At 71.0% G+C, this 56,797-nt stretch carries 50 protein-coding genes and 1 other RNA gene (2 of these 51 running past the window's edge); 33 read left to right on the top strand and 18 right to left on the bottom strand.

Going from position 1 to position 56,797, the window contains the following annotated elements; genetic code table 11:
• The 6 genes from mtrA to ACIBG7_RS02760 form a co-directional block, all read left to right on the top strand.
• Nucleotides 1–125, top strand: partial view of an MtrAB system response regulator MtrA gene (mtrA, locus tag ACIBG7_RS02785; RefSeq protein ID WP_357916809.1) — the end only. It extends 553 nt beyond the left edge of the window; the window shows 125 of its 678 coding nt (coding positions 554–678); its start codon lies off the left edge, out of view; the stop codon is at nt 123–125.
• Between the two features lie 10 nt (nt 126–135).
• Nucleotides 136–1,854, top strand: a complete 1,719-nt coding sequence (gene mtrB, locus ACIBG7_RS02780; RefSeq protein ID WP_397334960.1) for an MtrAB system histidine kinase MtrB — start codon at nt 136–138, stop codon at nt 1,852–1,854.
• A gap of 7 nt (nt 1,855–1,861) precedes the next feature.
• Nucleotides 1,862–3,589, top strand: a complete 1,728-nt coding sequence (locus ACIBG7_RS02775; protein ID WP_397334959.1) for an LpqB family beta-propeller domain-containing protein — start codon at nt 1,862–1,864, stop codon at nt 3,587–3,589.
• 600 nt (nt 3,590–4,189) lie between these two features.
• Complete coding sequence (locus ACIBG7_RS02770; RefSeq protein ID WP_397334958.1) at nt 4,190–4,861, top strand: ComF family protein; 672 nt, start codon at nt 4,190–4,192, stop codon at nt 4,859–4,861.
• A 642-nt stretch (nt 4,862–5,503) separates the two neighbouring features.
• A complete protein-coding gene (gene hpf / locus ACIBG7_RS02765; protein ID WP_357916824.1) occupies nt 5,504–6,184 on the top strand; it encodes a ribosome hibernation-promoting factor, HPF/YfiA family in 681 nt (226 codons plus the stop codon).
• Between the two features lie 187 nt (nt 6,185–6,371).
• The gene (locus ACIBG7_RS02760) at nt 6,372–7,049 is read left to right on the top strand and encodes a response regulator transcription factor (RefSeq protein ID WP_357916827.1); all 678 of its coding nucleotides are present in this window, start codon (nt 6,372–6,374) and stop codon (nt 7,047–7,049) included.
• Between the two features lie 534 nt (nt 7,050–7,583).
• On the opposite strand, the gene ACIBG7_RS02755 is transcribed toward ACIBG7_RS02760, so the two are convergent.
• A complete protein-coding gene (locus tag ACIBG7_RS02755) occupies nt 7,584–8,792 on the bottom strand; it encodes a winged helix-turn-helix domain-containing protein (protein WP_397334957.1) in 1,209 nt (402 codons plus the stop codon).
• A 320-nt stretch (nt 8,793–9,112) separates the two neighbouring features.
• Nucleotides 9,113–9,355, bottom strand: a complete 243-nt coding sequence (locus ACIBG7_RS02750; protein ID WP_357916833.1) for an HGxxPAAW family protein — start codon at nt 9,353–9,355, stop codon at nt 9,113–9,115.
• Between the two features lie 169 nt (nt 9,356–9,524).
• Here ACIBG7_RS02750 and secA point away from each other — a divergent pair, with 169 nt between their 5' ends.
• Nucleotides 9,525–12,320: a preprotein translocase subunit SecA gene (secA, locus tag ACIBG7_RS02745; RefSeq protein ID WP_357916835.1), complete on the top strand. Its 2,796-nt coding sequence runs from the start codon at nt 9,525–9,527 to the stop codon at nt 12,318–12,320.
• 743 nt (nt 12,321–13,063) lie between these two features.
• Here the strand turns inward: secA and ACIBG7_RS02740 are convergent.
• Together ACIBG7_RS02740 and ACIBG7_RS02735 are read right to left on the bottom strand one after the other, a co-directional pair.
• Complete coding sequence (locus tag ACIBG7_RS02740; RefSeq protein WP_397334956.1) at nt 13,064–13,462, bottom strand: Rv3235 family protein; 399 nt, start codon at nt 13,460–13,462, stop codon at nt 13,064–13,066.
• 546 nt (nt 13,463–14,008) lie between these two features.
• Nucleotides 14,009–15,391, bottom strand: coding sequence for a PTS transporter subunit EIIC (locus ACIBG7_RS02735; protein WP_397334955.1), 1,383 nt, complete (start codon nt 15,389–15,391; stop codon nt 14,009–14,011).
• Nucleotides 15,392–15,650: 259 nt separating this feature from the next.
• Here ACIBG7_RS02735 and ACIBG7_RS02730 point away from each other — a divergent pair, with 259 nt between their 5' ends.
• Nucleotides 15,651–17,012, top strand: coding sequence for a carbohydrate-binding protein (locus ACIBG7_RS02730; RefSeq protein ID WP_357916844.1), 1,362 nt, complete (start codon nt 15,651–15,653; stop codon nt 17,010–17,012).
• A 25-nt stretch (nt 17,013–17,037) separates the two neighbouring features.
• Here ACIBG7_RS02730 and ACIBG7_RS02725 read toward each other — a convergent pair whose 3' ends face one another.
• Together ACIBG7_RS02725 and ACIBG7_RS02720 are read right to left on the bottom strand one after the other, a co-directional pair.
• On the bottom strand, nt 17,038–18,369 hold the full coding sequence (locus tag ACIBG7_RS02725; protein WP_357916847.1) for a PTS transporter subunit EIIC: 1,332 nt from the start codon (nt 18,367–18,369) through the stop codon (nt 17,038–17,040).
• A 75-nt stretch (nt 18,370–18,444) separates the two neighbouring features.
• Nucleotides 18,445–19,182: a GntR family transcriptional regulator gene (locus ACIBG7_RS02720; RefSeq protein WP_357916850.1), complete on the bottom strand. Its 738-nt coding sequence runs from the start codon at nt 19,180–19,182 to the stop codon at nt 18,445–18,447.
• A 110-nt stretch (nt 19,183–19,292) separates the two neighbouring features.
• Between ACIBG7_RS02720 and ACIBG7_RS02715 the strand changes: the two genes are divergently transcribed.
• From ACIBG7_RS02715 to ACIBG7_RS02660, 12 genes are all read left to right on the top strand, one after another.
• Nucleotides 19,293–20,315: an SIS domain-containing protein gene (locus ACIBG7_RS02715; RefSeq protein WP_357916853.1), complete on the top strand. Its 1,023-nt coding sequence runs from the start codon at nt 19,293–19,295 to the stop codon at nt 20,313–20,315.
• Nucleotides 20,316–20,363: 48 nt separating this feature from the next.
• Nucleotides 20,364–20,600 (top strand): glucose PTS transporter subunit EIIB, encoded by a 237-nt coding sequence (locus tag ACIBG7_RS02710; RefSeq protein ID WP_192790232.1) that lies wholly within the window; start codon nt 20,364–20,366, stop codon nt 20,598–20,600.
• 3 nt (nt 20,601–20,603) lie between these two features.
• Entirely contained in the window at nt 20,604–21,050 is a 447-nt protein-coding gene (locus tag ACIBG7_RS02705) for a PTS glucose transporter subunit IIA (RefSeq protein WP_357916856.1), read from the top strand.
• On the top strand, nt 21,041–21,661 hold the full coding sequence (locus tag ACIBG7_RS02700; RefSeq protein ID WP_357916858.1) for an HAD-IA family hydrolase: 621 nt from the start codon (nt 21,041–21,043) through the stop codon (nt 21,659–21,661). Before ACIBG7_RS02705 ends, ACIBG7_RS02700 begins: the two co-directional genes overlap by 10 nt.
• Nucleotides 21,662–21,676: 15 nt before the next feature.
• Nucleotides 21,677–21,934: an HPr family phosphocarrier protein gene (locus ACIBG7_RS02695; protein WP_397334954.1), complete on the top strand. Its 258-nt coding sequence runs from the start codon at nt 21,677–21,679 to the stop codon at nt 21,932–21,934.
• Entirely contained in the window at nt 21,931–23,637 is a 1,707-nt protein-coding gene (gene ptsP / locus ACIBG7_RS02690; protein WP_397334952.1) for a phosphoenolpyruvate--protein phosphotransferase, read from the top strand. Before ACIBG7_RS02695 ends, ptsP begins: the two co-directional genes overlap by 4 nt.
• A 58-nt stretch (nt 23,638–23,695) precedes the next feature.
• Nucleotides 23,696–24,982 carry a glycoside hydrolase family 3 protein gene (locus ACIBG7_RS02685; RefSeq protein WP_397334951.1) on the top strand — a complete coding sequence of 429 codons (1,287 nt, stop codon included), beginning with the start codon at nt 23,696–23,698 and terminating at the stop codon, nt 24,980–24,982.
• A gap of 25 nt (nt 24,983–25,007) precedes the next feature.
• Nucleotides 25,008–25,649: an HAD family phosphatase gene (locus ACIBG7_RS02680; protein ID WP_357916867.1), complete on the top strand. Its 642-nt coding sequence runs from the start codon at nt 25,008–25,010 to the stop codon at nt 25,647–25,649.
• Between the two features lie 8 nt (nt 25,650–25,657).
• The gene (locus tag ACIBG7_RS02675; protein ID WP_397334949.1) at nt 25,658–26,164 is read left to right on the top strand and encodes a DUF6912 family protein; all 507 of its coding nucleotides are present in this window, start codon (nt 25,658–25,660) and stop codon (nt 26,162–26,164) included.
• Nucleotides 26,161–26,790 (top strand): HAD hydrolase-like protein, encoded by a 630-nt coding sequence (locus ACIBG7_RS02670; RefSeq protein WP_357916872.1) that lies wholly within the window; start codon nt 26,161–26,163, stop codon nt 26,788–26,790. Before ACIBG7_RS02675 ends, ACIBG7_RS02670 begins: the two co-directional genes overlap by 4 nt.
• Nucleotides 26,791–26,839: 49 nt before the next feature.
• Nucleotides 26,840–27,562 (top strand): haloacid dehalogenase-like hydrolase, encoded by a 723-nt coding sequence (locus tag ACIBG7_RS02665; RefSeq protein ID WP_357916875.1) that lies wholly within the window; start codon nt 26,840–26,842, stop codon nt 27,560–27,562.
• Nucleotides 27,563–27,653: 91 nt separating this feature from the next.
• Nucleotides 27,654–29,591 (top strand): acetoacetate--CoA ligase, encoded by a 1,938-nt coding sequence (locus ACIBG7_RS02660; RefSeq protein WP_357916878.1) that lies wholly within the window; start codon nt 27,654–27,656, stop codon nt 29,589–29,591.
• Here ACIBG7_RS02660 and ACIBG7_RS02655 read toward each other — a convergent pair.
• The 3 genes from ACIBG7_RS02655 to ACIBG7_RS02645 are packed head-to-tail and all read right to left on the bottom strand — an operon-like array spanning nt 29,565 to nt 32,262.
• Nucleotides 29,565–30,206, bottom strand: coding sequence for a GNAT family protein (locus ACIBG7_RS02655; RefSeq protein WP_357916881.1), 642 nt, complete (start codon nt 30,204–30,206; stop codon nt 29,565–29,567). The two genes, ACIBG7_RS02660 and ACIBG7_RS02655, sit on opposite strands and share 27 nt — an antisense overlap.
• Before the next feature lie 48 nt (nt 30,207–30,254).
• Nucleotides 30,255–30,818, bottom strand: coding sequence for a hypothetical protein (locus ACIBG7_RS02650; protein WP_397334948.1), 564 nt, complete (start codon nt 30,816–30,818; stop codon nt 30,255–30,257).
• 22 nt (nt 30,819–30,840) lie between these two features.
• Nucleotides 30,841–32,262: an FAD-binding oxidoreductase gene (locus ACIBG7_RS02645; RefSeq protein ID WP_397334947.1), complete on the bottom strand. Its 1,422-nt coding sequence runs from the start codon at nt 32,260–32,262 to the stop codon at nt 30,841–30,843.
• Between the two features lie 171 nt (nt 32,263–32,433).
• Here ACIBG7_RS02645 and ACIBG7_RS02640 point away from each other — a divergent pair, with 171 nt between their 5' ends.
• Nucleotides 32,434–32,949 (top strand): DoxX family protein, encoded by a 516-nt coding sequence (locus tag ACIBG7_RS02640; protein ID WP_357916890.1) that lies wholly within the window; start codon nt 32,434–32,436, stop codon nt 32,947–32,949.
• Between the two features lie 48 nt (nt 32,950–32,997).
• Here ACIBG7_RS02640 and ACIBG7_RS02635 read toward each other — a convergent pair whose 3' ends face one another.
• A complete protein-coding gene (locus tag ACIBG7_RS02635; protein WP_397334946.1) occupies nt 32,998–34,329 on the bottom strand; it encodes an NAD(P)/FAD-dependent oxidoreductase in 1,332 nt (443 codons plus the stop codon).
• Between the two features lie 263 nt (nt 34,330–34,592).
• On the opposite strand from ACIBG7_RS02635, the gene ACIBG7_RS02630 reads away from it, so the two are divergent.
• A complete protein-coding gene (locus tag ACIBG7_RS02630; RefSeq protein WP_397334945.1) occupies nt 34,593–35,219 on the top strand; it encodes a nucleotidyltransferase domain-containing protein in 627 nt (208 codons plus the stop codon).
• 242 nt (nt 35,220–35,461) lie between these two features.
• On the opposite strand, the gene ACIBG7_RS02625 is transcribed toward ACIBG7_RS02630, so the two are convergent.
• The 4 genes from ACIBG7_RS02625 to ACIBG7_RS02610 all read right to left on the bottom strand — a co-directional run bounded on the left by ACIBG7_RS02625 (nt 35,462) and on the right by ACIBG7_RS02610 (nt 39,607).
• A complete protein-coding gene (locus ACIBG7_RS02625) occupies nt 35,462–36,910 on the bottom strand; it encodes an NADH-ubiquinone oxidoreductase-F iron-sulfur binding region domain-containing protein (RefSeq protein ID WP_397334944.1) in 1,449 nt (482 codons plus the stop codon).
• A 23-nt stretch (nt 36,911–36,933) separates the two neighbouring features.
• On the bottom strand, nt 36,934–37,638 hold the full coding sequence (locus tag ACIBG7_RS02620) for a hypothetical protein (protein WP_397334943.1): 705 nt from the start codon (nt 37,636–37,638) through the stop codon (nt 36,934–36,936).
• Nucleotides 37,639–37,700: 62 nt separating this feature from the next.
• Nucleotides 37,701–38,993, bottom strand: a complete 1,293-nt coding sequence (locus tag ACIBG7_RS02615; RefSeq protein ID WP_397334942.1) for a DUF1996 domain-containing protein — start codon at nt 38,991–38,993, stop codon at nt 37,701–37,703.
• Nucleotides 38,990–39,607, bottom strand: a complete 618-nt coding sequence (locus tag ACIBG7_RS02610) for a DUF4142 domain-containing protein (RefSeq protein WP_397334941.1) — start codon at nt 39,605–39,607, stop codon at nt 38,990–38,992. The genes ACIBG7_RS02615 and ACIBG7_RS02610 overlap by 4 nt, the downstream gene beginning before the upstream one ends.
• Nucleotides 39,608–39,725: 118 nt before the next feature.
• Here ACIBG7_RS02610 and ACIBG7_RS02605 point away from each other — a divergent pair, with 118 nt between their 5' ends.
• The 4 genes from ACIBG7_RS02605 to ACIBG7_RS02590 all read left to right on the top strand — a co-directional run bounded on the left by ACIBG7_RS02605 (nt 39,726) and on the right by ACIBG7_RS02590 (nt 46,175).
• Complete coding sequence (locus ACIBG7_RS02605; RefSeq protein WP_397334940.1) at nt 39,726–40,247, top strand: sigma-70 family RNA polymerase sigma factor; 522 nt, start codon at nt 39,726–39,728, stop codon at nt 40,245–40,247.
• The gene (locus ACIBG7_RS02600; RefSeq protein WP_357916910.1) at nt 40,247–40,420 is read left to right on the top strand and encodes a zf-HC2 domain-containing protein; all 174 of its coding nucleotides are present in this window, start codon (nt 40,247–40,249) and stop codon (nt 40,418–40,420) included. Before ACIBG7_RS02605 ends, ACIBG7_RS02600 begins: the two co-directional genes overlap by 1 nt.
• Before the next feature lie 62 nt (nt 40,421–40,482).
• Nucleotides 40,483–41,277, top strand: a complete 795-nt coding sequence (locus tag ACIBG7_RS02595; RefSeq protein ID WP_357916912.1) for a tryptophan 2,3-dioxygenase family protein — start codon at nt 40,483–40,485, stop codon at nt 41,275–41,277.
• 35 nt (nt 41,278–41,312) lie between these two features.
• Nucleotides 41,313–46,175 (top strand): NAD-glutamate dehydrogenase, encoded by a 4,863-nt coding sequence (locus ACIBG7_RS02590; protein WP_397334939.1) that lies wholly within the window; start codon nt 41,313–41,315, stop codon nt 46,173–46,175.
• Here ACIBG7_RS02590 and ACIBG7_RS02585 read toward each other — a convergent pair.
• On the bottom strand, nt 46,172–47,191 hold the full coding sequence (locus tag ACIBG7_RS02585; protein ID WP_357916918.1) for a hypothetical protein: 1,020 nt from the start codon (nt 47,189–47,191) through the stop codon (nt 46,172–46,174). The genes ACIBG7_RS02590 and ACIBG7_RS02585 overlap by 4 nt on opposite strands.
• Before the next feature lie 36 nt (nt 47,192–47,227).
• Between ACIBG7_RS02585 and prfB the strand changes: the two genes are divergently transcribed.
• Nucleotides 47,228–48,343 carry a peptide chain release factor 2 gene (prfB, locus tag ACIBG7_RS02580; protein WP_357916921.1) on the top strand — a complete coding sequence of 372 codons (1,116 nt, stop codon included), beginning with the start codon at nt 47,228–47,230 and terminating at the stop codon, nt 48,341–48,343.
• A 38-nt stretch (nt 48,344–48,381) separates the two neighbouring features.
• Here the strand turns inward: prfB and ACIBG7_RS02575 are convergent, their stop codons facing one another.
• Entirely contained in the window at nt 48,382–48,570 is a 189-nt protein-coding gene (locus tag ACIBG7_RS02575) for a hypothetical protein (RefSeq protein WP_357916923.1), read from the bottom strand.
• 202 nt (nt 48,571–48,772) lie between these two features.
• Here ACIBG7_RS02575 and ftsE point away from each other — a divergent pair, with 202 nt between their 5' ends.
• The 6 genes from ftsE (at nt 48,773) to ACIBG7_RS02545 (ending at nt 54,314) form a co-directional block, all read left to right on the top strand.
• Nucleotides 48,773–49,462: a cell division ATP-binding protein FtsE gene (gene ftsE, locus ACIBG7_RS02570; RefSeq protein WP_357916926.1), complete on the top strand. Its 690-nt coding sequence runs from the start codon at nt 48,773–48,775 to the stop codon at nt 49,460–49,462.
• Between the two features lie 34 nt (nt 49,463–49,496).
• Nucleotides 49,497–50,399, top strand: coding sequence for a permease-like cell division protein FtsX (gene ftsX / locus ACIBG7_RS02565; RefSeq protein WP_357916929.1), 903 nt, complete (start codon nt 49,497–49,499; stop codon nt 50,397–50,399).
• A gap of 23 nt (nt 50,400–50,422) precedes the next feature.
• Nucleotides 50,423–50,890 carry an SsrA-binding protein SmpB gene (gene smpB / locus ACIBG7_RS02560; protein WP_357916932.1) on the top strand — a complete coding sequence of 156 codons (468 nt, stop codon included), beginning with the start codon at nt 50,423–50,425 and terminating at the stop codon, nt 50,888–50,890.
• Nucleotides 50,887–52,746, top strand: a complete 1,860-nt coding sequence (locus ACIBG7_RS02555) for a penicillin-binding transpeptidase domain-containing protein (RefSeq protein ID WP_357916935.1) — start codon at nt 50,887–50,889, stop codon at nt 52,744–52,746. Before smpB ends, ACIBG7_RS02555 begins: the two co-directional genes overlap by 4 nt.
• A 260-nt stretch (nt 52,747–53,006) precedes the next feature.
• Nucleotides 53,007–53,390, top strand: a transfer-messenger RNA (tmRNA) gene (gene ssrA / locus ACIBG7_RS02550).
• 339 nt (nt 53,391–53,729) lie between these two features.
• Complete coding sequence (locus ACIBG7_RS02545) at nt 53,730–54,314, top strand: hypothetical protein (RefSeq protein WP_397334936.1); 585 nt, start codon at nt 53,730–53,732, stop codon at nt 54,312–54,314.
• A gap of 355 nt (nt 54,315–54,669) precedes the next feature.
• Here the strand turns inward: ACIBG7_RS02545 and ACIBG7_RS02540 are convergent, their stop codons facing one another.
• Nucleotides 54,670–55,722 carry a trypsin-like peptidase domain-containing protein gene (locus ACIBG7_RS02540; protein ID WP_357916941.1) on the bottom strand — a complete coding sequence of 351 codons (1,053 nt, stop codon included), beginning with the start codon at nt 55,720–55,722 and terminating at the stop codon, nt 54,670–54,672.
• 19 nt (nt 55,723–55,741) lie between these two features.
• Nucleotides 55,742–56,797 carry the 3' portion of an AMP-binding protein gene (locus ACIBG7_RS02535; protein ID WP_357916944.1) on the bottom strand. The gene runs 372 nt beyond the window's last position, so only the last 1,056 of its 1,428 coding nucleotides appear in the window; its start codon lies off the right edge, out of view; its stop codon occupies nt 55,742–55,744.

Below are 56,797 nucleotides of genomic sequence, written 5' to 3'. Positions count from 1 at the left end.
CGGCCGACACCCGTCTGGTCAACGTGCACGTCCAGCGGCTGCGCGCGAAGATCGAGAAGGACCCGGAGCACCCCGAGATCGTGGTGACCGTCCGCGGTGTCGGCTACAAGGCCGGGCCTGCCTGACGGCTCCGCCATGCCCCCCGCCAAGAAAGGGTCACGCCGCCGGATCGTTCGCCGCCTCCTCGGAGGAGCGCGGCGGAGGCTGCGGCGTGCGGCGGGGCGGGTGCGCCGCGTCTGGCGGCGCTCTCTGCAACTCCAGGTGGTCTCCAGCACGCTGGTGATCTCCATGACCGTCGTGGCCGTCCTGGGCGTCTTCCTCTTCCAGTCGATCACCACCTCGGTCGTCGACCAGCGCGAGAAGTCCGCCCTGAGCGACGCGCGCAGCGACACCGCAGCCATCGCGAACCTCCTCAAGGCGCACCAGGACAGCGGCGAGAGCCCCAAGCCGGGCCAGATCGTCAAGCCCCCGGTCGACCAGGCGATGGACGCGATCAAGCCGACCGAGGAACGCCGCTACGACGTCATCGTCCTCAACGAGCGCGAGCCCAGCGGCTCCCGCGCCACCGAAGGCGTCAGCCGGCTGAGCATCCCGGCCGACCTGCGCGACCGCATGGACACCAACAACACCAAGTTCCGCTGGGGCGAGGAGTTCCGCGTCTCGGGCCGCTACCAGGTCGGCTTCAACCCCACCGGCACGCCCAAGCTCGCCATGGTGACCGCTGTGGTCGTCTCGAGCGGCGGCTACCAGGTCTACCACTTCTTCCCGCTCACCGAGGAAGAGGCCACCCTGACCGCCATGCGGCAGATGCTGGTGCTGGTCGGCATCGGCCTGGTGGTGCTCCTGGCCGCGATCGCCTCCCTGGTCACCCGCCAGGTCGTCACTCCGGTACGGCTGGCGCGGCAGGCGGCGGAACGGCTGGCCGCCGGCAAACTCGACGAGCGGCTCAAGGTCCGCGGCGAGGACGACCTCGCCCGCCTGGCCACCTCCTTCAACGAGATGGCCGCCAACCTCGCACTCAAGATCCACCAGTTGGAGGAGCTCTCGCAGGTGCAGCGGCAGTTCGTCTCCGACGTCTCGCACGAGCTGCGCACCCCGCTGACCACCGTGCGGATGGCCGCCGACCTCATCCACGACGCCCGCGAGGACTTCGACCCGATGGTCTCGCGTTCCGCGGAGCTCATGCAGGCGCAGCTCGAACGCTTCGAGTCGATGCTCGCCGACCTGCTGGAGATCAGCCGCTACGACGCCGGGGCGGCCACGCTCGACCTCGAACCCACCGACATCCGCGACGTGGTCCTGCGGGCCGTCGCCGACTCCGAGTCGCTCGCCGAACGCCACGCCACCCGCTTCGACCTGCGGCTGCCCAACGAGCCGTGCATGGCCGAGATCGACAGCCGGCGGGTCGAGCGCATCCTGCGCAACCTGCTGTTCAACGCCATCGAGCACGGCGAGGGCCGGGACATCGTGGTCACCGTCGGCGCCGACCGCGACGCCGTGGCGGTAGCCGTACGAGACCACGGTGTCGGGCTGAAGCCCGGCGAGGAGCAGATGGTCTTCGACCGGTTCTGGCGAGCCGACCCTTCGCGCGCCCGCACCATCGGCGGCACCGGCCTGGGCCTGGCCATCTCGCGCGAGGACGCCTCGCTGCACGGCGGCTGGCTGCAGGCGTGGGGACTGCCCGGCGAGGGCTCGCAGTTCCGGCTCACCCTGCCACGTGACTCCAGCATCGAGCTCAAGGGCTCGCCGCTGTCGCTCGAACCCCCCGAAATGCAGATCAGGCGGACCTGGCGCGGGCAGATCACGCCCGTGCTGGCGCCCGCCACGGGGGACGGGGCCTTCCATGGCGAGTAGACGGTTCTTGACGCGCACCGCGGCGGTCGCCTTCGCGGTGTCCGTGACCTGTCTCGGCTCGGGATGCTCGGTCATCTCGCTGAGCAGCGCGCCCAAGCCGCCCGACCGCTCGGTCGAGGGGGCGAGCCTCGGCAAGCCCTTCCACCGGGTGCTGCCGGTCGAACCGCGGCCCGACTGGACCCCGGTCGAGGTGGTCGAGGGCATGCAGGCCGCGATGGCCGCCTTCGCCGACGAGCCCGGCGACAAGACCCTCTGGAAGTACCTGACCGCCGACGCCCGCAAGGCCCTCCAGGCCGCCGGGCCGCCGGTCTACGTGCTCGACCAGATCCGCGTGGTGCCCAAGGCCGAGGACGAGCCGGAGGGCCAGCGCGCCCGGGTCGAGATCACCGGCAACGCGATCGCGCAGATCACCGACGACGGCCGGTACGTCCCGATGACCACCCCGCAGAAGGTCACCGACCTCGTCACCCTGCAGAAGCAGGGCGGCAACGGCTACCGCGTCGCCGCCTTCGCCAACACCCGCATGCTGCTGTCGGCCGCCGACGTCGAACGCGCCTACGAGCGCAGCCGCCTGTACTTCCTCAGCTCCCAGGACGGCGAACCCGTCGCCGACCTGGTCATGCTCCGCCGCCGCGCGGCCGAGAACCTCGCCGAGAGCATCGTCGGCCACCTGCTCAAGGGACCGAGCGGCGCGCTCGGCGAAGCCGTCTACTCCGCGCTGCCCGCCGGTGCCCGCGTCGGCTCCGTGCGGCTCACCCGCGAGGTCGTCGAGATCAACCTGCTCGGCTCCTTCGACGCCGACTCCGTGCGCAACGAGCGCGGCCTCAAGACCCAGCTCGGCGCCAGCCTCACCGAACTCGCCAAGGGCCGCCGCATCGACGTCCTGCACAACGGCAACCCGTTCTACGGCACCCGCTCGCTGGAGATCAGCCCCGAGGACTACAACCTCGGCTCGACCCCTCCCCAGATGGCCTTCCTGCTGCGTGGCGGCCGTGTCCTCACCGAGCAGGAGCAGGGCTCGCCGCGGTCCTTCCTCCTCGTCCCCGGCGCCGACGGCGGGCCGGGCCTGACCTTCCCCGCCGTCTCCTCCGACGGCATGCTCGTCGCCGCCCTCGACCACGACGGCATCTGGGTACGGCAGGACGGCCAGTGGAACCGCTGGATCGACGGCACCCTCCTCGCCCCGCCCGCCTGGCGGGCCGGCAAGCTCTGGACCTTCGACCCGTCCAAGTCGGCCTTCGTCTCCCATGACCCCGCCACCGGCCAGCGCCAGGACTACCGCATCCCCGACCTCGCCGACGGGACCGTCGAACACTTCAAGTTCGCCAAGGACGGCGTCCGGGTCGCGATGATCGTCAAGGACCTCGACGGGATCCACTCCCTCCGCGTCGGCGTCCTGGCCAACGGCCGGATCGAGCACCTCCAGACCCTCGCCGCCGCCAAGGACGCCAAGGACCAGGACCGCGAGCACTTCCTCGACCTGGCCTGGGAGACGCCGGAGAGCCTGCTCCTCCTCACCGACTCCGGCCTCAACGGCGTCGACCTCGTCCGCGGCCTCAGCGCCACCTCCTCCACCCGGGCCAAGAACGCCCGATCCGTGGCCGTCTCCGGCTCCCGCATCCTCCTCGGCACCGACGCCGGCGTCCTCCAGCTCAACCCGGCCAACCAGACCTTCGAGCCCCTCCCCTCCGTCGAGGAAGGCCCCCCGGCCTACCCCGCCTTCCGCGCCGGCTAACCGGCCGCCCCGTGGCCCCTGACCTGGCCACCGCCCAGGATCACCCCCCACCGCGGGGGCTTCCCGCCGCATCGATGACCTGTGGTCAGTGGGCGCACCCGCCGCTCAGGATCACTCCCCACCGTGGGGCTTCCCCGCCGCATTGGTGGGTTGTGGTCGGTGGGATGGGCGCCGCACAGGAGCACCACCCGCCGCTGGACTTCTCGCCGCATAGAGGACGAGGGGGTGGCGGCTGCGGGGCCGCCGTACGGGGCAGGATGTCGGACGTCTGCCAGCCGCCGTACGCCAGCCAACCCCCCACCCACCAATGCGGCGGGGAAGCCCCGCAGTGGGAAGTGATCCTGTACGGCGCCCAGCCCCCGCCCACGGCGAGAAGTCTCGCGGGCGGGTGATGATCCTGTACGGCGGGCAAGCCGGTGACCACAGGCCACCGATGCGGCGAGAAGTCTCGCGGGCGGGTGATGATCCTGTACGGCGGGCAAGCCGGTGACCACAGGCCACCGATGCGGCGAGAAGCCGTGCGGCGGGGAGTGATCCTGTACGGCGGAGCCATCAACAACGGGCCCGATTCTGTCGCCCCCACAAGGCAAACTCACCCCCGTGCTGACCGCCCTCCTAACCCTCGTCCTCCCCCAACCCTGCCTCTCCTGCGCAGCCCCCAACGGCCCCCTGTGCCCACCCTGCCTAACCCCAGACCCCGCCCCCCGTTCCCCAACCCCGCCCCCACCGGCCCTCCCGCCCTGCTGGTCGGCAGGCGACTACGAAGGCCCCCTGAAACGCGCCATCCTCGCCTACAAGGAACGCGGCCAAACCACCCTGGCCACCCCGTTGGGCGACCTCCTGGCCTTCACCCTGACCAAGGCCCTCCACCACACAAACCAACCAAACCACCACCCCCTGACCCTGGTCCCGATCCCCAGCGCCAGGAAAGCGGTCCGCTCCCGAGGCCACGACCCAGTAACCCACCTGGCCACGCGTGCCGTACAAGCCCTGAAAGCCACCGGCACCCCCGCAACCCTGACCCCGGCCCTCACCCAGGCCCGCCGTACGAACGACCAGGCCGGCCTGACGGCCGCAGCCAGACAGGCGAACCTGGCGGGTTCACTCCGCTGCACCCAAGACCTGACCGGCTCAACGGTGATCTTGGTGGACGACGTCCTCACCACCGGAGCCACCCTGGCCGAAGCCGCCCGCGCGCTCAGAAGCACCGGCGCGAACCCCTGCCTCGCCGTAACCGTCGCCGCGACACGCCGAAGATCCAGAAATTCCTGACTGTCACCCTGGGTAAAGAAAGATCAAAGCCTCCCGTCTCACCCCGAAGTCACACCTGCCTACCCACCCCACCCGCTCCCACCAGCTCACCACCCGAAAGTCCGCCCCCATAAGGGATCCGCCACCGCCAACCTGGACACACCACCCCACCCGCCACCCGCCGGAAAATCACGGAAAGTGATCGTTTGGCCAAGCTCCAGGCTGACATTCACCGCTGATGCGGATAGCGTTCTGACATGGCACCCGTTCGGGTCCGTGGTTGCGCAGAGCCGGGAGTCCCGGCTCCGCTAGCCGATGCCAGCCGCAGGCAAAACGGTCCACGTAAGGCGACTTTTTGTCGACTGATCACGGTGCGGCTTAGAAGTAAGTCCTGCCTTCCCGGAGGTCCAGATGTCCTCCGACCAGAAGAGAAGGTGAGTAGTGGCACAGAGCTGCGAAATCCTCAGCAGGCGATTGTGGGGTCGAAGACCAGGTCGGCCGGACGGGTGCCAGTCGAGTTCCCCGACCGAAGCGTTCGCCCTTGGCGCAGCGCTGATGCAGATGTGCCGGAAGAGGGTAGTGGTGAAGGAGAGGCTGAACCCCACCCGGCCGTCCCCGTCGGGTGTGCTCTCTCGTAGTCGCTAGACGAAGGGGGGTTGTTGCATGGACATCATCGTCAAGGGCCGGCACACAGGAGTGAGTGATCGGTTCCGAGACCACGTGACGACCAAGCTGGCCAGGATCGAGCGGCTGAACAGCAAGCTCATCCGCGTGGACGTGGAGGTATCCAAAGAGCGCAACCCGCGTATCACCGACCAGCGTGAGCGTGTGGAGCTGACGATCCACTCCCGCGGCCCGGCCATCCGAGCCGAGGCCTCCGCCGACGACCGCTTCGCCGCGCTCGACATCGCACTCGACAAACTCGAAGGCCGCCTCAGGCGGCTCGCCGACCGCCGCAAGGCGCACCACGGCAGCCACCACACTCCCTCCGACGCCGAACTGACCGCCTCGTTCATCGCCGAGGTCGCCCCCGCGACCCGGATCGTGCCCGACAAGCAGGCCGCTCGCACGGAGCCGGAGGAGCCGAGGGAGCCCGAGGCCGCCTTCTTCGACGACCGGAAGTACGACGATCTCGTGCCCATCGAGATGGAGGGCGACGGCCCGCTCGTGGTGCGCGAGAAGTTCCACGAAGCCGAACCCATCACCATCGACCAGGCGTTGCTCCAGATGGAGCTCGTCGGCCACGACTTCTATCTGTTCCGCTGCAAGGAGAGCGGACACCCCAGTGTCGTGTACCGGCGGCGCGGATACGACTACGGCGTGTTGCGGCTCGTAGAGCCCTGATCCCGGGTCACGAAGATCTTCTCGACCACCCAAGGACCGCGGAACCCGTGCCATGATGGCGGTTCGACGGCTCTGGCCCCCCACGAGGAGGAGACGTGAGCGAGCGCATCGCTGGGCCCCTGACGGGGCATCGCGCGGCGAGCGAGCGTGTAGAGGATGGGCAGGCGCGGCTTCCGGAGGCGGTCGCGTGACGGAACCGAGCGAGCCCATCCGAGTCCTGGTGGTCGACGACTACCAAATGATCAGGCACGGCCTCGTCACCACCTTGAGCACCGAGGACGACATCGAGGTGGTCGGCGAGGCGAGCGACGGGCAGGAGGCGGTCGACATGGCCGACCGGCTCCTCCCCGACGTCGTGCTCATGGACGTCCGCATGCCCCGGCAGGGCGGCATCGAGGCGACCAGGCACATCAAGGCGTCCGTGCCGAGCACCCGCATCATCATGCTGACCGTCAGCGACGAGGAAGAAGACCTCTTCGAGGCCATCAAGGCCGGGGCCACCGGCTACCTCCTCAAGGACGTCCAGCTCGACGAGGTGCCCGACGCGGTGCGCAAGGTGCACGAGGGGCAGTCGCTCATCAATCCGGCGATGGCCGCGAAACTCATCAACGAGTTCGCGAACATCAGCCGTAAGGAGGCCGAGCGGCCACCCCAAATGCCCGTGCCCCGGCTGACCGAACGGGAGATGGAGGTCCTCCGGCTGGTGGCCAAGGGGATGAACAACCGCGAGATCGCCAAGCAGTTGTTCATCTCCGAGAACACCGTGAAGAACCACGTCCGCAACATCCTGGACAAGCTGCAGCTGCACTCCCGGATGGAGGCCGTGGTCTACGCGGTCCGCGAGCGCATGCTGGAAATCACCTAGCACTGCCCTTGTCCTCGGCGCGGGCTCCCTTCACAGGCCCGCCGCCCGTGCCCCCATCCACACGGGCCGGCGCGGCCTGTCATGGCACTGCTTTTGCAGTGACTTCGCGGTGGCTCCCTGCGGCCTCGGGGCGTCCGTCAGCCTGGATCGTGCCTGGGCCGCTACCGACTGCCCCGGCCTTCCTGGCACTTCGTCGTGATCCGCCCGGCCCTGTGGCCCGCCGGACGTCGGCCCGGTAGCGGGGTGGCGGGCGGTGCTGGGCCTGCCACCGCCCTGCTGGTACGGCTGAGCGCTGTACGGCTGACATCCCACGGCGAGCCCGAGCCTTGACCGGCCGGCCTTCCTCCGGCGGAGCTCGCCGTAGACCGCCGTCGGGACAGGGAGCGGCAGGTTCTCCTGGTGACCGGCCGACCATCCCGTGCGGGGCTCGCCGTCCTCCACCATTCCGGCACTGACCGTCGGCCTGAGCCGCCGGGGCTTGCCGTACTTCACCCCGGCCCTCGCGGCGGGCCGTACACCGGTTTCCGGGTGGAGCTAAGGGGTGCGGGTGAGGTGGGGGAGGAGGTGGGGCTGGTCGAGGCGTTCGATGCGGACCGAGTCGCAGCCCACCCAGGAGGCCGCCTCCCACAAGGCGGCGCGGAGGCCCTCGACGGCCTTGGCGGTGGGGATGCCGGGTTCGAGGCTGACCTGGCGGGCGACGAAGGTGGTGCCCTCACGGGCCGGGTCGACCCGGCCGATGAGACGGCCGCCGGCGAGGACGGGCATGGTGAAGTACCCGTGGACCCGCTTGGCCTTCGGGACGTAGAGCTCCAGCGTGTAGTCGAAGCCGAAGACCCGTGAAGTGCGGCCGCGGTGCCAGATGAGCGAGTCGAAGGGGGAGACCAGGGTGGCCCGATGGCGGCCACGGGTCTCGGTGGCGAGCAGGGCGGGATCGGCCCAGGCGGTGGCGGCTGCCGCGGCGCCGGTGGAGGCCGAGGCGCGGCCGGTGGGGGGCCAGCCGGTGACGGTGACCGGGACGAGGCCGGCGGCGCCGCTGTTGAGGGCCTCGTCGAGCATGGCGGCGTGCTGGTTGCGGACGCGGAGGAAGTCGACGAGGTCGGCCCGCGTGGCGACGCCCAGGGAGCGGCCGGCGATGGCGACCAGGCGGGTGATGCACTCCTGGTCGGTGAGGTCCTCGGCCAGGAGGTCGGCGGGGACGGCGCGTTCGGCCAGGTCGTAGACGCGACGCCAGCCGACGCGGCGGGTGCAGACCAGCTCGCCGATGTCGAGCAGCCACTCCAGGCCGATCTTGGAGTCGGACCAGTCCCACCAGGGGCCGCCGTTCTTGGCGCCGCCGACGTCGGCCGTGGTGATCGGGCCGGAGGCGCGGACCTGGTCGAGGAGCTTGTCGACGTCCTTGGGGACCTCGTGCCAGCGGAGCCCGCGCTCGCGGTAGGCGCGGCGGCGGAAGGCGAACAGCGGCCAGTTCTCGATGGGCAGGATGCAGGCGGCGTGACACCAGTACTCGAAGCTGCGGGCCGGCTGGTCCCAGTAGGCGCGCTCCACGGCGGGCCGGCCGAGCGCGCCCAGGCGGGCGTAGGCGACCAGCTCGTGGGAGCGGGCGAGCACCGAGACGGTGTCGAGCTGCACCGCTCCCAGGCGGCGCAGCATGGCGTGGGGGCCGCCCTTGCGTGCCTCGGCCCCGATGAACCCCTGCGCGCGCAGGACCAGGCGGCGTGCCTCGTCGGCGGTCAACTCCGTCATGTCGGCGAATGCTAGCGGCGGCGACCGACAGAACCGGCTTCGGCCCCTTCTTCACCCATTGGAGAGGAGGTCTTCCAGGGGGCCGGACTCAGAGGGTGGTGCCGGCCGTACGAGGGAGGGGTGTGGCGACGGCGGGCGGCGGACGCTCGCAGGCGGCCACCCGCCTGCGGGTGTCCGGCGCCCGCCGTTGTACGTGCTCACCGGCAAGGCTCAAGGCCGTGCCGGATCCTGCGGCGGCCCGGCGAGAGCCGGAAAGGCCGCAGGGCCGGGGCGGCCAGGTGGGCCGCCCGGGTCGAGGGTGATCACTCAGTGGTGATCGGTCACTTGTGGTCTTCGGCCGTCATTCCCGCGCGCGGCGCGTCGATCACGACATCAGAGAAGATGTCGAACACGAGGGCCAGAATGCCGCCCACCACGATGATTCCGACGCCGATCCAGACGATCATCCAATTGGCTTGGATCATTCCGACCCCGCCCACGATGAACCCGGCCAGCATGACGGTGACCGCGAGCCACGATGAAGCTCGTCCACCGTGGTTGCCCAGGTTCTCTCCGCCCGCCATGGCCTTCTCTCCTTCGAGGTTATGACTCTGTCTGGAGGCATTCTCCCAGAAGGGATCGGCGATGGCTGTGTCAGGTGCCCGAACCGCCTACGATGGCAACGGGGAAGTATGACTCGGCCTCTCCTCCTGGCGGCGCCGCCGGGGTAGACCTGCGAGGAGCTTTACACAAGTGGCAGCCATTCTGGACAGGATCCTTCGCGCTGGCGAGGGCAAGATTCTGCGTAAGCTCAAGCGCATCGCCGATCAGGTCAACTCCATCGAGGACGACTTCACGGCGATGACCGACGCTGAGCTCAGGGCGATGACCGATGAGTTCAAGCAGCGGCACGCCGACGGCGAATCCCTCGACGACCTGCTTCCCGAGGCTTTCGCCACCGTCCGTGAGGCGGCGCGGCGCGTCCTGCACCAGCGCCCCTATGACGTGCAGATCATGGGCGGCGCCAACCTGCACATGGGCAACATCTCCGAGATGAAGACCGGTGAGGGCAAGACCCTGACCTGTGTTCTGCCCGCCTACCTCAACGCGCTGACCGGCCGTGGCGTCCACGTCATCACGGTCAACGACTACCTGGTCCAGGTGGGCGCCGAGAAGATGGGCCGGATCTACCGCTTCCTCGGTCTCGAGGTCGGCATGATCCTTTCGGGTCAGACTCCCGACGAGCGGCGCAAGCAGTACGCGGCGGACGTCACGTACGGCACGAACAACGAGTTCGGGTTCGACTACCTGCGCGACAACATGGCCTGGTCGCTGGACGAGTGCGTGCAGCGCGGCCACGTCTTCGCGATCGTCGACGAGGTCGACTCGATCCTCATCGACGAGGCCCGCACCCCGCTGATCATCTCCGGCCCCGGCGAGCAGTCCGGCAAGTGGTACGCCGAGTTCGCCAAGCTGGTTCCCCGCCTCCGCAAGGGCGTCGAGGCGAAGAACCCGGGCGAGGAGAGCACGGGCGACTACGTCGTCGACGAGAAGAAGCGCACCGTCGGCATCCTCGAGGCCGGTGTCGCCAAGGTCGAGGACTGGCTGGGCATCGACAACCTCTACAAGCCCGAGAACACCCACCTCGTCGGCTTCCTGAACAACGCCCTGAAGGCCAAGGAGCTGTTCAAGAAGGACAAGGACTACATCGTCACCAACGGCGAGGTCCTCATCGTCGACGAGTTCACCGGCCGCGTGCTGCACGGCCGGCGCTACAACGAGGGCATGCACCAGGCCATCGAGGCCAAGGAAGGCGTGGAGATCAAGGACGAGAACCAGACTCTCGCCACGGTCACCCTCCAGAACTACTTCCGCCTCTACGAGAAGCTGGCCGGCATGACCGGCACCGCCGTCACCGAGGCGAACGAGTTCCACCAGACGTACAAGATCGGCGTGGTCCCCATCCCGACCAACAAGCCGATGATCCGCAAGGACCAGGCCGACCTCATCTACCGCACCGAGGACGCCAAGTTCCAGGCGGTCGTCGAGGACCTGGTCGAGCGCTACCAGCACGGCCAGCCGTGCCTGGTCGGCACCACGAGCGTCGAGAAGTCCGAGCGGCTGTCGCGCATGCTCAAGCGCCGCGGCATCCCGCACGAGGTCCTCAACGCCAAGAACCACGCCCGTGAGGCGGCGATCATCGCCGAGGCCGGGCGTAAGGGCGCCATCACCGTCGCCACCAACATGGCCGGTCGAGGCACCGACATCATGCTCGGCGGCAGCGCCGACTTCCGCGCCGACCTCGAGCTCAAGGCGCGCGGCCTCGACCCGCTCGAGACTCCGGAGGAGTACGAGAAGGCGTGGGACGAGGCGCTGACCAAGGCTGAGGCCGCGGTCAAGTCCGAGCACGAGGAGGTCGTCGCCCTCGGCGGCCTGTACGTCCTCGGCACCGAGCGGCACGAGTCCCGCCGCATCGACAACCAGCTCCGCGGCCGTTCCGGCCGGCAGGGCGACCCGGGCGAGTCGCGGTTCTACCTCTCGCTCGGCGACGACCTCATGCGCCTGTTCAACTCGCCCCGCGTCGAGGCGATCATGATCCGCATGAACATCCCCGACGACCAGCCCATCGAGTCGGGCATCGTCACCAAGGCCGTCGCCAGCGCCCAGCACCAGGTCGAGCAGCAGAACTTCGAGATCCGCAAGGAAGTTCTGAAGTACGACGAGGTCATGAACCGCCAGCGCAAGGTCATCTACGCCGAGCGCCGCCGCGTCCTGGAAGGCGCCGACCTGCACGAGCAGGTCCGCGGGTTCATCGCCAACGTGATCGACGGCTACGTCGCCGGCGCCACCTCCGAGGGCTTCGCCGAGGAGTGGGACCTCGACAAGCTGTGGAAGGCCTTCGCCGAGCTCTTCCCGATCCAGCTCACCGTCAACCAGGTGATCGAGCAGGCCGGCAGCCGCGAGGACCTCACCGCCGAGTTCCTCAAGGAGAAGATCACCGAGGAGGCGTACCGCGCCTACGACGCCCGCGAGGAGGAGCTCGGCGCCGAAGCCGTGCGCGAGCTCGAGCGCCGCGTCATCCTCTCGGTCCTCGACCGCAAGTGGCGTGAGCACCTCTACGAGATGGACTACCTCCGCGAGGGCATCGGCATGCGGGCCTACGCGCAGAAGGACCCGCAGATCGAGTACCAGCGCGAGGGCTTCGAGATGTTCAACGCGATGCTCGAGGGCATCAAGGAGGACACCGTCGGGTTCCTGTTCAACCTCGAGGTCGAGGTTCAGGAGTCGCCCATCGTCGAGGAGGAGGAAGACGCCGTCCTCGCCGAGACCCGCTCCATCATCGCCCGTGGGCTTCGTGGGCCGGAGCGGCCCAGCGAGCTTGACTACAGCGCGCCTGGTGAGATGGGTGAGGTCGAGCACACCCGCGTCCGCACCTCCGCCGCCGAGCGGGCCGCCTATGGCAACGTCGAGCGCAATGCGCCGTGCCCTTGTGGGTCGGGCAAGAAGTACAAGCGCTGCCACGGTGACCCCAAGAACGTCACCGCCTGACCCTTTCGTCACCTTCCACCGCCCGTGCCCGGGGTTCCCGGGCGCGGGCGGTGCTGGTTTTCTGGGGGTTCTTTTGTACGGCAGGCGCACGTAGACGCCACCCGCCGACCGTGGCCGGCCACCTTCCAGGGAGACGCTCACCGACCTCCCCACTTACCCGCCGCAACGGCTTAGGGGCGAGGGACTGGGATTGCGCGGCTCCCCGGCACGCTCAACCAGTCGAGGCACCCGCCCAGATGGCCGGCCGCCCTCCCACCGAGCCGCCCTCCCACCGAGTCGCCCTCCCACCGAGTCGCCCTCCCACCGAGTCGCCCTCCCACCGAGTCGCCCTCCCACCGAGCTGCCCTCCCACCGAGCTGCCCTCCCACCGAGCTGCCCTCCCACCGAGCTGCCCTCCCACCGAGCTGCCCTCCCACCGAGCTGCCCTCCCACTGAGCTGCCCTCCCACTGAGCTGCCCTCCAAGCAAGGCGGCCAACCGCCCAACCGCCGCCCACCCAACCACCGAGGCGGCCAGGCGGCCGATGGGGCGGGTGGCCGAGTGGCGGGGGGTGGTCAGTGGATTGGCGGCCAAGCGGGCAGGCGGCGCCCAGCGGGCAGGCCACCGAGCGAGGAGGCCTCCGGGCCGGGAGACCGCTGAGCCGGGGGACTGGTTAGCGAGGGGATCGGTGAGCGCGGAGGCCGGTGAGCGGGGCGGTCGGTGAGGGGCCGGCCCGTGGGGGTGGGGCTGGCCGTACGGGGTGGGTCAGCGGGTTTCGAAGTCGGTGCACACCCACTGCACGCCGCGGCGTTCCAGGCGGAGGGCCAGGGCGTGGCTGCGTTCGCCGCAGTGGACCAGCACGCACATCTCGACCGCCCCGTCCCTGGGCTCCTGGATCCGGGGGGTGCCCACCAAGGGCGGGCGGCGGGTGTCGATCATGCGGCCCGCCTTGCGGAGCTCTCGATAGGCCTGGTCGCTGAGGCGGTCGGCCAGGCTCGCCGGTGGGCGGCGGCCGGCCAGGACTTCGGCCAGCGCTTGGCCCAGGTGGCGAAGGCGGCGCTGGTCCGGGAGTGCGCCCGGTGGGCCCCAGACGAGGGTCGCCGGATCGTCCACCGCTAGGGCCAGGGTGCCCTGGAACCGGGCCTGAGCCTGGGGTCTGCGCACCAAGGGGATGGCAGGAGCGACCTCTGCCGGACCCTCGGGCGCCTCAGCCGGGTGGGCGGGCGGCGAGGAGGGGTGGCCGGGCTGTGGGGTTGGGTGGTCGGGCACCGGCGTGGGGCGGTGGGTCGAGGGTGAGGGAGCCGGGGAGCCCCCGGCCGGGGAGTCCAAGGCTGGGGAGTCCAAGGCTGGGGAGTTCGCGGCGGGGGAGGTCGTGGGAGGGGTGTGCTCGTAAGGGGGGTCGGGGTAGGGGGCGACGGTCAGGTGGGGGAGGCGGGGGTGGCGCGTGATGGGCATGAGGTCCTCCAAGGGGGATCCCGGCTGAGAAAGACCGGTTGCTATAAGGAGGATTCGGCCCGGGCTCCAGATACATCCCGGCCCGACTTTCTGAAAAACCGGGCCAGTTTGCCAGAGAATGCGGCAAAGATTCTTGGCCAGTCGGCACCAGCGGCGATTATTGGGACAGAGGTCGAGGCCCCTAAGGGCGTCCTGAATCGTTGTGTCCAGGCCGGTTAGGGGGTTGTGTCTGGCCGTAAGGGGCCGACTGGAGGGTCAGGGGTCGGCGGGCTTCTGGGGTGCGGCGGAAGGGGCGGCGGGAGGGGTGGGGGGAGGGGCAGTGGAAGGGGTGGTGGCGGGGTCCTCTTCGGGTTCCCGGCCGGGGGTGAGAATGTTCAGCTTGCGGATGAGAAAGCTGAAAAGAGCGTAGTAAATCACGAAGTAAGCCACCCCGATCAAAATGATGAGAACCAGCCCATGAGTGTTGGACTTGGTGGCATTGAGCAGCATGTCGATCAACCCGGCCGAAAAGCTGAACCCCAGCCGGGTGTCCAAGGTGGCCAGCAAAGCCATCGCCAGCCCGGTCAACACCGCATGCACCACGAAAAGCACCGGCGCGACGAAGATGAACGCGAATTCGATCGGTTCGGTGATCCCGGTGACGAAGGCGGTGAGCGCCCCGCCGATCATGATGCTGCCGACCGCCGCCCGGCGGTGCGGGGGTGCGGCGCGCCAGATGGCCAGGGCGATGGCCGGCACGCCGAACATGAGCACCGGGAAGAAGCCGGTCATGAAGATGCCCGCCCCGTCCTGCCCGATGGCGTAGCACTTGAGGTCGCCCGCGGCGTGCACGCCGTTGACGGTGCACTCGGGGATGACCGTCCAGACGATCGAGTTGACGAAGTGGTGCAGCCCGAGCGGGATGAGGAAACGGTTGGCGACGCCGTACACGCCGGCGCCGAGGGCGGAGTTGGTGGCCAGCCAGTCGCCGAAGTCGGTGAGCGCCTGCCCGATAGGCGGCCAGATGAGGCCGAAGATGACGCCGAGCAGGAGGGAGGCGAGCGCGGTGACGATGGGCACGAAGCGGCGCCCGCCGAAGAAGGCCAGCCAGGACGGCAGCTTGATGCGGTAGTACCGCTGCCAGAGCACCGCGGCCAGCAGGCCGATCATGATGCCGCCGAGCACGCCGGTGGGCTGGGCGGAGGCCGCCTGGTTGATCACTTCGGAGCCGTCGGCGAGGGTCTGGCTGACCTTGGCGTGGATGACCTCGTTGTCGGAGTTGAAGAACATCCGCTTGGCGACCTGGTCGAAGACGAGGTAGCCGACCAGCGCGGCCAGGGCGGTGGAGCCGTCGGCCTTCTTGGCGAAGCCGATGGCCACGCCGATCGCGAAGAGGATGGGCAGGTTGTCGAAGAGCACGCCGCCGGCGGCGGCGAAGATCTCGGCGACGTCGGCCGACCAGGCGAAGCCGGGCACGTCGGCGAGGCCGCCCGGCTCCGGGCCGTTGGAGCCGAGCATGTCGGGCTGGCCGAAGCGGAGCATGAGCCCGGCGGCGGGGAGCACCGCGATGGGCAACATCAGGGAGCGTCCGATGCGTTGCAGCACGGCGAAGGCCGACGCCCAGAACGACTTGCCGCCTTCGACGGCCGTGGAGCTCATCGCCGATTCCCCTCGCCAGTGATCATGCGGGGGAGTGCCCGGTAAATACCCGGAGCGGGGCCTGCGTGTCAAGGTATAACGCCAGATTCTGGTCAAGTGTTATGCCCGCCCGGCGGCTCCGCCGTACCTCCGAAAAGGGGTGCTGAGCTGGGCAGACGCGCCGGCCATAAGGCGGGGTTATGGGGGTCTTGATATGGCGGCGGTGCGTGCCGTTCCCGTTACGTTTGCGGCGCACCCCCCAATTCGAGGAGAGATGTTCATGCTCCGAAGGAAGGCCGTGGGGGCGTCCATCGCCCTCGCACTGACGATCACAGTCGCTCCGGCGGTCGCGTACGCGGCGACCGCCGGTGATCCACCCAATGCCTACGCGCAAGCCCAGCAGTCGGCCGCCGCGCAGGCCGACCCGGATCCGAAGCTCATCCAGGCGCTCACCCGCGACCTGGGGATCAGCGCCGACCAGGCGCAGGTTCGGCTGGTCAACGAGACCGCCGCCGCCCAGGTGGAGAAGGTCTTCGCCGACGCGCTCGGCGCCTCCTTCGGTGGCCTGTGGGTGAGCGGCCCGGTGGCGGACCTCTCGGTGGCCACCAGTGACGCCGCCAAGCTGGACACCATCCGCGAGCTCGGCGGCGCGCCGATCCTGGTCGCCAACCCGCTGAGCGAGCTGGAGGCGGTCAAGGCGCAGCTCGACCGGCTGCGGCTGCCGCGCGGCGTCGCGTCGTGGTTCGTGGACGTGACCGCCAACAAGGTCGTCATCCTCACCCGCGACCCCGGCCGTGCGCAGCTCTTCGTCGACTCCAGCGGCCTGGACACCAGCAAGGTGCTGGTCCTGCGCACGGGCGAGAACCCCCGCCCGCTGTACGACGTGCGCGGCGGCGACGCCTACTACATCAACGGCAGCACCCGCTGTTCGGTGGGCTTCGGCGTCACCCGAGCCGGCAGCCAGGGCGGCTTCGTCACCGCCGGCCACTGCGGCACGACCGGCGCGAGCACGACCGGTTCCAACCGCGTCGCGCAGGGCACCTTCCGCGGCTCCTCCTTCCCGGGCAACGACTACGCCTGGGTCGAGGTCAACAGCCAGTGGACGCCGACCAACCTGGTCAACGCCTACAGCGCCGGCCTGATCACCATCACCGGCTCGACCCAGGCGGCGGTCGGCTCGTCGATCTGCCGGTCGGGTTCGACCACGCAGTACCGCTGCGGCACGATCCAGCAGCACGGCACCAGCGTCACCTACCCGCAGGGCACTGTCAGCGGCGTCACCCGCACCACGGTCTGCGCCGAGGGCGGCGACTCGGGTGGTTCGTTCTTCTCCGGCAACCAGGCCCAGGGCGTCACCTCGGGCGGTTCCGGCAACTGCAGCTCCGGCGGGACGACCTACCACCAGCCGGTGAACGAGATCCTGCAGACCTACGGGCTGACCCTGGCGCGGACCGGCAACCCGCCGACCAGCCCGCCGCCCACCAGCCCGCCGCCCGGCGGCGGCACCTGGGCGGCCGGCACCGCCTACGCCGCCGGCGCCAGCGTGACGTACGGCGGAGCGACCTACCGCTGCCTGCAGGCGCACACCGCGCAGGCCGGTTGGGAGCCGCCGAACGTCCCCGCGCTGTGGCAGCGCGTGTGATGTAGCACCTCGGCCCGGTCACCCCTCAGGGGTGGCCGGGCTTCTCCCTGGCGGCGGCCGGTTCGCCGGAGTCGACGTCGGGCTCGGGTTCGCGTCCCGGGGTCTGGATGTCGAAGCGCTTGATCAAGAAACTAAAGACAAAGTAGTAAATAACGCCATAAATCGCCCCGACCAGCAGGATGCCCGGCAGGTTCTGCGTGTTCGACTTGCTGGCGTTGAGCAGCAGGTCCAGCAACCCCGCCGAGAACCCGAACCCGAGCTGCGCGTCGATCAGCGTGGTGATCGCCATCGCGAGCCCGGTGAGCAGCGCGTGCACCACGAAGAGCACCGGCGCGACGAAGATGAAGGCGAACTCGATCGGCTCGGTGATCCCGGTGACGAACGAGGCGAGCCCGGCCGAGAGCATGATGCCGCCCACCGTCGCCCGCCGGTGCAGCGGGGCCGAGCGCCACATCGCCAGCGCCGCCGCCGGCAACGCGAACATCATGATCGGGAAGAACCCGGTCATGAACTCGCCCGCCTGCGGGTCCCCGGCGAAGTAGCAGTTCCAGTCGCCGCCGAGCGTGCGGGCGCCGACGTGGCACTCCGGCACCATGTACCAGACGATCGAGTTGGCGAAGTGGTGCAGCCCGAGCGGGATCAGCAGCCGGTTGAGCAGCCCGTAGAGGCCGGTCCCGACCGGCCCCGCCTCGGCCAGCGCCCGGCCGGCCGAGCCGATCCACTCGGCCAGCACCGGCCAGACCCAGCCGAAGGCCACTCCGAGCAGCAGCGCCACGATCGAGGTGATGATCGGCACGAACCGCCGCCCGCCGAAGAAGGCCAGCCACGCGGGCAGCTTGATCCGGTGGAACCGCTGCCAGAGCAGGGCGGTGGCCAGGCCGATGACGATGCCGCCGAGCACCCGCGTCGGGTTCTGCACGCCGTAGTTGATGATCTCGCGCAAGTCGTCGGTCCGTACCAGCACCTGCTCCCGGATGCCGGAGCCGAGGAACATGGTCCGGGTCACCCGGTCGAAGACCAGATAGCCGATCACCGCCGACAGCGCCGTGGAGCCGTCGGCCTTGCGCGCGAACCCGATCGCCACGCCCACCGCGAAGAGCATGGGCAGGTTGTCCAGCAGCGCGCCCCCCGCGGCGGCCAGCACCAGGGCGACGTCGTTCATCCACGCGAAGCCGGCCACGTCGGCCAGGCCGCCCGGCTCGGCGCCGTTGGAGCCGAGCATGTCGGGCTGCCCGAAGCGCATGAGCAGCGCCGCGGCCGGCAGGGCCGCGATGGGCAGCATGAGCGACCGGCCCATGCGTTGCAGCACGCTCATCACTCGGGCGAACGGCGAAGGGATCGCTGCGGTCTCGTTCACCGGCAGTCCTCGGGGGGTCGGGGGGTGTTTCCAGGAAGCCTAGAGCGGGCCGCCTGCCGTACCGCCGGGCGCGGGTCAGCGGCGGGCGGGCATCTCCAGCATGGTGCGGAGCTGGTAGCGGTCGGCCCGGTAGGTCGAGACGCCCAGCTCGGCGCAGACGCCGCCGGAGAAGGAGCGCCGCTGCAGCAGCAGGACCGCCCCGCCCCGGTCGAGTTTGAGCAGGTCGGCGTCGCTCGGGTCGGCGATGCCGCCGTCGATGGTCAGTTCCCCGGCGTCCATGACGATCCCGTAGCGCTTCTCCAGCAGCTCGTACAGCGAGGTGTCCGACAGGTCGTGGTCGGCCAGGTCGGGCGCGAGGGAGACCGGGATGTGCGCGCGCTCGATCGACAGGGGTTCCCCGTCGGCGGTGCGCAGCCGCTCGATGAAGTGCACCTCGTCGCCGGGCTGGATGCCCAGCTCCTTGGCCAGGTGGGCGCTGGCGCGCACGACGCGGCGGTCGAGGTCGCGCGAGCCGGGCACCATGCCGCGGGCGCGCATGTCGTCGGTGAACGAGGTGAGCTGCAGGGCCAGCTCGATCTTCGGCCGCGCCACGAAGGTGCCCTTGCCGGGCACGCGGTGCAGCCGGCCCTCGCTCACCAGGTGGTCGACCGCCTGCCGTACCGTCATCCGCGACAGCCCGAAACGCTGGCAGAGCTCGCGCTCGGACGGGATCGCCGCTCCGATGCTGAGCTCGTTGCTCTCGATGAGGTCGAGCAGGATCTCCCGTAGCTGGAAGTACTTGGGCACCGGGCTGTCCGGATCGATGTGCGCCACGGATCCTCCCCTCGATCTGATGTGGGCAATGAGCTATGGTTCGTACTGGTCTAGTCCGGACTAGACCACGTGGACCAAGATATAGCGATAGGAGCAGTATGACCACCAGGATGCGTAGCGAGATCGCCGAGCAGCCGGCGGCCCTGCGGGCGACGCTGGAGGCACTGCTGCCCCGGGTTGACGAGGTCAGCGCCCTCGGTGCGCAGACGAAGCAGCTGCTCTTCATCGCCCGCGGTACCTCGGACAATGCCGCAGTTTACGGCCGCTACCTGATCGAGTCGCACGCCGGTCGCCTGGCCGCGCTCGCCGCCCCCTCGATCGCCACCACCTACAAGCGCAAGCTCGACCTCGACGGCGTGCTGGCCGTCGCGATCTCGCAGTCCGGCAAGACCGAGGAGATCGTCGAGACGCTGAGCTGGGCCAAGGACTGCGGCGCCAAGACGGTCGGCATCACCAACGGCGGCGTGGACAGCCCGCTGGCCCAGGCCGCCGACCTGGCGCTGTGCACCGAGGCCGGGGTCGAGAAGGCCGTTCCGGCCACCAAGACCTACACCACGCAGCTCGCCGCCCTCGCCGTGCTGGCGCTGGGACTGGGCGCCGACGTCAACGCCGACGACCTGCAGCTCGTGCCCGACGCGGTCGAGAAGCTGATCGCCGAGCCGGGCGACCTGGACGCCGTCGTCGAGGGCCTGGCCGACAAGCCCGGCGTGGTCGTCTCCGGCCGCGGCCTGGCCTTCTCCACCGCGCTGGAGACCGCGCTCAAGCTCAAGGAGGCGTGCTACCTGCACGCGATGGGCCTGTCCTACGCCGACCTCCTGCACGGCCCGATCGCCGTGGTGGACGAGGACACCCCCGCGCTCCTGGTCGCCGCCGAGAACAGCCCCACCCTGTCGGGCACCGTCGCGCTCGCCGAGCGCGTCGTCGGCGCGGGCGCCGCGGCCTTCACCATCGGTGGCGGTACGGCTCTCGCCAAGGCGGGCACCGCCGCGCTGAACGGCCCGGCCCTGCCGGAGTGGGTGGCGCCGATGGGCCTGATCGTGCCCGGCCAGCTCCTCACCGAGGCGCTCGCCCGCCGGCTCGGCATCGACCCCGACGCGCCGCGCGGCCTCAACAAGGTCACCCAGACCGATTGATTACCTGGCGTAGTTTAGCCTGTTCGGAGGGGAACGAGGGAGGACCCGATGGCGGCTGATGCCAACGCGATCATCGCGGGGCTCGGTGGTGCGGACAACATCATCGAGATCGAGCCCTGCATCACGCGGCTCCGCACCGAGGTGCACGACGCGTCCAAGGTCGACCAGGCCGCGCTGAAGGCGGCCGGCGCCCACGGCGTCATGGCGGCGGGCAACGTGGTGCAGGTCGTGGTGGGGCCCGAGGCCGACACCATTGCCAGCGACATCGAGGACATCATCGGCTGAGCCATGACCACTGTTATCGCCCCCGTAGAGGGGTCGGCTGTGGGATTGGCGGCAGTGCCGGATCCGGTGTTCTCGGCGGGCATGGTCGGTCCGGGAACGGCGATCGACCCGATTCGGGGACCGGGCAAGGCAGTCGCTCCCATAGACGGAAAGATCATGAAGTTGCATCCGCACGCCTACGTGATCGTGGGCGACGACGGCAAGGGTGTCCTGGTCCACCTGGGCATCGACACCGTGCAGCTCAAGGGCGAGGGGTTCCAGCTCCTGGCGGCCGAGGGGGATCGCGTCAGCGCCGGCCAGCCGGTGGTGGCCTGGGACCCCGCGGCCGTCGAGGCCGGCGGGCGCTCGCCCGTCTGCCCGGTCGTCGCGCTGGACGCGACGGCCGAGTCGGTCACCGGCGTGGCGCGTGGCGTGGTGCACGTCGGGGACGAGCTGTTCCGGTGGGGGTGAGCACCGCGCTGTTCGACCTGGACGGCACCCTGGTCGACACCGAGGCGCGCAACATGGCCATGTGGCGGCGGCTGCTGGACAACCACGGCATCGACGCCGACGTCCGGATCTTCATGGGCCGCCGGGGCCGCGACGTGCTGCCGGTGCTCTTCCCGGACCGCGACCTGGCCGACCTGGCCGAAGAGGTGTGGAGCTACGAGCGGCTGCCCGACCTGCCGGGCATCGCGCCGGTGCCGGGCGGGGCCGCGCTGGTGCGCGAGGCCGCCGCCGCGGGCGCGCCGCTCGGGCTGGTCACCTCCGCCCAGCGGCCCTGGGCCGTACGGCATCTCGACTATCTCGACATCCGCGGCCTGTTCCAGGTGCTGGTCACCGCCGAGGACGTCGAGCACGGCAAGCCCGACCCCGAGGGCTACCTGCGTGCCGCCCGGCTGCTGGAGGCCGATCCGGCGACCTGCGTGGTCTTCGAGGACACCCCGGCCGGGATTGCCGCGGCCAAAGCGGCGGGTATGAGGTGCGTGGGCGTCGCGACCACGCACGCCGCGAGCGAGCTCGGCCAGGCCGACCTGGTGGTCCCCGATCTGACCGCCGTGGCCTGGCCGCCGTCTCTCTAGGGGAGGATGTTGATCATGGCTGAGCGCAGGGTGACCGTCGTAGCCGAGGTGGGGCTGCACGCGCGGCCCGCCGCCACCTTCGTCCAGGCCGCCGCCAAGGCGCCGATCGAGGTCAGCGTGTGCAAGCTCAACCGCGACCCGGTCAACGCCAAGAGCATCCTGGCCGTGATGGGGCTCGACGTCCGGCAGGGCGAGGAGATCGTGATCACGGCCGAGGGCGAGGGCGCCGAGGAGCTCCTGGACGAGCTCGCCGCGATCGCCTCGGCCCCGTGACCGGCGCGGGGGTGAGCCCGGGCAACGGGCACGGCCCCGTGAAGGGCGTGGGGGTCAGCCCCGGCATCGGGTACGGCCCCGCCTACGTGCTGGCCGAGCGGGTCCCCGAACCGCCCGTCGGCGAGCGGTACGCGGGCGAGGCCGGGCCGGAGAAGGACCGCGTCGCCCAGGCCCTGGAGCGGGTCGCCGCCGAGCTCGACCGGCGCGGCGAGCGGGCCGGGGGCCAGGGCCGCGAGGTGCTGGGCGCGCAGGCCATGATGGCCCGCGACCCCGGTTTGGCGGTCGAGGTGGCCGCCCTGGTCGACACCGGGCTGGCCGCGCCGCGCGCCGTCTTCGAGGCCTTCCAGAAGTACCGCGACCTGCTCACCGCGGCCGGCGGCTACCTGGGGGAGCGGGCCGCCGACCTCGATGACATCCGCGACCGGGTGATCGCCGTGCTGACCGGGGTGCCGATGCCGGGGGTGCCGGAGGAGGCTCCGGGGGGCGTGCCGTACGTGCTGGTGGCCCGGGATCTGGCGCCCGCGGACACGGCGGTGCTGTCCAGCGCGGTGGTGGCCGCCTTCGTCACCGAGGAGGGCGGGCCGACCAGCCACACCGCCATCCTGGCCCGCGCGATGGGGGTGCCCGCGGTGGTCGCCTGCCCCGGCGCGACCACGCTCGACGGCAACCTGCTGGTCGACGGCGGCGCCGGCCTGGTCGAGCGGGAGCCGGAGCCGCACCGCGTCGAGCAGGTACGGCGGGCCGACGCGGCCCGCAGGCGCCTGCTGGCCGAGACGACCGGCCCGGGCCGCACCGCGGACGGCCACCGGGTCCCGCTCCTGGCCAACCTGGGCGGCCCGGCCGACGTGCCGGCGGCCTTGCAGGCGGGCGCGGAGGGCGTCGGGCTCTACCGCACCGAGTTCCTCTTCCTCGACCGCGCCTCGGCGCCCTCCGCACGGGAGCAGGAGGAGGCCTACCGCGCCGTCCTGGAGGCCTTCCCGCGCGGCAAGGTCGTCGTGCGCACCCTCGACTCCGGCGCGGACAAGCCGCTGGCCTTCCTGCCGCCGCCGGGGGAGGAGCCCAACCCGGCGCTGGGCGTGCGGGGGCTGCGAATGGGACGGCACGTGCCCGAGGTGCTGACCGGCCAGCTCCAGGCTTTGGCCCGCGCCGCCGAGGGGACGAGCGCACAGCTCCAGGTGATGGCGCCGATGGTGGCCACCGCCGAGGAGGCGGCCTGGTTCGCCGCCGCCTGCCGTACGGCCGGGCTGCCCGAGGCCGGCGTGATGATCGAGATCCCGGCGGCGGCCCTGCGCTCGGCGGATCTGGCGCGGTTCGTGGACTTCTTCTCCATCGGCACCAACGACCTGGCCCAGTACGCCTTCGCCGCCGACCGGCAGCTCGGCGTGCTCAGCGACCTGCAGGACGCCTGGCAGCCCGCCCTGCTCGACCTGGTCGCGCTGGCCGTCGGCGGGCACGGGCGGCCCTGCGGGGTGTGCGGGGAGGCGGCGGCCGATCCGGCGCTGGCGTGCGTGCTGGCCGGGCTCGGGGTGGGCTCATTGTCGATGGGGGCGGCCGGGTTGCCTGCCGTACGGGCGGCGCTGGCGCGGCACACGCTGGTGCAGTGCCGGGCGGCGGCCGCGGCGGCGCGGGCGGCCGCGAGCGGGGAGCAGGCCAGGGCGGCGGCCCGCGAGCACCTGCCGGGACTGTCCGAACTGGGGCTTTAAGCGGCTCTGGAGGAAAAGAGTGGTCCGAGCGGCTCGCGGGCTGGATAGCGTTGGTGTCATGGTTCGAGGCATCCGTACGGCAAGGCTCCTGGCGGTCGCGACCGCGTCGCTCCTGACCGGGCTGACCGCGTGCGCGGGAACGGCGAAGCCGCCCGCGCCCACCTCCACCACGGGCGCCCCGGCCTCCACGCCGCAGGAGCAGACCTCGGCGGCGCCCGAGCAGGGCGGGGAGAAGGGCGAGCAGCGCGGCGAGGTGGCCAGGGCCCTGGCCGGGATGAGCCTGGAGGACAAGGTCGGCCAGCTCTTCATGCCGGTGCTGCCGGGCACGACGGCCGACGCCAAGACCATCCGCAAGTACCGCCTCGGCGGCGTGATCCTCTTCCCGGACAACATCAAGACGGTCGAGCAGGTCGTGGCGCTGACCAACGGCCTGCAGGAGGCGGCGGGCAAGGTGCCGATGCTGGTCGGCACCGACCAGGAGAACGGCATCGTCTCGCGGGTGGGCGCGCTGATGACCAAGTTCCCCGGCGCCAAGGTCATCGGCGACACCGGGGACACCGCGCTGGCCAGGAAGGCGGCCGAGGCGACCGGCGCGGAGCTGAAGTCGCTCGGCATCAACCTCGACTTCGCCCCGGTCGCCGACGTCAACATCAACCCGCGCAACCCGGTGATCGGCGTGCGGGCCTACGGCTCCGACCCGGCCAAGGTCTCGCGCATGGTCGGCGCGGCGGTGAAGGGCTTCGCCGACGCGGGCGTGGCCGCCACCGCCAAGCACTTCCCCGGCCACGGCGACACCACCACCGACAGCCACACCGGCCTGCCGGTGATCAAGCACACCAGGGCGCAGTGGGAGAAGCTGGACGCCCCGCCCTTCCGCGCGGCCATCGCCGCCGGGGTGGACGCGATCATGACCGCGCACATCGTCATGCCCGCCCTCGACCCGTCCGGCGACCCGGCGACGTTGTCCAAGCCGATCCTGACCGGCATCCTGCGCGGCAAGCTCGGCTTCAAGGGCGTGATCTCCACCGACGCGCTCAACATGGAGGGCGTGCGCACCAAGTACGGCGACGGCGAGGTGGCCGTGCGTGCCGTGCTGGCCGGAGCCGACCTGCTGCTCATGCCGCCGAGCCTGGACAAGGCCTACACGGCGGTCCTGGGCGCGGTGAAGTCGGGCCGCATCTCCGCCAAGCGCCTGGACGAGTCGGTCACCCGCCTGCTGGAGCTGCGCCGCGCCCGCGGCTTCCTCGACCGGGCGCCGGTCGCCTCCGCCGAGGAGGCGAACCGGGTGCTCCGCTCAGCCGAGCACCGCAAGCTGGCGGCCCGCATCACCCGCGCGAGCCGATGACGTAGCGGAGCATTATTCTGTCCTCATGGTCAAAGGCATTCTGATCGACTGGGGCGGGGTGCTGACGAGCCCCATGGGCGTCTCCATCGCCCACTGGCTCGAAGCCGACCGGATCGACGCCGCGCACTACCGCCAGGTCATGCGGCGCCTGATCACCGAGGCCTACAGCGAGGACGGCGGCCACAACGTCGTGCACGCGCTGGAGCGCGGCGAGCTCGGCGCGGCCGAGTTCGAGCGGCTGCTGGCCGCCGAGCTGCTCACCCTCGACGGCACCCCGCCGCCCGCTGAGGGCCTGATCAACCGGATGTTCGCCGGCTTCGCCCGCGAGGAGGCGATGTACGGCATGCTCCGCGAGGCCAGGAGCCGAGGGCTCAAGACCTGCCTGCTGTCCAACTCCTGGGCCAACGACTACCCGCGCGAGGACTGGCCCGAGCTGTTCGACGCGGTCGTCATCTCCGGCGAGATCGGCATGCGCAAGCCCGAGCCGCGCATCTTCCACCACGCGCTCGGCCTGATCGGCCTGGAGGCCGCCGACTGCGTCTTCATCGACGACATCGAGGCCAACATCCTGGCCGGGACCGGCCTGGGCCTGCGCGGCATCCACCACCGCGACGCCGTGGCCACCATCGCGGAGCTGGAGACTCTCCTGTCGTCACCGCTGGCATGATTGACCTCATGCGTGTCTATCTGCCGTGCACGATCCCGGCTCTCACCCGCGCGGTCGAGGCCGGCCAGCTCGGCCCGGCTCCCCTGACCGGCTTCGCCGTGACGCCCGCCCTCACCGAGTGGTACGCCTCCGGCGACACCGAGGAGCTGGAGTACGTCGCCCTCACCGAGGCGGCGCGCTCGTCCCTGCGCATGCTGGCCGCCGACCGCGCCGACGGCGCGGCCACCCCGGCCCGCCGCGTCGTGATCGCCGCCGACGTGCCCGACGGCCTGCTCCAGGTGCCGGCCGCCCTGGAGGAGAAGGCCCGGGTACGGCTGGCCGAACCGGTGCCGATGGCGAAGGTCGCCGCCGTGCACGTCGACGACCTCGGCGCCGCACCCGACATCGAGGCCGCCATCGCCGCCCTGCCCGAGGCGGACAAGGGCGACGACGACGCCCGCTTCACCGTCGACGGCGCGGAGGCGCACGAGCTCATGTGGTACGCCACCCAGGAGATCCCGGACCTGCTGTCATGATCAAGCACCTCGTCTGGGACTGGAACGGCACGCTCTTCCACGACATCGAGGCCATCGTCGGCGCGACCAACGAGGTCTTCGAGCCCTACGAGCTGCCCAAGCTCGACGCCGACGCCTTCCGCGCGGTCTACACCCGGCCGGTCTGGGTGACCTACGAGAAGCTGCTCGGCCGCGAGCTGCGCGAGGGCGAGTGGAAGCTGCTCGACGACACCTTCCACGCCAGCTACTACCGCCTGATGGCCGCCTGCCGGCTGGCCGAGGGCGCCGAGCGGCTGATCAAGGAGTGGGGCGGCAGCCAGTCGCTGTGCTCGATGGCGCCGCACGACCATCTGGAGCCGCTGGTGAAGTCCTTCGGCATCCACGAGCACTTCCTGCGGGTCGACGGGCTGCGCGACGGCAAGACCGGCGGCGAGAAGGCGGCCCATCTGGCCGCCCACCTGGCGGGCATGCCGGTCCGGCCCGAGCAGATCCTGGTCATCGGCGACAGCGTCGACGACGGCGTCGCCGCGCGGGCCGTGGGGGCGCGGGCGGTGCTCTACACCGGGGGCATGAGCACCCGCGCCGAGCTGGAGCGGACCGGGTTCCCGGTGGTGGACACGCTGGCCGAAGCGCTCAACCATGCCTAAATCGCCCGGGCCTGGCCTGGCCGGCGGGCGGTAGCCGTACGCTAGGCCCGTGACCCCCCGCCTCGTCCTCTGGAACGTCGACCTCACCCTGGTCGACGTGGCCATCGTCACCCGGGATGCCTACGCGGAGGCGTTCCGCGCCGTCACCGGGCGTCCCCTCGTCAAGCTGGCGCCCGCGCTGGGCCGCCCCGACTCCGAGATCATCTTCGAGACGCTCGCGCTCAACGGCGTGCGCGCCGAGAACGAGGACCTGCCGCGCTTCATCACCGCCCTGGCCACCGCCTTCGCCGGCCAGGCGCACCGGCTGGCCGCCACCGGCCGCGCCATGACCGGCGCCCGCGAGGCGCTGGAGGCCGTGGCCCGGCTCGACGGCGTGGTGCAGTCGGTGCTGACCGGCACGATCAAGAGCAACGCCGTGCTCAAGCTGCGTGCCTTCGGGCTCGACCAGCACGTCGACTTCGACATCGGCGGCTACGGCGAGGAGGTCTACCCCAAGGCCACCCTCCTCCAGGTCGCCCAGGGCCGCGCCAAGCAGCGGTACGGCACGCCGTTCGGCGCGGCCGACACCGTGGTGATCGGCGACTCCACCCGCGACGTGCAGGCCGCCCGCATCGGCGGCGCGGCGGTGATCGGCGTGGCCTCGGGCCGCTCGATGCCGGCCGAACTGCGCGAGGCCGGGGCCGACCTGGTGCTGCCCGACCTCGGCAACGCCTCGGAGGTGGTCGCGGCCGTTGCCGCGCTGACCTCGCCGGTGGACCGCAAGGCCGGCTGACCCGCTGTGTGGTGCCCGGCCACGTCGCCGGGTGGCGGGATATGTGTCCCCCGATGATGACTGGCGCGCCCGGCCGGGCCAGGATGGTGCCATGGTTGCTGAAGGTGAACTGCTCTGGACGCCGGCCGACCCCTCCGGCTCCAGGATCGCGCGCTACCTCGACTCGCGCGGGCTGACCGGCTACGAGCAGGCATGGCAGTGGTCGGTCGATCACCCGGCGGAGTTCTGGACGTCGATCTGGGAGTACTTCGAGGTGATCGGCGAGCGCGGCGACGGGCCCGTGGTGTCCGGGACGATGCCCGGCGCGCGCTGGTTCCCCGGCGCCGGCGTGAACTACGCGGAGAACGCGTTGCGCCCGAGGACGGGCACCGCCTTCGTCTTCCGCGCCGAATCCGGCACCCGGCAGGAGTTCTCCCACGCCGAGCTGCGGGAGGAGGTCGCGCGGGTGCGGGCCGGGCTCGTCCGGCTCGGCGTCGGCAAGGGCGACCGGGTGGCCGCCTACCTGCCCAACATCCCGCAGGCGCTCATCGCCTTCCTGGCCACCGCCTCGCTGGGCGCGATCTGGTCGGCCGCCTCGCCCGACTTCGGCGTGCCGAGCGTGGTCGACCGGTTCACCCAGATCGAGCCCAAGGTGCTCATCGCGGTGGACGGCTACCACTACGGCGGCAAGAGCTTCGACCGCACCGACGCGGTGCGCGAGATCGCCGGCTCGCTGCCCACGCTGCGCGCGACCGTGTGGATCCCGTACCTGACCGCGGCCGACGAGGGCCGCGCGCCCCAGCAGGCCGAGCCCGCCGAGCCGCACACCTCCTCCCTGCCCACGGGCCAGGTGCTCGGCTGGGCGGGACTGCGGGCCGAGCCGGCCGAGCTCGCCTTCGAGCCGGTGCCCTTCGACCACCCGCTGTGGATCCTCTACTCCAGCGGCACCACCGGCCTGCCCAAGCCGATCGTGCACGGGCACGGCGGCGTGGTGCTGGAGCACCTCAAGTCGCTCAGCTTCCACCAGGACCTCGGCGAGGGCGAGGTGTTCTTCTGGTACACCACCACGGGGTGGATGATGTGGAACTACCTCGTGGGCGCGTTGCTCGTGGGCGCGGTCCCGGTGTTGTACGACGGGGCGCCGCAGGACCTGTGGGGGCTGGCCGCCGCCGAAGGGGTCACCTACTTCGGGGTGGGCGCGCCGTACATCCTGGCCTCGATGAAGACGGGCGCACGGCCCACCGGGCTGCGGCTCAAGGGCATCGGCTCGACCGGGTCGCCGCTGCCGCCCGAGGGGTTCGCGTGGGTGGCCGAGCACCTGCCCGGGGTGCCGGTCGGCTCCTTCTCCGGCGGCACGGACGTCTGCACCGGCTTCGTCGGCTGGACGCCGCTGCACCCGGTGCGCGCGGGCGTGATCCCGTGCCGGTCGCTGGGCGCGCGCATCGAGTCGTTCGACCCGGCGGGCAAGCCGGTCGTGGGCGAGGTGGGGGAGCTGGTGCTGACCGCGCCGATGCCCTCGATGCCGGTGATGTTCTGGAACGACCCGGACGGGTCGCGGTATCGCGACAGCTACTTCGACGTCTACCCGGGCGTGTGGCGGCACGGCGACTGGCTCAAGCTCGGCGAGGACGGCTCCTGCGTGATCTACGGCCGGTCCGACTCCACGCTCAACCGGGGCGGGGTGCGGATGGGCACGAGCGAGTTCTACCGCGTCGTCGAACGGTTCGAGCAGGTCGCCGACTCGCTGGTGATCGACACCGGGCAGCTCGGACAGGAGGGGCGGCTGCTGCTCTACGTCACCCTCGCGCCCGGCGCCTCCCTCGACGACGGGCTGATCATGGGTCTGCGCCGGGCGCTGCGCCAGGAGCTGTCGCCCCGGCACGTGCCCGACGAGATCATCGAGGTGCCCGGGATCCCGCGCACCCTGTCCGGCAAGAAGCTGGAGGTGCCGGTGCGCAAGATCCTGCTGGGCACCCCGGTCGAGGAGGCGGCCAACCCCGACGCGATGGCCAACCCCGACGTGCTACGCCACTTCCGCCGCGCCCAGTAGCGGCAGGCACGCCTCCAGGTTGTGGATCTGGACGTCCGGGGCGGGCGTCCAGTCCGCCCGGTCCAGCCGGAAGCGCCGGCTGACCACGCGCTTGCCCTTCGGGCAGACCAGGTTGACGCCGTCCTCGCGGTAGCCCAGCTTGCGGGTGACCGCGAGGGAGGCGGCGTTGTCCTCGAACGCCTCGGTGCGGGCGTAGTCGGCGTTCAGGCCGGCGAAGGCCAGGTGCAGCACCGCCGTACGCATCTCGGTGCCGAGGCCCAGGCCGTGGAAGCGCCGGCCCAGCCAGGAGCCGGTGGAGACCTCGCGCAGGATCGCGAAGTCCTTCGCGGCCATCTCCTGCGTGCCGACCACTTCGCCGTCCACCACCACCACGAACGGCAGGGACCAGTTCTCGGGCGTCATCCGGCTCAGCGCCCCGAGCTGCCAGGCGACGGTGCTCCGGGCGCGCTCCTGCGGCGTGGCGTCGGTCCAGGGCACTAGGAAGGGCATGACGCCCTCGTCGTGCACCCCCTCCGCGGCCCGCTCGCCGAGCTCGTCGAGATCGGCCAGGCTGGGCAGGCGCAGTTCGAGCCGCGGGGTGGTGATCTTGAGGTTCAGGGTGGGAAAGTGCCGCATTCCGGAAGTCTGCCAGCTCGGGTACGGCGAAGCCGACCGGATTTCCGGCTACGCGGTCAGCCCGGCCGCCCGCAGCGTGCGCTCGACCGTATCGGCCCACGGGCGCATGGCGACGACCGGAACGCCCTGCTCGGCGGCCTGCGCGGCGAGCCAGTCGCCGTACATACGGCTCACCCGGGCCCGCCCGCGCTGCTCACCGGCGGCCGGTTCACGGCTGAGGTAGTTGGCCACGATGCGGTCCTCGTCCGGCTCGTGCAGGATCACCTTGACCGCGCCGGGCAGCTCGGTCGACGGCAGCAGGTAGTCGCCTTCGAGGACCACCGGCGTGCCCGTCTCCAGGTGGTTGGCCACCACGGCCCGCACCGCCGGCTCCAGCGCCCGGGCCACCTCGATCTGGAGCTCCACGATCCGCTCGGCCGGGAAGGCGGCGGCCTCGGGCGTGGTGCGCCAGTAGTGCAGCATCGGGAGCTGCTGCGGGGTGGTCATCGCCTGGAGCGCCTCGACGATGTCGTCCAGCTCGACCAGCGGCACGCCCAGGCGCCGGGCGAGCGGGTAGGCGACGCTGCTCTTGCCGATGCCGGAGGCGCCGCCCAGCAGGATCACGGTGTTCACCGGCGCGAGCATACCCAGTGGCTCAGAACCCCTGGGGCAGGCGGAACACGTTGTCGGGGTCGTAGGCGGCCTTGACCTCGGCCAGCCGGCCGGCGTTGGCGCCGTAGTAGGCCGGACGCCAGGAAGTGAGGTCGGGGTCGATGTAGTTGACGTAGGCGTGCTCGCCCAGCCACCGGCTCATCGCCGCGTGCGTGCCGCGCACCCAGGTGCGGTCGGTGCCGGGCGAGTAGTACTGCAGGCTGTAGAGCGCCGCGCGGTGCGGGAAGGCGGTGGCCGAGGCCGGGGTGCGGGCGATGGCGCCGCCCATCGCGTCCATCAGCACGGTGTGCTCGCCGCGCCTGGCCACCCAGTCCACCAGCGCCGCCCGGCCGTCGGCGGGCAGCGGCCGGTAGGCGAAGTGCGACTTGGCGGCGAACGCGGTCCGGGAGAGCCGGCCGTCACGGGTCTGGCCCGGCAGGTGGCACTGCGAGGCGGACAGCCGCGCGCAACCCGCCATGATCATCATCGCGTCGAGGTGCGTGGTGTGCTTGACGTGCCGCGAGCTCGGCGCGCCCAACTTGGCCAGCAGCGGCTTGAGCAGCCGGTCGAGCTCGGCCGGCGGCCCGAGGTAGAGCCCGCCCACCTGGACGTCGAGCACGCCGTTGTCGCGGCCCAGATGCAGGTTCGACCACAGGCTGTCGGGGGCCGCGGGCGCCCAGTCCTGCCAGGCCTTGAGCGTGGCCGCCGCCTTCCGCCAGGGCCAGTGCAGGAAGAACGTGGTGACCCGGCCCACCGGGTGGGCGCGGAAGGTGAAGGAGACCGCCACGCCGACGTTGCCGCCGCCACCGCCCCGGCAGGCCCAGTAGAGCCCGGCGTGGTGGGTGGAGTCGGCGGTCACCAGCCGCCCGTCGGCGGTGACGAGCTGCACCGACTCCAGGGTGTCGCAGGTCAGGCCGTACTTGCGGGAGACGACGCCGAGGCCCCCGCCCAGCGCCAGCCCGGCGATCCCGACCGTCGGGCAGGTGCCGGCCGGGATGCTGACGCCGTGGCGGGCCAGCCGGTCGTAGACGTCGATCAGCTTCGCGCCCGCGCCGACGATCGCCCGGCCGTCGCGGTGGCCGACCGAGTTCAGCCGCGAGACGTCGATCACCAGGCCGGGCCCGGTGGACCAGCCGGCGTAGGAGTGGCCGCCCGAGCGCGGATGCACCGCCAGGCCGCTGCGCCGGGCGAAGACCAGGCAGGCGGCGACGTCGGCGGCGTTGGCGCAGTAGGCCACCCCGCCCGGCCGTACGCGGTCGTGGGCCGGGCTGAACAGCCGCCTGGCCTGGTCGTAGGCCCGCTCGCCCGGCCTGACCAGCGTGCCCTTGAGCGCGCGCCGCAGCCCCGCCCAGTCGGGCGGAGGCGCCGCAGCGCCGAGCAGCACGGGGCTGAGGGCCATGGCCTGGAGGAGCTGCCGTCGTTCCACGTTTGTGAGACGGGCGAGGCGGCCGCCCGGTTGGTCACAGATGTGTCACTGGTTCCGGAGATCCATAACACCGGGGAGAGGGGGCAGATGGGAGGGCCCAATGACCTTGCCCGCGAGGCCGTTCAGCGGCTAACTCTTAGGAAAGTTTACTTTTCATTTAAGGGAGCTGCCATGATCAGGCAGGGTGCGGTCGAGGAAACGCGCGTCGGCGACATCCGGGACGTGGGCCTGCTGGCCCTCCGGCTGGTGACCGGGCTGCTCCTGGCCGGGCACGGCGCGCAGAAGCTCTTCGGCGTCCTCGGCGGACACGGGCTGGACGGCACCGCCCGCTTCTTCGCCGGTCTCGGCTACGAGCCCGCCACCTTCTTCGCGGCGCTGGCCGGCCTCGCCGAGTTCGGCGGCGGGCTGCTGCTCGCGCTCGGCCTGCTCACCCCGCTGGCCGCCGCGGCCGTGCTCGGCGTCATGGCCAACGCGGTCGTGGCCGACTGGTCCAAGGGGCTGCTCGGCGGGTTCGAGTACCCGCTGCTGCTCGGCACGGTCGGCGTCGTGGTCGCCTGCACCGGCGCCGGGCGGTACGCGCTCGACCACGGGCGGCCCTGGGAGCGGCACGGGGCCGCCTGGGCCACCGCCAGCATCGCCCTCGGCCTGCTGAGCGCCGCCGGGGCGCTGCTCGTCCGCGCCCTGTGAACCCGTGAACCCCGCGAACCCGGTGAGCCCGGGCTGCCGGTCTTGGGGTCAGGCCACGGGGCTGGGCTGCCGGCTCGGGGCGCTCGCCTCCTGCGGCAGCGGCGGGTAGATGCTGAGCTGCTCGGCCGCCACCAGCGCGGCCGACGCGTCCGACACCAGGCCGGTCGAGATCGGCACGGTCCGGAGCAGCGCGTGCAGCAGCCAGTCGGTGCCCACCCGCAGCCGGTTGCCCGTGGATTCGAGCGCCAGCAGGTGGTAGCCGCTGGTCACCAGCTTGGCGGGCGGCCCGGTGAGCCGCAGCCCCATCGGGTCGGCGACGGCCGACAGCCCGCCCAGGTCGGCGACCATGCCCAGGTCCCGGTGCCGGTAGTAGGTCAGCTCGCCGTACCCGAAGGACGCGGCGATGTTCCGCGCGGCGACCGGGCCCTGGCGCTGGGCGTGCTGCGCGGTCTGGGCGCACACGCCGCCCGGACGGGTCAGGTCCGGTACGGCTGCCGCGTCCCCGACCGCGTAGACGTGCGGATGCTCCCGCACGCTCAGATCGGCCCGCACGACCACGCGCCCCCGGTCCAGCGGCAGGCCCAGCCGCTGGACCAGCGGGCTGGCCGACACGCCCGCCGTCCACACCAGCAACCGGCAGGGCACGACCGTCCCGTCCGTCAGCGTGACCGAGTCGGGGCGCGCCTCCCGGATCGAGGTCCCCAGCCGGACCTCCACGCCCAGCCGGCGCAACGCGTCCGTGGCCTTGGCCGACAGCGCCTCCCCGAGCTGCGGCAGCACCGCGGGCGCCATGTCCAGCAGCAGCCATCGCGTCCGCAGCCTCGGCGCCGCCGCCGTGGCCAGCCGCTTGGCCATGGCCACGAACTCCGCCCCGGCCAGCCCCGCCCCCACCACCACGAACGTGCTGAGCGCCTCCCGCTCGGCCAGATCGGCGGTGACCCGCGCCCGCTCCACGTTCGCGATCACCCGGTCGTGCAGGTAGAGCGCCTCGGTCAGCGTCTTGAACCCGTGCGCGTGCGCCTGCAGGCCCGGGATGTCGAACACCCGCGTCACGCTGCCCGGCGCCAGCACCAGCCGGTCCCACGGCAGCTCGAACCGCTCGCCGGACGTGCTCAGCACGGTGATCGTGTGGGCGTCGAGATCGGCGTCCACCGCGTTCCCCCGGCACAGCACCACGCCCCGCAACCTCGACAGCGCCACCGCGATGTCCGGCGCGTGCACCAGCCCGCCCGCCACGTGCGGCAACAGGGGTGTGTAGAGGTGGAAGTCCGTGGGGTTCACCACGACCACCTCGGCCGTGCCGCGCGGCACCATCCGGCTCAGGCTGCGCGCACAATGGAACCCACCGAAACCGCCACCGACCACTACGACTCTCTTCACCCTGGGAGTTTTCCCCGGCAGAGGCCGCATTTGGTCAACGGCCCGGCAGGCGCGGGCATGGGATTACCCGGGGGCTTCCTCACGCCCGCCCCCCTCCGAGCCCGGTGGCTTCCGACCCGCCCACCTCCGAGCCCGGTGACTTCCTTCCCCCCACGCCTCCGGCAACGGGACGGATGTGCGGTGCCCGGCGGCCGTGTTCCGCCCGACCCTCCCCGAGGAGGTGGAGGTGTACGCTCGCACCTTCCCGAGACCGCGGAGGTGCGATGCCCACCGACCACGACCTCACCGTCCTGGACCCGCTCCCGGCCGTCTTCTCGGCCTTCCCCGGCCCCTTCTGGGTCGCCGGCGGCTGGGCCGCCGACCTGCACGCCGGCCGGGTCCTGCGCCCGCACGCCGACCTCGACCTGCTCATCCTCCACTCCGACCTGCCCGCCTTCGCCGCCGCCTTCACCGACCGCGAGATCCTCCTCAAGGGCCACCGGGACGGTACGGCGAAGCCCTGGGACGGCCGTCTCGACCTCGACCCCGGCCCCCAGAGCCTGACCTTCACCGACCCCCGGATCCCTTACCCGCTGGAGGTCGTGCTGGGCCTTTCCGACGGGGAGGACTGGGTCTTCCACCGCGGCAGCGGCCGCATCCGCCGCCCGTTCACCGCCATCACCCACCTAACCCCTGATGGCCTGCGCTACCTGGGCCCGGAAGTGGTGCTGCTCTTCAAATCCCGCCAGGACCGCCCCAAGGACCACGCCGACTTCATCGCTCTGGCCGACCACCTCACCCCCGAACAGGCCGCCTGGCTCCTGTCCTGGCTCACCCCCCACGGCCACCTGCCCCACCCCTGGTCAGCCCCCCTCCACACCTTCGCCACCACCCCCCAACCCGCCGACTGAACCGAACCACCCATCGGTCCGGACCTCGCCGGTGGGCGTTGAGCGGCGGGATCGGGCCGGAGCAGCGCGCCGCCTTCTCCGCGGACCGCGCCCAGCTTGCCGAGGGTCGCGATGCTGGAGCCCCGGGCCTTCCACCTGCCGCAGCCGTCGGTGCACGGCCCCTTCGCCCGCGCGAGCCCCCTTGAGAGTCCCACCGGGCAGCGCCCGAGCCCCTTGCGCGGAGCGCTCCGAACCGAGGGCTGTCAGGCGAGGCGGAGGGCGAGGGCGGGGCACATCTCGACGGCCCGGCGGGCCTCACGCAGCATGCCGCCCGGGACAGGCCGGAAGGCCGGGTAACCGAAGTCGTCGAGGTCGACGAACTCCGGCAAAAGATGAGCGCACAAGCCGTGCCCCTCACACCGCGTCCAGTCGACGTCGAGCCGGTATTCAGGTTCCGCAGGCGACTCGGGCAGCGGAAGGACGCCGAGCACGGGGCGGCCACAGGTGCCGGCGTCCAGGTGCGAGGCGATGTCGGTGGCGAAGACGTCCAGGGCGGACAGGGCGAAGCGGGCGGTGCCGTCGGGGTGGGAGCAGGCGCCCCGCCGCTCGACCGACCGGGCGGCTCGCCGTACGGCCTCGGGTGAGCCCTCGCCCGAGCAGAGGGCCAGCAGCGCACGGGCGAGGTCGGGCAGCCCGAGCCGGCAGGGCCCGCACTGCCCGGCGGACTGGCCGGCGAGGTAGGCGGCGACGCGGGCGGTCTCGCCGAGCGGGCAGGTGTCCGGGCCGAGCGGCAGGACGATGCCGGCGCCGAGCGGGGTCCCGGCGGCACGGGAGAGTACGGCGGTGCGGGCCTCGGCGGCGGTCAGCCAGGTGCCGTGGTAGCCGCCCAGGAGCACGCCCGGCCCGAGGTCGGCGCCCGGCGAGCACAGGTCGAGGACGGCCGAGAGCGGCATGCCGTGCGCGGCCTCGACGACGGTCTCGCCGCCGACGGTGAGCAGCAGGGTGCCGGGTTCGCGAGGCGTCCCGACGTCGGCGTAGGCGGCCGGGCCCAGCCGGGCGAGCAGGGCGAGCTGGGCGAAGGTCTCGGCGTTGGACAGCAGCGTGGGCAGCCCGTCCACGCCCTCGTGCGCGGCCCGGCGCTTGCGTCCGGGCGGCGTCGGGGTCTCGCCGTTGACGCCTCGCACCAGCGCGCCGCCCTCGCCGGTGATGAAGCGTTCGGGCAGGCCGATCACGCGGATCCGCAGCCGCGACTCCTCTGCCCCGGCCACCCCGGCGGCGCGGCGCTCGGCGACGGCCGCCTCGGCGGAGGCGAAGGGCACGCTGTCGGCGGCCACCGCGAGCACGATCTCCCGCGCGCGCAGCGCCTCGGCGGCGAGGACGGCGCCGTCGAGCACCAGGTGCGGCGTACGGACGAGCAGCATGGCGTCTTTCCGGCTGGCGGGCTCGCCCTCGGCGGCGTTGATCAGAACGACGCGTTCTGAGCGGTTGCCGGCGACCGCACGCAGCTTGCGGGCGAAGGGGAAGGCCGCCCCGCCCCGCCCGCGCAGGTCGACGAGATCGGCCTGCGCGATGAGGGACTCCAGGTCGAGCGGCGCCGGAGCGCCGTGGATGGTGCGGTGGGCGGGCAGGTCGAGGCGGCGGCAGTGGTCGAGCCCCTCGGTGAGCCGGGCCGGCCCGAGCCGCACGACCGGCGGGACCTTGTGCGGGATCATGATGTCCTCCAGCGGAACGTGACTCAGCCGGCCTTGCGGTACTTGGCCAGCTCGACCGGCTGCGCCAGCCCCCGCTCCCCGGCGGCGGCCTCCGGTTCGGCGACCACTTCGGGTACGGCAGGCGGCCGGGCCACCGAGGCCCAGACGCGCACCAGCAGGGCGGCGCCCACGGCGGCCAGGCAGCCGAAGTAGGCCCAGGTCACCCAGGCCGCAGGGGTACGGCCGGCGGTCAGCCCGTGCAGGACGGCGATCGGCCAGGCGAGGTAGGCGGCGCCGTGCAGCACCCGCCACAGCCCGGGCCGTGCCGTACCGGCGAAGCGTCCCCGCACGACCCCGCTGAGCGCGGCGACGGTGAGCAGCCCGGCGGCCAGCAGCCCGAGCCAGGGCCCGCGCCCGGACTTGAGGGCGATGTGCCCGGCCAGGAGGGCCATCCCGGCCAGCGCGGCCAGCCGGTGGGCGAGCTGGGCCCGGACCCGGTTGGGCGCGGAGAGGAAGACCCGTTCGGTGGCCAGCAGGCCGAGGGCGACGGTGGCGGTGAGCGTGACGAGCGCGAGGACGCCGAGGTAGAAGTCGGCCAGCACGAGGAGTTCGCGGCCGCGGGGCGAGGCGGTGAGTGCGGCGGCCGACAGCAGGAGCGCGGTGAGCGAGGCGATCAGGCCGAGGCGGACGTTGCGGGCGTCCAGTCCGGCGGCGGCCGGGGCGTGCCGGGGTTGGCGGCGGTGCAGCATGAGGATTCCTCCCAGGGGTCGCGGTGAGGGTGCTGCCCTGGGGCCTCAGCAGAGTGGGCTGGTCAGCAGCGGCGGCCGCGGTTGATGCAGGAGACGGCGAAGGCCATGAGCCGGTCGGGCATCACGTTGGCGAAGTCGGCGTGATCGGTGACCGGGTTGTGCTTCTGCTCGGGGAAGGCGTCGAGCGCGTAGGACAGGCCCGGGGCCACCGAGTAGGTGAGGATCATGCGGAGCTGCGGCACGGCCCGGGTGCCCTGCGGGCAGCGCCCGCCCTGCGGGAAGACGACGTGCGTGCGGTGGTTGGCGCTGTCGGTGTTCTGGCCGTCCCAGCAGCTCGGGAAGTCGAGGATGCGGACGACCTGGCTGAAGCGCGGGCAGAGCGGGTACTTGGTGGTGATCCGGTTCGTGAAGCCGGTGCAGGTCCACTGGGCGCGGGCGTTGGCGCCGCCGTTCGTGGCCGCCTTGGCGTCGCCGGTGATCAGGCGGAGGAAGCGCGGCATGGGGCCGACCCGCTCGCCGGTGCCGCGGAAGAGCATGATCGCCTGGCGGGGACGCAGGACTCGGCCGACGTTGCCGTCGGGGTCGCCCAGGTTGTCGTCCACGCGGCGGTCGCGCAGGACCGGCCAGAAGTAGGTCGAGCGGTCGTTGAGCCGGCAGGTGGTGCCGGCGGCGGCCAGGGACTGGTCGGTGGAGAAGGCGTCGGTGGACAGGTTGCCGACGTAGTCGTGCAGGTGGTGGGCGCCGTTGCGGACGCCGGGGGCGACGATGAAGTTGTCGGGGTTCTGGTGGCCGTTGGCGTTGGTGCCGCAGCGGGAGGTGAAGCTGCCGCCGCGGCCGGTGAGGTTGCCGGAGGCGTTGGGCTGGACTCGGCGGATGTCGATGAAGTCGTCGGGGAAGGGGCCCAGGTCGGCGCACTCGTCGCCGGGGTCGTCCGTGGGGCTGGGGGAGGGGCTCGGGGACGGGCCGGCATCGGGGTCTCCGCCCCGGTCGTCCCCGGGGTCCCCGGTGGGCTCGCCCGGATCACCCGTCGGCTCGCCCGGTCCAGGGTCGGCGGACCCGTCGGCCGGACCGGGATCGGCGGGCCGGTTCCCCCGGTCGGGGTCGGTGGGCCGGTCCGGTGAGGGCGAAGGCGGCCGGGGGCGGGGGTCCGGGTCGGGCGAAGGAGGCCGGGGGCGGGGGTCCGGGTTGGGCGAAGGAGGCTCGGGCGGGGCGGGGAGGAGGCGGCCGCCGGCGGGGGAGTGCGACCCCGGCAGGCAGTGGTCGGCGAGGGCGGCGGGCGCCGCGGCGACCTCGGTGACCGAGGCCGCGACCAGCCCGGACGCCACGAGCGTCAGAGCCGTCAGGACGTGTTTCATGGTTTCACTCCGATGGTGGGTGAGGGCGGTTCCGGCAGGGCCGAGTGGTCCACGAGCCCGGTGGACTCCAGCAGGGTCATGTGCCGCATGACGACCACGACCGCCCGCTGGGCGAACTTCCGGATCTCCGCGTTCCGCGTGCCGGCCCGGACCTGGGCGACGACCGCGAAGACCTTCCCGTGCGCCGCGCGCAGCAGGTTGGCGAAGTCGCGGTCGTAGGCGGCGCCGGACCGGGCGGAGAGCTGGGCCATCCAGCGTTGCTGGTCGGCGCTGGGGACGCTGGGCAGGTCCACGTCGAGCGCCGCGGCCACCTTGCGGACCTCGACGTCGAGCTTGGTGTGGTCCTCGACGAGGTGCCGGCCGACGTCCTTGACGCGCTCGCTGGCGGCGAGCTGCTGGGCCTGCTGGCCGGTGGGGATCTCCCAGAGTCCCGCCTGCCGTACCTTGATCAGGAAGTCGCGGTCGGCGGGGCCCAGAGGGCCCGACGGGCGCGGTTCCCAGGTGGCGGGCTCGCCCGCGGAGGGCAGGACGAGCACGACGGTGAGGACGGCCGCGACCGCGAAACCGCCGAGGGTGAGCGCGGTGGCGGCGATGTCGGCGAATCGGCGTCGCATGCCCCGAGGTACGCGGACCCCGACCCGAGAGTTCACGCCTTGTGACGAGATAGTCAGAAATGACTGGAGTTATCGGAGTGGCTACCGATGCGGTAACGAAGGTGTAAAGATGTGCGCCGTGTTAGCTCACTCCAAGGACGAGGAGCAACGCATCGCGCTGCTCTATCAGCAGTTCCGCGGCCCGTTGCTGCGCCACGTGCGCAGATCCACGGGAAACGATCTCCAGTGGGCGGAGGACGTCGTCCAGGAGACCATCGTCAGGGCCTGGCGGAACTCCGCCCGGCTGTATTGGGAACCCAGCCTCATCTGGGCGTGGCTGCTGACCGTGGCCAGGCGGATCGTCATCGACGGCCGCCGCCGGCGCAGCGCGCGCCCGCCCGAGGTCGAGCCGCCGGAGGCCGACAGCATCGCGGTGCCCGACGCCTCCGACCGGGCGTTGTCGGCGATCGTGGTCGGCGACGCGCTGGCCCGGCTGTCCGAAGAACACCGCGAAGTCATCGAGCAGACGTACCTGCGGGACCGTACGATAAGTGAAGCGGCGGAGATACTGGGGATTCCGCCGGGCACGGTGAAATCACGGCTCTACTACGCCATAAGAGCCCTCCGTGAACTGCTGCGCGAGAAGGGGGCAGCCGGCTGATGCATCCTGAGGTGGCCGCCTACGTCCTCGGCGTCCTCGACGAGGAGGAGCACGAGGCCTTCGAGCGCCATCTCGACGGGTGCGAGCAGTGCCGGCGGGAGCTCGCCGAGCTCGCCGAGGTCCCCGACGCCTTAGATCAGTTGAGGTCGAACCCCTCTCGCGTTGACGATTGACCACTTTTCGGGTGGTATCGGTACGGGCATGGGCCCGGCAAGTTCTTGGGGGAGGAGCCTCGGTGGCGGTTGACGCTGTGCCGCCAGACCGGCAGTTCGGTGAAGAGGGCGGGCGCCTGTCCTATGGCGCCTACCTCCGCCTGCCCGAGCTCCTCGGCCAGCAGGAGCCGCAGTCGCAGGCCCCCGACGAGCTGCTCTTCATCACCGTGCACCAGGTCTACGAGCTCTGGTTCAAGCTGCTCCTGCACGAGCTCGAAGGCGCGCGCGACGCCCTGTTCAACGGCGAACTGTGGCAGGCCAGGCACCTGTTCAGGCGGGTGCACTCGGTCGAGCGCGTGCTGGTCGAGCAGGTCGAGGTCCTGGAGACGATGACGCCCCAGGACTTCCTGGCCTTCAGGGCCAAGCTCGCCCCGGCCAGCGGGTTCCAGTCCGTGCAGTTCCGCGAGCTGGAGTTCCTGTCCGGGCTGAAGGAAGCCCGCTACCTCACCGGGTTGCGGGACGCCAGCGAGGGCGAACTCGCCAGGCTGCGCCGCCGTATGGAGGAGCCGACGCTGTGGGATGCTTATCTCACCGCCCTCTCCAGGCGCGGCCTGGGCATCTCCGACACGGAGATCATGGGTTCGCTGCTGACCGTGGCGAGGGACCGCAGGACCTACGACGACCTGTGGCAACTGGCCGAGGATCTGCTGACTCACGATGAGACGGCCGCATTGTGGCGGATGCGGCACGTCCAGATGGTCGAGCGGCAGATAGGCACGAAATCCGGCACCGGCGGCTCGACGGGAGCCCCCTACCTCCGGGGCCGGACCCGCATGCACTACTTCCCCCTGCTGTGGGAACTAAGGGCATGGCTGTAACGAAGGATGAACCCTCACAAAGGAGTGAGAGCGAGATGCCGCTCGAAGAGGCCAAGGACGAACTGCTCCAGCGCGCGGCGCACCAATGCGCCGAAGTGCCCGAGGACGAGGCGTCGGCCTTTCTCCGGCTCTACTACCGGCATGTCGCGCCCGAGGATCTGCTCGAGCGCAATGCTGTAGACGTTTACGGCCCGGCGATGTCCCAGAAGCACCTGGCCGAGGTCAGGCCGCAGGGGCGGGCGCTGGTCAGGGCCTACACGCCGACCGTGGAGGAGAACGGCTGGGATCCCGGCCACTCCGTGGTCGACGTGGTCACCGACGACATGCCCTTCCTCGTCGACTCGGTCACGATGGAGCTCGACCGCCACGACATCGGCGTGCACCTCCTGGTCCACCCGCAGATGCGGGTACGGCGGGACATGACCGGCCGCCTGCTCGGCCGTGGCCAGGAGGACGTGACCGGCCAGATCTCCACCGAGTCGTGGATGCACATCGAGATCGACCGGCAGGCCGACCCGGCCGTGCTCAAGGAGCTGGAGGCCGACCTCCAGCGGGTCCTGGCCGACGTACGGCACGCGGTCGAGGACTTCGTGAAGATGCGCGCGCTGGCCGTCCAGACCGCCGAGGACCTGGGCGTCAACCCGCCGCCGCTGGAGCCGGCCGAGGTCGAGGACAGCATCGACCTGCTGCGCTGGCTGGCCGACGGCCACTTCACCTTCCTCGGCTACAAGGAGTACCGCCTGGACCGCTCCGAGGACGGCGAGGTCCTCAAGGCCGTCCCGGGCGCCGCGCTCGGCATCCTGCGCGACGACAAGGCCGGCTCCGACAGCTTCGCCGCGATGCCGCCCGAGCTGCGGGCCAAGGCGCGCGAGAAGCAGCTTCTGATCATCACCAAGGCCAACTCGCGGGCCACCGTGCACCGCAGCGCCTACCTCGACTACGTCGGCGTCAAGCTCTTCTCGCCCGACGGCGAGGTGGTCGGCGAGCGCCGCTTCCTCGGCCTGTTCACGCACGTCGCCTACAACGAGTCGATCTCCCGCATCCCGGTGCTGCGCCGCAAGCTCGGCGAGGTGATCGAGGCCGCCGGGCTCTCCCCCGACTCGCACGACGGCAAGGACCTCATCGAGATCCTGGAGACCTTCCCGCGCGACGAGCTGTTCCAGACCTCCGTCGAGCAGCTCGTGCCGATCGCCCAAGGCGTGCTGCGGCTGCGCGAGCGCAAGCAGGTCCGGCTCTTCCTGCGCCGCGACGACTACGGCCGCTTCATCTCGTGCCTGATCTACCTGCCGCGCGACCGCTACACCACCAAGGTGCGGCTGAAGATGCAGGAGCTGCTACTCAAGGCGCTCGGCGGCACCTCGCTCGACTACTCGGCGATGATCGGCGAGTCGGCGCTGGCCCGGCTGCACGTGGTCATCCGCGGCGAGCGCGGCAAGCCGCTGCCCCAGCCCGCGGTGGACGTCGAGGAACTGGAGTCGCGCCTGGCCGCGATCACCCGGTCCTGGGAGGACGACCTGGCCGACGCGCTGACCGAGATGACCTCCGAGGAGGAGGCGCCCCGGCTCGCCCGGCGCTACCAGGCCGCCTTCCCCGAGGGCTACAAGGCCGACTTCCCGCCCAAGCTGGCCGTGGTCGACCTCAAGCGCCTGGAGGAGCTGGTCGGCAAGGACGACGACGCGATCGGCATCAACCTCTACGAGCCCTACGACGTCACCGAGGGCGAGCGGCGGCTCAAGATCTACAAGCTGGGCTCGCCGATCTCGCTGTCGAAGGCGCTGCCGCTCATCCAGCGGCTCGGCGTCGAGGTCGTCGACGAGCGGCCCTACGAGGTGGACCGCGACAACGACCCGACCACCAAGAACGCCTGGATCTACGACTTCGGCCTGCGCTACGTGCCCTCGCCCGAGGTCGGCCGGGAGGACTTCAAGCGGCTGTTCCAGGACGGCCTGGCCGCCCTCTGGCACGGCCAGGTGGCCGCCGACAACTTCAACTCGCTCATCCTGCAGGCCGGGCTGACCTGGGAACAGGTCGAGATCCTGCGGGTCTACGCCAAGTACCTCCGCCAGGCCGGCACCACCTTCAGCCAGCGCTACATGGAGCGCGTGCTGACCGGCAACGTACGGCTGTCGCGGCTGCTGGTCTGCCTGTTCGAGGCGCGGCTCGACCCGAGGCGCTCGGCGGAGGCCCGCCAGGACCTCACCGACGCGCTCACCGAGGAGATCCTGGCCTCGCTGGACGAGGTCGCCTCCCTGGACGAGGACCGCATCCTGCGCGCCTACCTGGAGATGATCCAGTCCACGCTGCGCACCAACTACTTCCAGACCGGGCCGGACGGGCGGCGCAAGCCGTACATCTCGTTGAAGCTCGACTCGCCGTCGATCAGCGTGCTGCCGCTGCCGCGGCCCAAGTACGAGATCTTCGTGTACTCGCCGCGGGTCGAGGGCGTGCACCTGCGCTTCGGCAAGGTGGCGCGCGGCGGCCTGCGCTGGTCCGACCGGATGGAGGACTTCCGCACCGAGATCCTCGGCCTGGTCAAGGCGCAGATGGTGAAGAACACCGTCATCGTGCCGACCGGCTCCAAGGGCGGCTTCGTCGTCAAGCGGCCCCCGGCGAGCGGCAACCGCGAGGACGTGCTGGCCGAGGGCGTGGCCTGCTACCGGATCTTCATCTCCGGCCTGCTGGACATCACCGACAACCTGGCCGAGGGCAAGGTCGTCCCGCCCTCTGACGTGGTACGGCACGACGGTGACGACCCCTATCTGGTGGTCGCCGCCGACAAGGGCACGGCCACCTTCTCCGACATCGCCAACAGCGTGGCCAAGGAGTACGGCTTCTGGCTCGGCGACGCCTTCGCCTCCGGCGGCTCGGTGGGCTACGACCACAAGGCGATGGGCATCACCGCCCGCGGCGCCTGGGAGTCGGTGAAGTACCACTTCCGCACGATGGGCCTCGACACGCAGACCACCGACTTCACCGTCGCCGGCGTGGGCGACATGTCGGGCGACGTCTTCGGCAACGGCATGCTGCTGTCGGAGCACATCCGCCTGGTGGCCGCCTTCGACCACCGGCACATCTTCATCGACCCCGACCCCGACGCGGCCACCTCCTTCGCCGAGCGGCGGCGCCTGTTCGAGCTGCCGCGCAGCTCGTGGGAGGACTACGACCGCGGCCTCATCTCCGCCGGAGGCGGCGTGTGGCCGCGCACGGCCAAGTCGATCCCGCTCACCCCGCAGATCCGCGAGGCGCTGGGCATCGAGGAGCCGGTCGCCTCGATGGCGCCCAACGACCTGATCAACGCCATCCTCAAGGCCCCGGTCGACCTGCTCTGGAACGGCGGCATCGGCACCTACGTGAAGTCGGCGGCCGAGTCCAACGCCGACGTGGGCGACAAGGCCAACGACGCCCTGCGCGTCAACGGCGCCGACCTGCGCGCCAAGGTGGTCGGCGAGGGCGGCAACCTGGGCCTGACCCAGCTCGGCCGGATCGAGTTCGCGCTGAACGGCGGGCTGGTCAACACCGACTTCATCGACAACTCCGCGGGCGTCGACACCTCCGACCACGAGGTCAACATCAAGATCCTCCTGGACGAGGTGGTGCGCGACGGCGAGCTCACCGACAAGCAGCGCAACCAGGTCTTCCGCGAGATGACCGACGAGGTCGCCCAGCTCGTCCTGCGCGACAACTACGCCCAGAACGTGGTGCTGGCCGCGGCCCGCGCCCAGAGCGTGGAGATGCTGCACATCCACGCCCGCTACCTGCGCAAGCTGGAGCGCGAGGGGCTGGTCAACCGGGAGCTGGAGTTCCTGCCCTCGGACAAGATCCTGGCCGAGCGCCGCCAGGCCCGGCTCGGGCTGACCGCGCCGGAGTTCTCGGTCCTGCTGGCCTACACCAAGCTGGTCACCGAGAACGAGCTGCTCGGCTCCGACCTGCCGGACGACCCCTACCTGGCCACCTGGCTGGTCTCCTACTTCCCGTCGGCGTTGCGCGAGCGGTTCCGCTCCTACATGGACAACCACCCGCTGCGCCGCGAGATCATCACCACCTGCGTGACCAACGAGCTGGTCAACTCCACCGGGACCACCTTCATGTTCCGGCTGGGCGAGGAGACCGGCGCCTCGGCCGAGGACATCGCCAAGGCCTGGCTGGTCACCCGCGAGGTGTTCGACCTGCCCGGCTTCTTCCGCGCGGTGGAGAGCCTGGACAACCAGGTCGACACCGCGACCCAGATCGCGATGCTGCTGGAGGCGCGCAAGCTGGCCGAGCGCGGCACCCGCTGGCTGCTGACCAACCGGCGCCCGCCGATGGACCTGGCCGGCGCGGTCAGCTACTTCGTCAAGGGCGTCAACGGCCTGCTCGCGCACATCCCCAAGCTGCTCACCGGCCCCGACCTGGCCGCCTTCGAGGAGCGCCGCGACGCCTTCGTGGCCAGGGGCGTGCCGGTGGAGCTGGCCGAGCGGACCGCGTCGATGGTGCCCGCCTACTCCACCTTCGACCTGGTGGAGATCGCCTCGCTCACCGGCCGACCGGTGGGCGAGGTGGCCGAGGTCTACTTCGACCTGGCCGACCGGCTCCAGCTCGCCCGGCTGCGCGAGCGGGTGATCGCGCTGCCGCGGGACAACCGCTGGAACTCGATGGCCCGCTCGGCCCTGCGGGACGACCTCTACGCCGCGCACGCCTCGCTCACCCAGGACGTGCTGGCGTCGAGCGCCTCGGGCCTGGCGCCGGAGGAGCGGCTGGCCCGCTGGACGGAGGCGAACGCCGCCGCCGTCGGCCGGGCCCGCCAGACGCTCTCGGAGATCTGGGAGAGCGACAACTTCGACCTGGCGACCCTCTCGGTCGCGCTCCGGGCGGTGCGGACGCTGGTGGCCTCCAGCAGCCTGCCCCGCAGCGCCGACTAGCCCGTCGGGCCGGAAGCCTTGATCACCCCGCCGTCGTGGGCGACCACGTCGGCGGGGTGTTCGGCGTCGGCGGGCGGTACGGCGGTGGCGAACTGGTGCACCTCGCTGACGCTGAGCGGCTTGAGCCGGGTCGGCTTGACCACGTCGCCCACCGCCCAGCGGGCGCGCTCGGGCACGGGGATCGGCACGCCCTCCTCGCCCGTGGTCTTGGGCGTCACCGTCGTCGTGCGGGTCAGGGAGTACTGCACCAGCGCGCCGCCGTCCTTCGTGCGCAGCGCGTAGACGGGCAGGTCGCCGGTGGAGAAGGTGGAGTCGTTGTCGTAGGCCCTGTCCCGCCACATCGCCCGGTCGCGGGCGTCGCTCTCGGCGATCTCGGTGGTGAACGGGCCCGGCGCGATCAGCTTGCCGGCCACGCCCTCCGAGCCCGCCTCGGCGATGGTCGCGTGCAGCGGGCCCACGTACTTCGGGCTGATCCGCACGCTCACGTCGTCGGAGGCCAGGGGCGTCGCATACCCGTCGGCGCCGATCTCCACCTGCGGCACCTTGCGCAACACCGTCATCGAGGTCAGCCGCCAGCGCCCGCCGCCCCGGGCGAAGGTCACCAGCGTCGGCTTGCCGTCGCGCGGCACGATCGCGGAGAACCACGGGTTCTTGTCGCCGGGCGCCAGCCTGGGCACCAGCAGCGTCGGCTCGCCCCACCGGTAGGCGGCAGGCCGGCCGCCGGCCGAGTCGAAGGCCGCCGCGGTCAGCGACGACTGCCCGCCGGTCACCTGCTCCAGCGCGTCACGCATCAGGCCCGCCTCGCGCACCCAGACGTTGGCGCGGGCGAACTCGGTGAACTCCGCCAGCGCCTGGGCCGGGGTGATCGGCGGCGCGGCGGTGGGGGTCGGTGAGGCGGTCGCGCTGCTGCTGACGGTCATCGGGGTCGGCGGCGTCGCCGGACGGTCGCCTGCGGAACAGCCGGTCAGGCTGAGCAGAAGGGCGGCGCCTAGCACCACCGGACCGTATGCGCGCACCTCGATATGTTACGGCGTGCCGTACCCTTGGGAGACGTGGCAGGAATAGACCCGGCAGAAGAGATCAGCGAGCTGTCCAGCACGCTCGCCAGCATCAAGGACGTGCTCGACCTCGACGCGATGCGCAAGCAGATCGCCGAGCTGGAGGAGCAGGTGGCCGCGCCGGATCTGTGGGACGACCCCGAGGCGGCGCAGAAGGTCACGAGCAAGCTCTCGCACCTGCAGGGCGAGCTCAACCGCGTCGAAGGGCTCCAGCGGCGGGTCGACGACCTCTCGGTCCTGTTCGAGCTGGCCGCGGAGGAGGACGACGCCGACACGCTGGCCGAGGCCGAGCGGGAGCTCAACTCGCTGCGCGGCGACGTCAACGCGCTGGAGGTCCGCACGCTGCTGTCGGGCGAGTACGACTCGCGCGAGGCTCTGGTGACCATCAACTCCCAGGCCGGCGGCGTCGACGCGGCCGACTGGGCGCAGATGCTCCTGCGCATGTACCTGCGCTGGGCCGAGCGCAAGGGCTACTCCACGGAGGTCTACGAGACCTCCTACGCGGAGGAGGCCGGCATCAAGTCCGCGACCTTCACCATCAAGGCCCCCTACGCGTACGGCACGCTCCGCGGCGAGCACGGCACGCACCGGCTGGTCCGGATCAGCCCGTTCGACAACCAGGGCCGCCGGCAGACCTCCTTCGCCGGCGTCGACATCGTGCCCGTCGTCGAGCAGACCGACCACATCGACATCAACGAGGACGAGCTCCGCATCGACGTGTACCGCTCCTCCGGCCCCGGCGGCCAGGGCGTCAACACGACCGACTCGGCGGTCCGCATCACCCACCTGCCCAGCGGCATCGTGGTCTCCTGTCAGAACGAGCGCTCCCAGCTCCAGAACCGGGCGACCGCCATGGCGGTCCTCCAGGCCAAGCTGCTGGAGCGCAAGCGGCAGGAGGAGGCGGAGAAGATGTCCGAGCTGCGCGGCGCCTCGACCACCTCGTGGGGCACGCAGATCCGCAACTACGTCCTGCACCCGTACCAAATCGTCAAGGATCTGCGCACCGGCACCGAGGCGGGCAACCCGACCGCGGTCCTGGACGGGGACATCGACGGCTTCATCGAGAGCGAGATCCGCTGGATGCGCCGCCAGGAAGCCGGGATGGAGTAGTCAGGGCGACGCCGGCCGTCCCGTACGGCCGGCTTCGGCTAGGTGCCGAGCAACTGCCGCAGCACCAGCGTGAGGAAGAGCGCGGCGAGAAGGACCGCGGCGACCATGGCCGGGGTCAGGGCGAAGCCGTGCCGGTGCAGGCGTTCGCGGTTGGCGCGGCAGGTGGCGCAGCGTCCCTCGATGACCGGGTGGGCGCAGGCGGCGCAGACAAGGTGTTCGCAACTCATCGTGCCTCCACTGTAGCCGCTCAATCGTTTTGTTTCCGTTATGGACGTTCCATGCCAGTCTTCCCCCTAGACTGTCCTCCAGCCAATCGGAACGTCGATCATCAGTAAAGATGGACGCCCCCGGTAGGTCAGCGGTGGGAAGTGGGCATGTGCCACCCTCCCCTCCAGCTTGGCCCCTAGACTGGTACGCCGTGATGCTCTCGTGATTCATTTCGACAACGTCACCAAGGTCTACGCGAATCAGAACAGGCCCGCGCTGGACCACGTCTCCGTAGACATCGACAAGAGCGAGTTCGTGTTCCTGGTCGGGCCCTCGGGCTCCGGGAAGTCGACCTTCCTGAGGTTGATCCTCAAGGAGGAGCGACCCAATTCCGGTGCCATCCACGTGGCCGGCAAGGATCTCGCCAGGCTGTCCAACTTCAAGGTGCCCTCCCTGCGCCGCCGCATCGGCTGCGTGTTCCAGGACTTCAGGCTCCTGCCCAACAAGAACGTCTACGAGAACGTGGCGTTCGCCCTAGAGGTGATCGGCAAGCCCAGGCGGTTCATCCGCAAGGTCGTGCCCGAGGTCATCGAACTGGTCGGTCTGGAAGGCAAGGCGCACCGCATGCCCGAGGAGCTCTCGGGCGGCGAGCAGCAGCGCGTCGCGATGGCGCGCGCCTTCGTCAACCGGCCGATGATCCTGCTGGCCGACGAGCCGACGGGCAACATCGACCCGGCGACCAGCATCGGCATCATGAAGGTCCTCGACCGGATCAACAGGACCGGCACCACCGTCGTCATGGCCACGCATGACGCGGCCATCGTCGACTCGATGCGCAAGCGTGTCGTGGAGCTGGAGGACGGCAAGATCGTCCGCGACCAGTCGCGTGGCGTCTACGGCCAGGCGTACTGAGGATCCGGATACCAAGGGAGCTGACGGGAAGAACATGCGGGCGAATTTCATCCTCTCCGAGGTCTGGATCGGCCTTCGCCGGAACCTGACGATGACCATCGCGGTCATCGTCACCGTCGCCGTCGGCATGGCGATGCTCGGCGTCGGCTTCCTGATCAGCGCTCAGGTCAGCACCATGAAGGACTACTGGTTCGACAAGGTCGAGGTCTCGGTGTTCCTGTGCACCAAGAACACCTCGATCCCCGCCTGCAAGGGCAAGGAGGCCAGCCCCGACCAGACCGAGGCGCTCAAGACCAAGCTGGAGGGGCTGCCCGAGGTCAAGCAGGTCCACTTCGAGGACCAGGCGATGGCCTACGAGAACTTCCGCAAGACCGCGGTGGACAAGACGCTGCTGGACGTGACCAAGCCGGAGGACATGCCCACCTCCTTCCGCGTCCAGCTCAAGGACCCCGAGCTGTTCCAGCCGGTCATCGACGCGGTCACCGGGCAACCGGGCGTCTCGTCGATCAAGAACCAGAAGGAACTGCTCAACGACTTCTTCGGCATGCTCGACGCGCTGCGGACGGCGGCCTTCGTGCTCGCCGGATTCGTGGTCATCGCGTCGATCCTGCTGATCGCCAACACGGTGCGGCTCTCGGCGTTCAACCGGCGCCGGGAGACGGGCATCATGCGGCTGGTCGGCGCGTCCAACCTGTACATCCAGCTCCCGTTCGTCATGGAAGGCATGATCTCGGGGCTGATCGGCGGCGTCTTCGCGGCGGTCATGCTGATCCTGGCGAAGGTCTTCGTCTTCGAGGAGTTCCAGAAGTACCTGGCGATCGGATCCCAGCTCGAATGGGAGACCGTGGCCTGGGTGATCGTCTGGACGCTGGGCATCGGCGTGCTGATCTGTATCCTGTCGTCCTTCGTGACCCTCCGTCGCTACCTCCGAGTGTGACCGGACGCCGGTAAGGTCGAGGTATGCCACGTGAAACCGGGCGGAAGCTCATCGCCCAGAACAAGCGTGCCCGGCACGACTATCAGATCAGTGACACCTTCGAGGCGGGTCTGGTCCTCCAGGGCACCGAGGTCAAGTCGCTGCGCGAGGGCCGGGCCTCGCTGACCGACGGCTACGCCACGGTCGAGAACGACGAGGCGTGGCTGCTCAACGTGCACATCCCCGAATACGCGCAGGGCACGTGGACCAACCACTCGGCCCGCCGTAAGCGCAAGCTCCTGCTCAACCGCAAGGAGATCGACAAGCTCGCCGCCAAGCTCAAGGAGGGCGGGCTGACGATCGTGCCGCTGCAGCTCTACTTCAAGGACGGCCGGGCCAAGGTCGAGATCGGCCTGGGCCGCGGCAAGAAGGACTGGGACAAGCGGCAGACCCTGGCCGAGCAGCAGGCCAAGCGGGAGATGGCGCGAGCCGTACGCCAGCACAGCCGATGACCCGAGCCAAGCGCCTGCTGTCCGCGGCCGTCACGATGGTGGTCGCGGGCACGACGCTGTCCGGATGCCTGTCGGAGTCCTCGCCGCACGAGGCCATCCGCGACTTCCTGGTGGGCTGGAAAGAGGAGAACTACGACCTCGCGGCCGAGCGCACCAACGGCGACCCCAAGGCGGTGGCGAAGGCGCTGGCCGACACCAAGCTCGACCTCGACGCCATCTCCTTCCGCTTCCGCATCACCGGGGTGACCCGCACCGGCGACGACGCCAAGGCGTCCTTCAACGCCGAGGTCGACCTGGGGGAGAACAACCCGCTCTGGCACTACAAGAGCGAGATGCCGTTGCGGCTGATCGACGGGCAGTGGAAGGTGCTCTGGTCGCCCTCGGTGCTGCATCCGCAGCTCAAGGACGGGCAGCGCTTCGCCGTCCTGACCAGGTCGGTGGGGCGGCAGCCGATCGTCGACCGCGACGGCGCCTCGCTGCAGACCAACATGCCGCTGTACGTGGTCGGGGTGACCCCGGGGCAGCTCGGGGCCAACGCCGAGGCGGTCTGCCGGCAGCTCTCCCAGCTCACCGGCTACGCCGCCGACCGGCTGATCAGCCGGATCCGCTCGGCGCCGCCCAGCGAGTTCGTGCCGCTGATCACCCTCGGCCGCAAGCGCCACCAGCAGCTCAAGGACCAGCTCACCGGCATCCAGGGCATCAGGACCCAGGTGCAGGAGCAGCCGGTCGCCCCGGCCGACCCCAAGCAGATCGTCGGCCTGGTCAGCACGCTCACCGCCGAGGGCGAGCAGCAGCTCGGCGGGCCGCAGCGGGCGGGCGACTCGATGGGCCGCTCCGGGCTGCAGAAGGCCTACCAGGACCGGCTGACCGGCTCCACGGTCACCCAGGTGATCACGCTCGACCTCAAGACCGGCGAGAAGGCCGCGGAGCTCCAGGAGCTCCAGGGGCTTCGCGACGCGGCCGAGGTGCACACCACGATCGACTCCTCGATCCAGCGGGCCGCCCAGACCGCGGTCCAGGGCACCTCCGCCAGCATGCTGGTCGCCGTCGAGGCCTCCAGCGGCAACGTCCTGGCGGTCGGCTCCACCGGGCTCGACCAGATCAAGGACGGGCTGGCCGGCAAGTACCCCGGCGGCACGGCCATGTCGATCGTCGCGGCCAACGCCCTGCTGAAGTCGTCGGTGACGCCGAAGACGCGCGTGCCCTGCGTGGCCAGCCGCTCCGTCGGCGGCGCCCGCTTCGACTACACCGGGACCGTCACGCCCGGCACCACCTTCCAGCACACCTTCGCCCACGGCTGCGTGACCGGCCTGGCCGCGCTCGCCCGCCTCGTCGACGCCGACCAGCTCAAGCGCAGCGCCGAGGAGCTCGGCCTGGGCCTGCCCTGGAAGCTCCCGCTGGCCTCCTTCTCCGGCGCCTGGCCCGAGACCGACAGCGACGCCGGCAAGGCCATGGCCATCGCCGGGCAGAACGTCCAGGTCAGCCCGCTCTCGCTGGCGCTGGTCGCGGGCGCGCTGGCCTCCGGCACCTGGCATCCGCCCGTGCTGGTCACCAAGCCCGCCTCGCCCGACCCGGCCGGCGAGACCCTGCCCGACGAGCCCGTCCAGGCCCGGCCGATCGACCCCAAGGTCAAGGCCGCGCTGACCGCCATGATGCGCGCGGGCGTCGTCTCCGGTACGGCAGGCGCCGCCGGTACGGTCACCGGCGTCCACGGCATCCGCGCCGAGGTGCCCGGCAAGCCGATGACCTGGTTCGTGGGCTGGCAAGGTGATGTGGCGGTAGCCGTACTGGTGGAGAAGAGTGATCCCGCGGCCGTCGCGGGCCGCTTCTTCCAAGCCATCGGTAACGCTTCGTGAAACTCGGTGACCCAGAGCAACCGTTGCTGCGGGGCTGAGCGTCTTACCTCATGACTGAGCCGCTCGGGGGGTTGCGGTTCCAGTCACGGTGACGGGCCAGGGCATCATCTCGGGGGAAGCCCTGCCGTCAGGACCGGCTCGACCCTGCCGGTCGGCCCTCGGGGATGTGCGCGACTTGCCGCGTTCCCGGGGGCCTTCGGCCGTTTACCGGAATGCGAGCCGGGGTTCGCGTGTTGTAAGGTCAGGTGGAACACACACCCGGGGGTGATTGGTCTCGACTTTGACCTTGCAAGTCAGGAGAAGCGGGCCGAGGACGGCGGACATAACCTCGTAAATCCTGTGACCGCAAACAACAAGTGCCAACTCTAAGAGCACTGTGGCGGCGAAGTCCAACTTCGCCCTCGTTGCCTAACAGCAACCCACTGTCAGCCTGAGAATGCCTTCGGCTCAGGACCTGGCATCGCTAGAAGGCTCAACCGCTAGCCCCGGTCACGGGGGTTCGCGGAACATCTAACAGTGACTGAGCCCGTCGGTGATCCGCCTGCGGAAGCACCGGGGCCGAGAAAAGCGTCAAGCAGGCTGCGCCCGGAGAAGCCCTGGTTTGGGGTTGAAGGACGCGGGTTCGATTCCCGCCACCTCCACCAGACCAGACCGCCCTCTACCTGGAGAAACACTCCACGGTAGGGGGCGGTTTCGTGTCTGTGGGGGCACCAGGGGACCCCTGGGCCACGACCGCGCCCCGAATCCGAGCCGATCAGGCTCGGGGGTCGCCGCCGGCCACCCAGCCAGAGAACATAGCGGTCATGAGCCGCTTACCCGTGCGCTGGTCTCGCTCTCACGGATCGAGGCGGGCCGCCCGTCCTTCGGCCCGCTCAATCCGCAAAGCCGCCCAAAGGGCACGGTCCAGGCCGAAGGGCAGACTGCGGGATGTCCGCTGGAACGTTCAGTGGTGGGCGGCGCTCGCCACGGTTCTCGCCGGACTCATGTCCCTGCCCGCGCTCGCCATGTCCGTGAACGCGCTCAGGGTCGCGGAGCAACAGAGGCTCGATTCACGCAGGGTCGCGGAGCAGCAGAGAAGCGATGCGCACCGTCAGAAAGCCGAGGAAGACGAGACGGTCAGGCGGGCGTTCGTCCAACGGATCATCTACGACGGTCACGACGGTGTGTTCTTCGACGGCGGAGACCTCGTCTTCACCAACGGCAACACCGCATTGGCCACCACGCGCATCCAGCTCAGGTTCACCCGCGACAAGGGCGCGGGCGAAGCCGCGAACTGGACCTACAGCCTCATGGAGTTCCGTGTACCCGGCTGCACCGAGGCGACCTTCCGGATCACCAAGGGCCTCGAGGACGAGATTCAGACCGAGGGCATCACCTTCTCTGAGGTGGTGGCCGAGGATTATGCGTCGGTCCTCAACCCGCACGACAACCGTTGGTGGTACGTCCTAGGTTTTGCCGACCAGGTCCCCGAACCCCTCGCGCCGGAAGACCATACATTCCAGCAAAATCAGTCCATGAGCGTTTTCACCGAGCCGGATCAGAGCCGGAAGCTCTCCGGATGCGCCTGACCGGCCGACCGCATCCACCGGTCGCCGGGAGCGGGCCCAACCGTGGATGGCTTGACTGCGTCAGCGGCCGGCGACGAGGTCCATGAAGGACCTCAGTAGGTTCCGGAGGATCTTCAGCGCGCACGCCTCCGCCCCTTACCGCCACTGGCGGTGGCTGAAGGCGATGAGGGCGACGACCAGAGCGAGCGAGCCCATGCTGCGCGACCCCGCCGGCAGCCCACTGCCGGGCAGCCGGCGTGCCGGCGAGGTCAGGACACGGCTGGTGCGTAGCGGGCGTCCAGGGGCAGTCTCAGCCGCTCCTGGGCGGTCGTGCCGGAGGGGCGGTCCCGGTGGAAAGGACCGCCCCCGTGCGTGATCAGTCCGCCTGGAGTTCGCCCAAGGTGACGGTGGCGGTGGCGGTGGTGCCGTCGGGCTTGGCGACTTCCACCTTGGCCTGGTCGCCCGGTTGGAGGCCGGCGAGGACCTCGGCGAGGGCGGCCATGGTCGGGGTGTCCGTGCCGTTGACCGAGACGATGACGTCGCCGGCGGCGATGCCCGCGGTGGCGGCGGCGCCGCCGGGGATGACGGAGTAGACCTGGACGCCGGCGGGCTGGCCGTCGGCGCCGAGGACGGTGGTGCCGCGGATGCCCAGGGCGGCCCGGTGGGTGTTGGTGACCTTGCCGTCCTTGATGATCTGCTGGGCGACGTCGGTGGCGGTGTTGCTGGGGATGGCGAAGCCGATGCCGGGGGCGGCGCTGTCGCCGAGGTCGGGGTTGGTGGCGGCCAGGGTGGGGATGCCGACGACCTCGCCGGAGAGGGAGACCAGGGCGCCACCGCTGTTGCCGGGGTTGATGGCGGCCGAGGTCTGGATGGCGTTGGCGATGGTGACGTTGGAGGGCTCCTGGACGGTACGGCCCAGGGCGGAGATGATGCCGTTCGTCACGCTGCCGGACAGGCCCAGCGGGTTGCCCATGGCGAGCACGATCTGGCCGACGCGGAGCTTGGAGGAGTCGGCGAAGCGGGCGGGCCGCAGGCCCCGGGGGTCGTCGACCTTGATGACCGCGAGGTCGCCGGCGCGGAAGGAGGCGACCAGCTTCGCGGCCCGGGCGGCTCCGCCGGTGGCGAGGGACACCTGCATCTCGGTGGCCTCGCCGACCACGTGGGCGTTGGTGATGATGTGCCCGGCGGTGTCGTAGACGATGCCCGAGCCCAGGCCCACGCGCGTGGTGATCTGCACGATCGACGGCAGGACCTGGGTGATCACCTGCTCGTAGGCCTTCTCGAGCGCGAGCGCGCTCTCCGGGGCCGGGGTGGCGCTCTCGGAGGGGGAGGCGGTGGCGGGGGTGGTGCTGGGGCTGGAGACGGGTGCGGGGGAGGAGCACCCGGCCAGCATCAGAGCGGCGGCAAGACCGGCGAGTATCGTCCTCATGCGCCGGTATCTTCCCTGATCAAGGGGAAAGATACGCCTCGCGGACGCTGCTGCGGCTGAGCTTGCCGGTGGGCGTGCGGGGGAGTTCGGCCCGGAACTCGATGACGCGGGGATGCTTGAGCCGGGCCAGGCGTCCGGCGCACAGGTCGAGCAGGGAGGCGGCGAGGTCGTCGCCGGGTGAGGCGCCCTCGACGGGCTGGACGAGGGCGACGACCTTGTGTCCCCATTCGGGGTCGGGGACGCCGATGACCGCGACGTCGGCCACGGCGGGGTGCTCGATCAGCACGGCCTCGATCTCGGCGGGGTAGATGTTGACGCCGCCCGAGATGATCAGGTCGGTCCTGCGGTCGAGCAGGAAGAGGTAGCCGTCGGCGTCGAGGTAGCCGACGTCGCCGGGGGTGTAGGCCTGGCCGCGCATGGAGGAGGCGGTCTTGGCCGGGTCGTTGTGGTACTCGAAGCGGTTGATCCCGCTGATGTAGACCAGGCCGGGCTCGCCGGGCGGCTGTTCGCGGCCGTCGTCGCCGAGGATGGTGAAGCGCAGGCCCTCGACCGCCCGCCCGACCGTGCCGGGGCGCTCCAGCCATTCCTGGGTGGAGAGCATGGTGGCGACGGCCGCCTCGGTGGAGCCGTAGTACTCCCACACCACCGGGCCGACCCAGTCGATCATGGCTTTCTTGGTGGCCGGGGGGCAGGGCGCGGCGCCGTGGTAGAGGTGGGTGAGGCTGGACAGGTCGTAGCGGTCCCGGTCCGGTACGGCCAGCAGCCGGTGGAACATGGTGGGCACCATGAAGGCGTTGGTCACCCGGTGCCGCTCGATCGTCTCCAGGGTCTCGACGGCGTCGAACCGTTCCGGCACGACCAGCGAGTGCCCGTGGTGCAGGGCCATCATGGCCTGGCCGTACGGGGCGGAGTGGTAGAGCTGCGAGCAGACCAGGTGCACCCCGCCGAGCGGGAGGCCGAAGTGCCGCCAGCTCTTGCGCATCAGGATCGGGTGGAGGTCCTCGGGCGACAGCTCGAGCAGGCGGCGGCGCACGCCTTTGGGGCGGCCGGTGGTGCCGGAGGTGTAGAGCATCAT

The organism is Nonomuraea sp. NPDC050328 (assembly GCF_044459405.1).
GTDB lineage: Bacteria > Actinomycetota > Actinomycetes > Streptosporangiales > Streptosporangiaceae > Nonomuraea.
Note: the sequence above shows the minus strand (reverse complement) of the source record. Positions and strands in the feature narration are given on the sequence as shown.

What these genes read in the sequence shown, in the direction of transcription:
- hpf (WP_357916824.1), top strand. Translation starts at nt 5,504, where the DNA reads ATGGACATCATCGTCAAGGGCCGGCACACAGGAGTGAGTGATCGGTTC.
- ACIBG7_RS02610 (WP_397334941.1), bottom strand. Translation starts at nt 39,607, where the DNA reads ATGCGACGCCGATTCGCCGACATCGCCGCCACCGCGCTCACCCTCGGC.
- ACIBG7_RS02755 (WP_397334957.1), bottom strand. Translation starts at nt 8,792, where the DNA reads ATGACGGAGTTGACCGCCGACGAGGCACGCCGCCTGGTCCTGCGCGCG.
- ACIBG7_RS02555 (WP_357916935.1), top strand. Translation starts at nt 50,887, where the DNA reads ATGACCCGAGCCAAGCGCCTGCTGTCCGCGGCCGTCACGATGGTGGTC.
- ACIBG7_RS02675 (WP_397334949.1), top strand. Translation starts at nt 25,658, where the DNA reads ATGCGTGTCTATCTGCCGTGCACGATCCCGGCTCTCACCCGCGCGGTC.
- ACIBG7_RS02695 (WP_397334954.1), top strand. Translation starts at nt 21,677, where the DNA reads ATGGCTGAGCGCAGGGTGACCGTCGTAGCCGAGGTGGGGCTGCACGCG.
- ACIBG7_RS02660 (WP_357916878.1), top strand. Translation starts at nt 27,654, where the DNA reads ATGGTTGCTGAAGGTGAACTGCTCTGGACGCCGGCCGACCCCTCCGGC.
- mtrB (WP_397334960.1), top strand. Translation starts at nt 136, where the DNA reads ATGCCCCCCGCCAAGAAAGGGTCACGCCGCCGGATCGTTCGCCGCCTC.
- ACIBG7_RS02545 (WP_397334936.1), top strand. Translation starts at nt 53,730, where the DNA reads ATGTCCCTGCCCGCGCTCGCCATGTCCGTGAACGCGCTCAGGGTCGCG.
- ACIBG7_RS02685 (WP_397334951.1), top strand. Translation starts at nt 23,696, where the DNA reads ATGGTTCGAGGCATCCGTACGGCAAGGCTCCTGGCGGTCGCGACCGCG.
- ftsX (WP_357916929.1), top strand. Translation starts at nt 49,497, where the DNA reads ATGCGGGCGAATTTCATCCTCTCCGAGGTCTGGATCGGCCTTCGCCGG.
- smpB (WP_357916932.1), top strand. Translation starts at nt 50,423, where the DNA reads ATGCCACGTGAAACCGGGCGGAAGCTCATCGCCCAGAACAAGCGTGCC.
- ACIBG7_RS02750 (WP_357916833.1), bottom strand. Translation starts at nt 9,355, where the DNA reads ATGGCGGGCGGAGAGAACCTGGGCAACCACGGTGGACGAGCTTCATCG.
- ACIBG7_RS02710 (WP_192790232.1), top strand. Translation starts at nt 20,364, where the DNA reads ATGGCGGCTGATGCCAACGCGATCATCGCGGGGCTCGGTGGTGCGGAC.
- ACIBG7_RS02590 (WP_397334939.1), top strand. Translation starts at nt 41,313, where the DNA reads ATGCCGCTCGAAGAGGCCAAGGACGAACTGCTCCAGCGCGCGGCGCAC.
- ACIBG7_RS02655 (WP_357916881.1), bottom strand. Translation starts at nt 30,206, where the DNA reads ATGCGGCACTTTCCCACCCTGAACCTCAAGATCACCACCCCGCGGCTC.
- ACIBG7_RS02600 (WP_357916910.1), top strand. Translation starts at nt 40,247, where the DNA reads ATGCATCCTGAGGTGGCCGCCTACGTCCTCGGCGTCCTCGACGAGGAG.
- ACIBG7_RS02540 (WP_357916941.1), bottom strand. Translation starts at nt 55,722, where the DNA reads ATGAGGACGATACTCGCCGGTCTTGCCGCCGCTCTGATGCTGGCCGGG.
- ACIBG7_RS02615 (WP_397334942.1), bottom strand. Translation starts at nt 38,993, where the DNA reads ATGAAACACGTCCTGACGGCTCTGACGCTCGTGGCGTCCGGGCTGGTC.
- ACIBG7_RS02730 (WP_357916844.1), top strand. Translation starts at nt 15,651, where the DNA reads ATGCTCCGAAGGAAGGCCGTGGGGGCGTCCATCGCCCTCGCACTGACG.
- ACIBG7_RS02705 (WP_357916856.1), top strand. Translation starts at nt 20,604, where the DNA reads ATGACCACTGTTATCGCCCCCGTAGAGGGGTCGGCTGTGGGATTGGCG.
- ACIBG7_RS02630 (WP_397334945.1), top strand. Translation starts at nt 34,593, where the DNA reads ATGCCCACCGACCACGACCTCACCGTCCTGGACCCGCTCCCGGCCGTC.
- ACIBG7_RS02670 (WP_357916872.1), top strand. Translation starts at nt 26,161, where the DNA reads ATGATCAAGCACCTCGTCTGGGACTGGAACGGCACGCTCTTCCACGAC.
- ACIBG7_RS02715 (WP_357916853.1), top strand. Translation starts at nt 19,293, where the DNA reads ATGCGTAGCGAGATCGCCGAGCAGCCGGCGGCCCTGCGGGCGACGCTG.
- ACIBG7_RS02680 (WP_357916867.1), top strand. Translation starts at nt 25,008, where the DNA reads ATGGTCAAAGGCATTCTGATCGACTGGGGCGGGGTGCTGACGAGCCCC.
- ACIBG7_RS02735 (WP_397334955.1), bottom strand. Translation starts at nt 15,391, where the DNA reads ATGAGCTCCACGGCCGTCGAAGGCGGCAAGTCGTTCTGGGCGTCGGCC.
- ACIBG7_RS02640 (WP_357916890.1), top strand. Translation starts at nt 32,434, where the DNA reads ATGATCAGGCAGGGTGCGGTCGAGGAAACGCGCGTCGGCGACATCCGG.
- ACIBG7_RS02620 (WP_397334943.1), bottom strand. Translation starts at nt 37,638, where the DNA reads ATGCTGCACCGCCGCCAACCCCGGCACGCCCCGGCCGCCGCCGGACTG.
- ACIBG7_RS02575 (WP_357916923.1), bottom strand. Translation starts at nt 48,570, where the DNA reads ATGAGTTGCGAACACCTTGTCTGCGCCGCCTGCGCCCACCCGGTCATC.
- ACIBG7_RS02625 (WP_397334944.1), bottom strand. Translation starts at nt 36,910, where the DNA reads ATGATCCCGCACAAGGTCCCGCCGGTCGTGCGGCTCGGGCCGGCCCGG.